Origin of the sequence: Paenibacillus prosopidis, assembly GCF_003337375.1 — a bacterium.
In the GTDB taxonomy this organism is placed as follows: domain Bacteria; phylum Bacillota; class Bacilli; order Paenibacillales; family Paenibacillaceae; genus Pristimantibacillus; species Pristimantibacillus prosopidis.
The window spans coordinates 229,261-286,931 of the sequence record NZ_QPJD01000006.1; the positions used below are offsets into that span (position 1 = coordinate 229,261).

At 46.7% G+C, this 57,671-nt stretch carries 29 protein-coding genes and 1 pseudogene (1 of these 30 running past the window's edge); 28 read left to right on the forward strand and 2 right to left on the reverse strand.

Annotated elements, in window-relative coordinates:
• From DFP97_RS11335 to sigK, 22 genes and pseudogenes are all read left to right on the forward strand, one after another.
• The coding region (locus DFP97_RS11335) for an ABC transporter substrate-binding protein (protein WP_114380090.1) at positions 1 to 1,524 on the forward strand (1,524 nt) is incomplete at its 5' end.
• 160 nt (positions 1,525 to 1,684) lie between these two features.
• A complete protein-coding gene (locus DFP97_RS11340) occupies positions 1,685 to 8,491 on the forward strand; it encodes an OmpL47-type beta-barrel domain-containing protein (protein WP_114380091.1) in 6,807 nt (2,268 codons plus the stop codon).
• 263 nt (positions 8,492 to 8,754) lie between these two features.
• Complete coding sequence (locus tag DFP97_RS11345) at positions 8,755 to 9,735, forward strand: ABC transporter permease (RefSeq protein WP_114380092.1); 981 nt, start codon at positions 8,755 to 8,757, stop codon at positions 9,733 to 9,735.
• Positions 9,736 to 9,751: 16 nt separating this feature from the next.
• Positions 9,752 to 10,633 carry a carbohydrate ABC transporter permease gene (locus DFP97_RS11350; protein ID WP_114380093.1) on the forward strand — a complete coding sequence of 294 codons (882 nt, stop codon included), beginning with the start codon at positions 9,752 to 9,754 and terminating at the stop codon, positions 10,631 to 10,633.
• Positions 10,634 to 10,688: 55 nt separating this feature from the next.
• On the forward strand, positions 10,689 to 12,314 hold the full coding sequence (locus DFP97_RS11355) for an ABC transporter substrate-binding protein (RefSeq protein WP_114380094.1): 1,626 nt from the start codon (positions 10,689 to 10,691) through the stop codon (positions 12,312 to 12,314).
• A 174-nt stretch (positions 12,315 to 12,488) separates the two neighbouring features.
• Complete coding sequence (locus DFP97_RS11360; protein ID WP_114380095.1) at positions 12,489 to 19,475, forward strand: LamG-like jellyroll fold domain-containing protein; 6,987 nt, start codon at positions 12,489 to 12,491, stop codon at positions 19,473 to 19,475.
• A gap of 158 nt (positions 19,476 to 19,633) precedes the next feature.
• Entirely contained in the window at positions 19,634 to 23,788 is a 4,155-nt protein-coding gene (locus DFP97_RS11365; protein ID WP_181873469.1) for a LamG-like jellyroll fold domain-containing protein, read from the forward strand.
• Positions 23,789 to 24,038: 250 nt separating this feature from the next.
• Complete coding sequence (locus tag DFP97_RS11370; RefSeq protein ID WP_114380097.1) at positions 24,039 to 25,598, forward strand: glycoside hydrolase family 43 protein; 1,560 nt, start codon at positions 24,039 to 24,041, stop codon at positions 25,596 to 25,598.
• Between the two features lie 53 nt (positions 25,599 to 25,651).
• Positions 25,652 to 26,566: a glycoside hydrolase family protein gene (locus DFP97_RS11375; RefSeq protein WP_114380098.1), complete on the forward strand. Its 915-nt coding sequence runs from the start codon at positions 25,652 to 25,654 to the stop codon at positions 26,564 to 26,566.
• Positions 26,567 to 26,597: 31 nt separating this feature from the next.
• Positions 26,598 to 26,729: a hypothetical protein gene (locus DFP97_RS31895; protein ID WP_281270960.1), complete on the forward strand. Its 132-nt coding sequence runs from the start codon at positions 26,598 to 26,600 to the stop codon at positions 26,727 to 26,729.
• Positions 26,730 to 26,818: 89 nt separating this feature from the next.
• On the forward strand, positions 26,819 to 28,582 hold the full coding sequence (locus tag DFP97_RS11385; protein WP_245976120.1) for a glycoside hydrolase family 35 protein: 1,764 nt from the start codon (positions 26,819 to 26,821) through the stop codon (positions 28,580 to 28,582).
• Between the two features lie 258 nt (positions 28,583 to 28,840).
• Positions 28,841 to 28,966, forward strand: coding sequence for an RICIN domain-containing protein (locus DFP97_RS32105; RefSeq protein ID WP_342773269.1), 126 nt, complete (start codon positions 28,841 to 28,843; stop codon positions 28,964 to 28,966).
• A gap of 265 nt (positions 28,967 to 29,231) precedes the next feature.
• Positions 29,232 to 31,097 carry a glycoside hydrolase family 97 protein gene (locus DFP97_RS11390; protein ID WP_114380100.1) on the forward strand — a complete coding sequence of 622 codons (1,866 nt, stop codon included), beginning with the start codon at positions 29,232 to 29,234 and terminating at the stop codon, positions 31,095 to 31,097.
• A 120-nt stretch (positions 31,098 to 31,217) separates the two neighbouring features.
• Positions 31,218 to 32,660, forward strand: coding sequence for a glycosyl hydrolase family 28 protein (locus DFP97_RS11395; RefSeq protein WP_114380101.1), 1,443 nt, complete (start codon positions 31,218 to 31,220; stop codon positions 32,658 to 32,660).
• A 236-nt stretch (positions 32,661 to 32,896) separates the two neighbouring features.
• Complete coding sequence (locus DFP97_RS11400) at positions 32,897 to 34,702, forward strand: sensor histidine kinase (RefSeq protein WP_114380102.1); 1,806 nt, start codon at positions 32,897 to 32,899, stop codon at positions 34,700 to 34,702.
• Positions 34,680 to 35,441, forward strand: coding sequence for a response regulator transcription factor (locus DFP97_RS11405; protein WP_114380103.1), 762 nt, complete (start codon positions 34,680 to 34,682; stop codon positions 35,439 to 35,441). The genes DFP97_RS11400 and DFP97_RS11405 overlap by 23 nt, the downstream gene beginning before the upstream one ends.
• 113 nt (positions 35,442 to 35,554) lie before the next feature.
• Positions 35,555 to 36,880 carry an ABC transporter substrate-binding protein gene (locus tag DFP97_RS11410; protein ID WP_114380104.1) on the forward strand — a complete coding sequence of 442 codons (1,326 nt, stop codon included), beginning with the start codon at positions 35,555 to 35,557 and terminating at the stop codon, positions 36,878 to 36,880.
• An 87-nt stretch (positions 36,881 to 36,967) separates the two neighbouring features.
• Positions 36,968 to 37,852: a carbohydrate ABC transporter permease gene (locus tag DFP97_RS11415; protein ID WP_181873470.1), complete on the forward strand. Its 885-nt coding sequence runs from the start codon at positions 36,968 to 36,970 to the stop codon at positions 37,850 to 37,852.
• A 15-nt stretch (positions 37,853 to 37,867) separates the two neighbouring features.
• Positions 37,868 to 38,695: a carbohydrate ABC transporter permease gene (locus DFP97_RS11420; protein WP_114380105.1), complete on the forward strand. Its 828-nt coding sequence runs from the start codon at positions 37,868 to 37,870 to the stop codon at positions 38,693 to 38,695.
• 16 nt (positions 38,696 to 38,711) lie between these two features.
• Complete coding sequence (locus DFP97_RS11425) at positions 38,712 to 40,964, forward strand: FAD-dependent oxidoreductase (protein ID WP_114380106.1); 2,253 nt, start codon at positions 38,712 to 38,714, stop codon at positions 40,962 to 40,964.
• Positions 40,965 to 41,272: 308 nt separating this feature from the next.
• Positions 41,273 to 42,610: a glycoside hydrolase family 68 protein gene (locus DFP97_RS11430; protein WP_181873471.1), complete on the forward strand. Its 1,338-nt coding sequence runs from the start codon at positions 41,273 to 41,275 to the stop codon at positions 42,608 to 42,610.
• A 799-nt stretch (positions 42,611 to 43,409) separates the two neighbouring features.
• Positions 43,410 to 43,921: pseudogene (gene sigK, locus DFP97_RS11440) on the forward strand (RNA polymerase sporulation sigma factor SigK); the annotation flags it as partial.
• A 154-nt stretch (positions 43,922 to 44,075) separates the two neighbouring features.
• On the opposite strand, the gene DFP97_RS11445 reads toward sigK, so the two are convergent.
• Positions 44,076 to 44,321 (reverse strand): hypothetical protein, encoded by a 246-nt coding sequence (locus tag DFP97_RS11445; protein ID WP_147275046.1) that lies wholly within the window; start codon positions 44,319 to 44,321, stop codon positions 44,076 to 44,078.
• Positions 44,322 to 44,478: 157 nt separating this feature from the next.
• Positions 44,479 to 46,728, reverse strand: coding sequence for an AraC family transcriptional regulator (locus tag DFP97_RS11450; protein WP_114380110.1), 2,250 nt, complete (start codon positions 46,726 to 46,728; stop codon positions 44,479 to 44,481).
• Positions 46,729 to 47,027: 299 nt separating this feature from the next.
• Here DFP97_RS11450 and DFP97_RS11455 point away from each other — a divergent pair, with 299 nt between their 5' ends.
• The 6 genes from DFP97_RS11455 to DFP97_RS11480 all read left to right on the forward strand — a co-directional run.
• Complete coding sequence (locus DFP97_RS11455; protein WP_181873472.1) at positions 47,028 to 51,671, forward strand: LamG-like jellyroll fold domain-containing protein; 4,644 nt, start codon at positions 47,028 to 47,030, stop codon at positions 51,669 to 51,671.
• A 137-nt stretch (positions 51,672 to 51,808) separates the two neighbouring features.
• Complete coding sequence (locus DFP97_RS11460) at positions 51,809 to 53,233, forward strand: family 43 glycosylhydrolase (protein ID WP_114380112.1); 1,425 nt, start codon at positions 51,809 to 51,811, stop codon at positions 53,231 to 53,233.
• A gap of 105 nt (positions 53,234 to 53,338) precedes the next feature.
• A complete protein-coding gene (locus tag DFP97_RS11465; RefSeq protein WP_181873473.1) occupies positions 53,339 to 54,664 on the forward strand; it encodes an AbfB domain-containing protein in 1,326 nt (441 codons plus the stop codon).
• 736 nt (positions 54,665 to 55,400) lie between these two features.
• On the forward strand, positions 55,401 to 56,321 hold the full coding sequence (locus DFP97_RS11470) for an ABC transporter permease (RefSeq protein WP_342773266.1): 921 nt from the start codon (positions 55,401 to 55,403) through the stop codon (positions 56,319 to 56,321).
• Between the two features lie 24 nt (positions 56,322 to 56,345).
• The gene (locus DFP97_RS11475; protein WP_114380114.1) at positions 56,346 to 57,224 is read left to right on the forward strand and encodes a carbohydrate ABC transporter permease; all 879 of its coding nucleotides are present in this window, start codon (positions 56,346 to 56,348) and stop codon (positions 57,222 to 57,224) included.
• A 59-nt stretch (positions 57,225 to 57,283) separates the two neighbouring features.
• A protein-coding gene (locus DFP97_RS11480) for an ABC transporter substrate-binding protein (RefSeq protein WP_181873474.1) crosses the window boundary here: on the forward strand, positions 57,284 to 57,671 show its start. It continues 1,187 nt past the right edge of the window; the window shows 388 of its 1,575 coding nt (coding positions 1-388); its start codon is at positions 57,284 to 57,286; its stop codon lies beyond the right edge, outside the window.

The window sequence follows — 57,671 nt, forward strand, 5'->3', positions numbered from 1 at the left end:
ACGCCTAACAGCAATGCGACAGAAGGTACTGAACCCGCAACAAAGAAGGCTCCGGTTACGCTTAATATTCGTTTCTTCGGGAATGAGAACGGGCATTATCGCGATGTCGATCCGGCCTTTAGAGAGTTTGAGAAACGGACGCAGGATACGCTTAATACGAAATTGAATGTTGTATGGACACCGGCTGCCGACTATATGACAAAACATCAATTATGGATGACATCGGGAGAAGACATCGACCTCTTTATCCCGTGGGATTTAGCTAAATTTGCCAAAGATGGTGTATTGGCAGATTTAGGCGAATACTTTAACAATCCAAAATATCCTGGACTTCAAAAGGCTTTCTCAGAAGAGTATATCAATGATAATAAGATCTTTGGCAAAACCTATGCTGTTCCGGTTACAAACGCTTTCATGGATATGGAAGGTGTATGGTACAGAAAAGATTTGTTAAAGAAGTATGGAATGAACGATATCAGCAGTTATGACGATTTGTACAACTTCCTTGAAAAAGTTAAAGAAAACGAAAAAGACATGATTCCGTTTGGAAACTATGGAAATACTGCTTTCTTCAAACTATTTACCGATATCAATGCACAACAGCTGGAGGGGAAAGTATTTCCATTTACCGGCCAAGGAAATCCGAAGAAAAATTTCGTTTACGTTCAAATCGCCGATGATGGTAAATCCGTTGCAGGTGTGGCAGCTTATGGCGATCCGGCATCCGAATGGGCAAACTTTCATCCCGAATACGGTCTGAATTATCTGATGAACCAGTTTAATCAAGCGAAGCGATTTAACAAATTTATTCCGGCAGATACTTTGACAAACACGGCTGGAACAGGCATGCGTCAAGCCGCCGGATACATGACTGTAGGCGGTTTCAAGGGGAAAGAAGCCGAGCAAAAGGCGTTAGATCCGAATGCGGAGATCGGTTTCTGGCCGATCATGAAGAACAATCAGGAGATGACGCCTGGAACGCAATCTACGGATGGCAAGGCATGGAATTTCATGGCAATACCTGCTTCTTCTAAAAAAATTGAGAGAACCATGGAATTCCTGGATTGGGTATTCTCCAGTCAAGAGAACAATGACTTATTCAATTTCGGTATCGAAGGTAAAAACTGGGAAGCTGTAGGAGATAAGGAGTGGAAGATTCCGGATGGAGTCGATCCGGCCAAAAATTACTCGTTCCCTGGTTACCAGTTGACCTGGAATCCGACATTGACCAGAATTCCTGCAGGATTGCCGGAGCAGATTCAACAATATACTGAATATCAATTTAAGCCGGATACGTATCAGAAGCATGTATTGGCAGGATTTACATTTGATCCAGAGCCTGTAAAAAATGAAATGGCCAAATGCAACACCGTAATGGATAAGTACCTTCCATTCTTATTATCCGGTTTTGGCGATGTTGAAGAGAATTTGGCGAAGATGAATAAGGATTTGAAGGATTCAGGTGTAGATAAGATTAAAGAAGAATTGAAGAATCAAATCAACGCCTTCCTCGCTCAAAAATAAAATTTAAGTAAAATCAGGAACATCTATAGATTTAGGCAAATCAAATCTATAGATGTTCCTAACCTAGATAGATGCCGGCTATGTGAATCTTATATAATCAAACAAATTAGGGTTATTGAAAACGCTTTAATTTCCTAGCAACATGAAAGGGTGATTACAGATGAAACAGAAGGGAAGAAGAGTGTTATCCCTTGTTACAGCCATTGTAATGATTGCACAGATGCTTCTAATCGCTTTGCCGGTAACCGTTAAGGCGGAAACAACATCGATTTTTACAGATTATCTGCCGGAGATTACTCCAGTAACCGATGAAGCCGGATTTACTCATCCCGGTGTCGGACTGACCAAGGAGCTTCTTGAAAACCTTAGATGGAAGGTCAGAGCGGGAGCGCAGCCTTGGACGTACTATTTTAATACCATGCTGCTCCCGGCTGCTGAAGCTTCAAAGACGATTTCATCAAGCAACAGCAGAGACGGTGTGACAGTGCTAAGCGATAATTTCGACAGTCAGGGTATTCAAGGAAGGTTTATTGCAGATAGCATAAAGGTATATGCACAGGCGGTTATGTATTATGTGACCGGCGATGAAGTATACCGTGCCAATGCAATGATGATTATCCGTATTTGGGAACAGATGGATCCTGCGAAATACAAGTACTATTCAGATGCTCATATTCACGCTGGAATACCTCTTAACCGAATGCTCATGGCAGCGGAGATCATGAGGTATACAAGCACGCAAACAGAATCACTGGCTTGGACAGATCAAGATACAGCTAAATTAACCAATAATCTTATCATTCCGATAACGGAAACATTGCTGCATAGCCAACACCATTTTATGAACCAGCATAATTATCCGCTCATTGGAGCTATATCCGGGTACATCTTTACCGGCAACCGCGAGCGATACAATGAGGCTATTGAATGGTTTACCGTTAACCGTACAGCTAATGACCAAGGCTTCAACGGATCGATTAAGGCGCTGTTCCGGTGGGTAACGGAGGAACAAAAGCCGGGAACGATAGTCGGGGAAGGAACGCCGGTAGAACCTCACGTTCAGCATATGGAGATGGGCAGGGACCAAGCACATGGCGGCGGCGATTTAACCAACGCGGCCATCATTACCCGGTTGATTCACGCCCAGGGAACCAAAGTAGACCCGGTAGCCGGAACCCCGTCTACTGCGGACAATGCAGTCGATATCATGGAGTTCCTGAATCATCGACTTTTGGCGGCAGCCGACTATTTTTGGCAGTTCATGCTCGGTTATGATACGCCATGGACACCGCAGGCATACGCCATTACCGGCGGCGACCCTGATAACATTGGTATGGGTGGATATATAAGAGACACTTATAATACAATTGCACACGGTTACTGGGGAAGGTTTTCAACTGCTAACTTCTGGGATTTTTATTCCTACTATACGTATGTAAAACATGAAGATGTGTCCCAAATTGCACCGTATTATTATGAAGCCTTTACCAAGAAACTCCCGTCAACTCCCGATGGCTGGCGCAATAAGGATGCAGGCAATGACTTCTGGCTCTATTTGCCTCAAGAGGCTGAGGCTGATGCGGCAAAATTTATTCCTCAGGATCAAACAAACGGAAAAACTCTGCATCTGGAAGACCGGTACACGAATCTTGACAACCATACGGCTACTATGCAAGAGGGCGATACCCGATTCATCCGATTTAATGCAACGCAAGAAGGAAGTAAAATAGCTGTTCTCAGCTTTGCAAGTGCCGGTGCGGGGTCCTTTGGATTCAAAATTCGAACCAATGGCGTAACCACATTTGATTGGAACGGTTCGACCTTCACCCTTCCCGATACAAAGGGGGAGTGGAAATATGTAGTGCTGGCCGGGGGCTTTGGCGATATGGTCTTTATGACGGTTAAAGGTACCAACGGTGTTACCGTCGATATAGACTCCGTTGATGCGGCGGCAGATACGAATCTGACACCGCCGGTATTCAAAGCTGGAAGCTCGGATTTGAAGATCTATACCTATGTAGGAGCGACCGTGAATGTAGATTTGTCTGCTACGGATGCAAGCAGCACGGATGTAATTGCGTATGAGCTCCAGAATAATTCCCAAGGGCTTCCGATCGATGCCCATACAGGCGCATTTTCCTGGCAGCCTACAGAGGCGGGGAATTATTCCGTTGTCGTTGCGGCGACGGACGGCACTGCCGTTTCGGCCAAAAATGTCAACATTATCGTAAGCAGCGACCGTGCTTCCGCAGTACAAGCTATCACTTCGTCCTATAATCAAAACCAAGTTTACGTGGAAGCAACGCTTAACCATTTCCACACGGTTCATAACGATACGTTGAGTCTGATTAACACAGCGTCCGAAGTGGATTTCGATAAGCAATTGCAAGCGCTAAGGGCTGCAGTCGATGGTCTGGCATTAGTGACGCCTTTAACTGATTTCGGTATGCCTTGGTCCAAGCTTGTTGCTTGGTCCACCTTTGGTAAAGATGCCATTTATGTAAATGATGGTGATTGGGAGAGCGGCGCTTGGTTTGGTCTGGCGCAGGGGTCACCGCCGAATTTGTATCATCTGCTGGATTTCGGTCCCGATTATAAGGTTTCAGCTACCAAGTTTGGATTCAAGAGCAATATTTTCGTAGATCGTCTCGCCAACTCCACGGTATATGGATCCAATGATAAGGTGAACTGGACACGTCTGACACCGGGAGTCACCCAGTATACGCAAGCTTATCATACCCTTGATGTCGATCCTGCCTACCAAAATGAGAAATACCGTTATATCAAGTTGGAAATGATCAAACCGCTGCCCGATGTTCTTCATGGGAGACCGGTAAATCTCTTGGAAATGCGCGATTTTGACATTTATGGAACGCGTCATGAAATCGGCAACAAGCTTCAATCGGTTTCCTTAAGTTCGGATCAAGCTCTTAACGGCAGGGTTGCACTAGGCAATACAATAAAAGCAACCATCAAGGCCAAAGAAGCGATCAGTAACTTAACGGTAAAAATTCAAGGCCAGGATGCCGCAGTCAGTACGACGGACCATATCAACTGGACGGCTACAGCAATTTTGACCGGACAAGATCAAACCGGCGATGTGAAAGTCAGTGTCGACTATACCAAGCAGGACGGAACGAACGGAGATACCCTGTACGGCACAACCGATGGTTCCAAGCTGTTCGCTGCCGATGATTCGGATTTGATTACGAATCTGGCCAGCCTCGCCAATTTGGTTGGTTATAGCGCGGCAGATACGTTAAAACAAGCGAATTATCTATTTGACAACAATGCAAGTACGGCTTCCGAATTCCGGTTGAACGGCTCTGGAGCGGGAAGCTACATGACCTTCGACTTCAGGGAAGGCAATCAAGTGACGCTTTCGAATGTAGAGCTGCTTGCAAGACAAGATCAAGTTGCTCGACTAGGCGGTGCAGTCGTTCAGGGCTCCAACGATAATACGACGTGGACGACGCTCACCAAAGGAGCGGCATCTACAGCGGATTGGCAAATGTTGAAGGTTAGCGATACGAAAGGGTACCGTTATATCCGAATTTACAATGCGAATACGTGGTTCGGCAATATGGCGGAGGTAAGACTCCATGGCGTTGTGAAGTCCCTGAGCAAGATCGCGTCGTCTTCGATCAGTTCGGCTCAGAGCCTCGGCAACAGGATTGTTCCAGGCAACACGGTCAAATTGACCTTCACGTCCAAAGAAGCGATCAATAATGTCAATGTCACAATCCAAGGTCAAGCCGCGACGGTTACTTCTGCGGACAATATCAACTGGATCGCAGAGGCGACCTTGAATCAAGGCGCAGCAACAGGCACAGTAAATTTCGCCATTAATTACAACCAGCAGGATGGAGCGGTCGGATTCCCTATTCACAGTACTACAGATAACTCGACACTGTTCCTTGTTGATGAGTCTGATTTGATTGGCAATGTAACAAGTATCGCCAATTTAATTGACTCTACTTCAGGAAGAACTGCAGCAACGACCCTGCAACAGGTGAATTATCTGTTTGACAACAATGCAAATTCGAGTTCCGACTTCCGTATTGGAAGCAACAACTCCGGCTCCGGAAGCTATATCACCTTTGACTTTAAAGAAGGCAATCAAGTTACGCTTTCGAATGTGGAACTGCTTGCAAGACAAGATCAAGTTGCTCGAATAAACGGTGCAGTGGTTCAGGGCTCCAACGATAATACGACCTGGACGACACTCACGAATGCAGCGGTTTCTACGCCGGATTGGCAGACGTTGCCGGTCAGCGGCAATGTCCCGTATCGTTATATCCGAATTTACAATGGCAATGCGTGGTTTGGCAATATGGCCGAGGTGAGATTCCATGGAAAATATGAATCGCTGATCAGAATCCAATCGGCTTCGATCAGCTCGCCTCAAGGCATTATGAACAGGATCGCGCCCGGCAACACAGTAAAACTAGCGATTGTAGCCAAAGAGCCGATTAATGATGTAAAAGTCGCGATTCAAGGCCAGGATGCAGTTGTATCTTCGACTGACAATATCAACTGGACGGCTACGGCGACCTTGAATCAAGGCGTGGCAACAGGGCCGGTGAAATTCACTATTAATTACAACAAACAAGACGGAACGGCAGGATATCCGGCTACTCAAACGACAGACAACACTTCTCTTTATCTTGTTGATGAGTCGGATGTGATTCGCAATGTTACCAGCATCACAAATTTGATTGATTCCACTTCCGGAAGAACTGCCGCACAAACCTTGCAGCAGGTGAATTATTTGTTTGACAGCAATGCAAGCACGGGTTCCGATTTCCGTATTGGAAGCAACAACTCCGGAACAGGAAGCTACATTATCTTTGATTTTAAAGCAGGCAATCAAGCTGCGCTTTCGAGTGTTGAGCTGCTAACAAGACAAGATACAAACTTTGCAAGAATCAATGGTGCAGTGATCCAAGGCTCCAACGATAATACGACCTGGACGACGCTCACCAAAGCGGCGGTAGCTACACGGGATTGGCAAACCTTGGCGGTCAGCAGTAAAGTACCATACCGTTACATCAGAATTGTCAATCCAAACACTTGGTTTGGAAACATGAATGAAGTGAGATTCCATGGGGTCGTGAAACCGGCAGACGTGACGCCTCCGGTTACATCGGATGATGCTCCACAGGGTTCGGTTGTCATAGGTACAACGATAAACCTCAACGCTACAGATGACAGCTCAGGTGTTGCGGCAACTTATTACACCGTTGACGGCAGCGCGCAGCAAACCGGGAACAAGGTTACGTTAACCGCCGATGGAACGCATACGATCGTATATTGGAGCGTAGACTGGGCAGGCAATGAGGAGCAGCGTCACACGCTTACTGTAAACATCGACGATACGACTCCGCCTGTTGTGGCCGGTTTGTATGCAGATATTACAGTGCCGACCAACAAAGATGTTACAGTGACGATCTACTACCCACTTGACGCGGCGGTGAAGGAGTACAAAGTGGGCGATAACGGTGAATGGACCGTTTATACTGCTCCTGTAACGGTTTCCGATAACACAACGGTGTATGCAAGAAGTGCGGATACCGCAGGCAACATCTCGGAAGTGGCGAGCTATACGGTCAGCAACATCTATAAGACAGCACCTTCGGACGCTATCTTCACAGCTGACATTACAGACCCGACCAGCGGCAAAGTTACCTTGACGATCAGCTATCCGGACAACGCGACGGTCAAGGAGTACAAAATCGGTGAGAACGGCACATGGACAGCGTACGAATCACCTGTCACTGTATCCGACAATATTATTGTCTATGCACAGAGCAAGGACTTTGTGGGCAATGGTTCGAATGTGACCAGCTATACCGTCAGCAATATCGACAGGACGCCGCCTGCGGACGCCGTATTGTCCGCCGACATTACAGCGCCGACGAATCAGGATGTAGCCGTAACGGTCACTTATCCGGTCGATGCTGCAGTGAAGGAGTATAAGGTTGGCGAGACCGGCGTTTGGACCGCGTACGGCGCTCCTGTGATTATTTCTGAAAACAGTACGGTATATGCAAGAGGAACAGATGCGGCGGGCAATGTCTCTAACGTCACCCAATATGCGGTTGGCAATATCGACCGTATGCCGCCTGCTGATGCAGTCTTGACTGTAGATATCTCAGCTCTGACCAATCAAGGCGTAACCGTAACGATCACCTATTCGGACGATGCGGCGGTGAAAGAGTATAAAGTGGGCGATAGCGGCCTGTGGAAAGCTTATACGGAGCCCGTTGTTGTTCAGGAGAATGATACGGTATATGCAAGAGGAACGGACGCTGTAGGCAATGTATCGAATGTAACCAGCACGGTTGTAAGCAATATTTGGAAGAATGCTCCTGTCACCACGGCAGCATTAAGCCCTGTTAAGCCTACCGGCAAGAACAGCTGGTACACTACGGATGTTACCGTAAGCTTATCGGTATCCGCCGATCCAGCCGGAGGGGATATAACAACGGAGTACCAGGTCAATGACAGCGAGTGGATGGTATACACCGGTTCCATTCCTTCCTTTGGCGATGGAGTTTATAAGCTCAGTTACCGCAGCAAAGATGAAGCCGGCAATGTAGAACAACTCAAAACGATTGAGTTCAAAGTGGATAAGACAGCCCCTGTATTATCCGTCCAGTTGGACAAGACGTCGATTTGGCCGCCTAATCATAAGATGGTACCTATTAATGCCACTTTGCTTTCGAGTGACGACGGTTCAGGAATCGAATCGGTGGTGTTGACCTCCATCACGAGCAATCTGCCGGATAGCGGCAGAGGCGGCGACATTCAGGCCGATTTCGGCACAGCTGGCACTTCATTCAGCGTACGTGCAGAAAAAGGAAGCATCTACACCATCACGTATACGGCTACCGATAAAGCGGGCAACAAAACGGTAGTAACGGCAACCGTAACGGTGCCTAATGATCAATCCTTAATTGATTAGAACTCATTTTATCGGAGGAGAAGCAGGATTCATGTCTGCTTCTCTTTTTTTGCGCTTAGCAACGGGTGGGAGTGAGTTCAAAAAGCATCAGGAACCTTTGCAGTGATATTTTGAACAGGTTCATAAACCATCAAACCGGCATTTTGGCAAAACGAGAACTTGAACAGTCATAAATGTGGTATTAGAGTCAAAAGGGAAAAGGCTTTCAGTGTTACCACGACGTGAGCCAAGAGATTTATTTAGCATACAGGGGGATGATAAATGTGAATGTAGCTTTGAGCAATAATAAATCAGACAGCGTAGTGATTAAGAAGAATAAAAAGAGCTTCCTATCAGATGTAAAACAGAATTTCTATTTGTACTTATTAGTTTTACCAGGCATTTTATATTTCGCGATCTTCAAGTACCTGCCAATGGTGGGGATCATCGTAGCTTTTCAGGACTTTAATACGATGAAAGGACTTTTTAAAAGTGAATTTGTCGGTCTGAAAAACTTTGTATATTTCTTCACTTCAAAGGATTGGCTGGTTGTAACCTGGAACACGGTGTTTTTAAATATATTGTTTCTTTTTACCGGTTTGTTTTTTTCGATCCTTATTGCCATTGTGCTATCAGAAATCAGCTCCAAGTATTTTAAGAAAGTGACACAATCTCTTGTCATTCTGCCGAATTTTATTTCCTGGACATTAGTTTCGATGTTTGTTTTTGCATTACTGTCGACGGATATAGGATTTATTAATTCCGTTTTAAAAGCGTTTGGTTTTATTCAAGAAGGACAGGAAATCAGTTTTTATTCCAATCCGGATTTATGGGTCGGAATACTGGTTGTTCTAAAAATATGGAAAGGGGCGGGTTTCGGCTCCGTTATCTATTTGGCTGCTATAGCAGGCATTGACCAGGAAATCTATGAAGCTGCCAAAATTGACGGAGCCACCCGTATGCAGTGTATTACAAAGATTACCTTGCCGCAGCTTAGAACAACAGTAGTTCTTTTGACCTTATTTGGCATCGGAGACATATTCCAAGGGGATTTAGGAATGATTTATGCGATTGTAGGCGACAACCCTAATTTGTATCACACGACCGATGTCATTGACACTTATGTATTCAGAATGCTTAGGCAGATGAATGACATCAGCATGTCTTCTGCAATCGGACTTTATCAATCCCTAGTAGGTTTAGTCATCGTATTTGTAACAAATCGTCTTGCCAAGAAATATGATTCGGATTCAGCTATTTTTTAAAGGAAGGAGATTTAAAATGAAAATCAGCTTAGGGAATAAAGCAATAGATACATTTTCTTATCTTTTTATGGCCATATTTTCTATATTTTGTATTATTCCTTTTATCCTTATTATTTCAAGCTCCCTATCAGACGAAAAATCTGTACAATTGACCGGTTTTACTCTTATTCCAAAACAATTCTCGTTACTTGCTTACGAGGTCATATTTCAGGATAACACCATATTCACCGCTTACAGGACAACGATCATTTTCACGGTTGTGGGTACGATCCTTTGCCTTATCATTACTAGTGCTATGGCTTATGCCATTTCCGTCAAAACGTTTACTCACAGAAACAAGATTGCTTTTTTCGTCTATTTTACGATGCTGTTTAACGGAGGTTTGATACCTTCGTACCTTCTTATCTCCAAATATTTAGGTTTAAGCGATAATATCTTGGTTTATATTGTACCGGCATTGGTTAATCCGTTTAATATGTTTCTGTTAAGAAACTTCTTCAAGCAAATCCCGGATTCGCTGGCGGAGTCCGCCAAAATAGATGGAGCCAATGACATCTATATTTTATTTAAAATCATCCTTCCATTGGCAAAACCTGCATTGGCAACGATCGGATTGTTTTATGGACTCGGTTTCTGGAACGAATGGTTTACAGCCACCCTTTATATTAACGATAAAGATCTGTACTCCTTGCAATATCTGATCATGAAGGTATTGAGAGAAGTGGAATTTATGTATCAAATGGATTATATGCAAGGAGTTATAGTTGATTATGTAGCCCCAAATAATACGGTCAAAATGGCTACAGCCGTAGTCACTGTAGGTCCCATTATTTTTGTTTATCCATTTCTGCAAAAGTACTTTATTAAGGGATTAGTAGTTGGAGCTGTTAAGGGCTAAACCCGCAAAAGCGGTTTAGTATATATGCATTGAAAAATAAAAGGGAGGAAGAAAAATGAACAAAAAGTTTTTAGTAACGCTGCTTGCTGTAATGATGCTTGCTACATTATTTGTTGGATGCAGCAGCAAGGCGCCAGACAAGCCGGCTGAAAGCACTGCGCCTAACAGCAATGCGACAGAAGGTACTGAACCCGCAACAAAGAAGGCTCCGGTTACGCTTAATATTCGTTTCTTCGGGAATGAGAACGGGCATTATCGCGATGTCGATCCGGCCTTTAGAGAGTTTGAGAAACGGACGCAGGATACGCTTAATACGAAATTGAATGTTGTATGGACACCGGCTGCCGACTATATGACAAAACATCAATTATGGATGACATCGGGAGAAGACATCGACCTCTTTATCCCGTGGGATTTGGCTAAATTTGCCAAAGATGGTGTATTGGCAGATTTAGGCGAATACTTTAACAATCCAAAATATCCTGGACTTCAAAAGGCTTTCTCAGAAGAGTATATCAATGATAATAAGATCTTTGGCAAAACCTATGCTGTTCCGGTTACAAACGCTTTCATGGATATGGAAGGTGTATGGTACAGAAAAGATTTGTTAAAGAAGTATGGAATGAACGATATCAGCAGTTATGACGATTTGTACAACTTCCTTGAAAAAGTTAAAGAAAACGAAAAAGACATGATTCCGTTTGGAAACTATGGAAATACTGCTTTCTTCAAACTATTTACCGATATCAATGCACAACAGCTGGAGGGGAAAGTATTTCCATTTACCGGCCAAGGAAATCCGAAGAAAAATTTCGTTTACGTTCAAATCGCCGATGATGGTAAATCCGTTGCAGGTGTGGCAGCTTATGGCGATCCGGCATCCGAATGGGCAAACTTTCATCCCGAATACGGTCTGAATTATCTGATGAACCAGTTTAATCAAGCGAAGCGATTTAACAAATTTATTCCGGCAGATACTTTGACAAACACGGCTGGAACAGGCATGCGTCAAGCCGCCGGATACATGACTGTAGGCGGTTTCAAGGGGAAAGAAGCCGAGCAAAAGGCGTTAGATCCGAATGCGGAGATCGGTTTCTGGCCGATCATGAAGAACAATCAGGAGATGACGCCTGGAACGCAATCTACGGATGGCAAGGCATGGAATTTCATGGCAATACCTGCTTCTTCTAAAAAAATTGAGAGAACCATGGAATTCCTGGATTGGGTATTCTCCAGTCAAGAGAACAATGACTTATTCAATTTCGGTATCGAAGGTAAAAACTGGGAAGCTGTAGGAGATAAGGAGTGGAAGATTCCGGATGGAGTCGATCCGGCCAAAAATTACTCGTTCCCTGGTTACCAGTTGACCTGGAATCCGACATTGACCAGAATTCCTGCAGGATTGCCGGAGCAGATTCAACAATATACTGAATATCAATTTAAGCCGGATACGTATCAGAAGCATGTATTGGCAGGATTTACATTTGATCCAGAGCCTGTAAAAAATGAAATGGCCAAATGCAACACCGTAATGGATAAGTACCTTCCATTCTTATTATCCGGTTTTGGCGATGTTGAAGAGAATTTGGCGAAGATGAATAAGGATTTGAAGGATTCAGGTGTAGAAAAGATTAAAGAAGAATTGAAGAATCAAATAAATACCTTCCTCGCTCAAAAATAAAATTTAAGTAAATTTAGGAACATCTATAGATTTAGGTATATCGAATCTACAGGTGTTCCTATTTACGAGAAAAATTAGTACCAAAGGGGGGTGAGAGAATACATACGAAGCAAGATTGGGGTTGGCGAAAGAAGCAGCAAGCAAAAAAATTTACGTAAGGAGAGGACATTACTTATGGTTTTACAGAACAAGAAAGCAACCTGGGCGGTGCGCACCCTGGCCGTCTGTCTGGCGGCAGTCATGCTGTGGCAATTGTTTGTACCCGTGGCGAACAATCGTGTATACGCGGCTAATGAAGATACGCAGCCTGAACCTGCACAGTCTGAACCTGCTAACGGTTATTTGGACAAAATCGGCTTCGGCAATGCCGATTCTGAAAGCGCTCACAACTTCAATGGCGCCTTTACGAGTGTGATCACCGGTTTTTTGGGAGAAAAGGCCAGGGTATCTGAGCCGCGTATTCCTGCTTCAGATACAGGAGGTTTTTTAACCTTTTCCATGAAGGTGGATCCGTATCTGCAAAACTACTTTACGGTGAAGTTTGCAGGTGATGAGACGATGCCTCCGGGAGCTCGAGCGCAAATTGTGATCAATGGCGAGCAGATCGGGTATTTCAGAGGGGGGGATTATGCTGCTCTGATAGGCGGCGAACGAGCACCGAATCAATTTATATACAACACTATTGTGCTTCCTCTGGAGTCAACGAGAGGGAAGGAAATCGTTGAAATCACAATCAATACAACAAATCCTTTTGGTAAGGTAGAACAACGATCAAGGGGGTACTATACCGGTTATACCCATACCCAGGCTTATATTGATGTAGAAGATGAAGTGCAAGGGTATAAATTTAAAGAAAATCAGGGACCGGAGACTGTAGTGCGACCTGAAGAAACGACTGAGCAAATTGAAGCAAGAATTGCACAGTTAAGACAAGAACCCATTAACACCTTTATGAATCATTATAACCATCTTGGCAATAATCCGAATAACACGTTAAATATCGCTAAATACACAAATGCTCTTCGGTATTATGCCATGGTCTTGAAACAGGACTTATCTCCAATGCAAACCCCGGAAGCGAAACGTGAAGCGTTAATGCGTATGTTTCAAGCCATTGATGTTCATACGAAAAACTATTATGGAAATACAAGACTGGTGCTTCGTGGAGGACACCAAGGGGATTGGGGCGGCTTTTATGGCGAATTAGGCGAGGCGTTGTATCTTGCGGAAACCCTAATCTTTGATGATGAAGTGTTAGGAGAAGAAGCCTATAACGCCTTTCTGGATCAACCCTTTGCTACAGGAACGGTTGAAGGAGAATTTTCCCTTGCCAGCGCAGGGTGGAATGGTGAACCATTAACCCGTCGCATGGCATGGGAAAGGGTACTGAAAGCGAATTTTGATTTCGCCCGTTCCAGACAATCTTATATCACGAATCAGGTGTTCTATACGTACGAAGGCGCATGGAAGGCTCATGAAGGACTCAGGATGGTTGGGTCCGAATTTTATGAAGGGAAAGAACGCAGTCATCAAATTGTATTAGAAATGTTTGGAGTAAGACCATGGTTAGGAGAAGAAGTACTGGTTGGTCCTAATGGGGAAGAATTAGATCTCTATCATTCTTTGTTTTCTCATGATAATGCAGCTGTCTTTACAGATGACTATGTACATATAGTCGGAAAAGGGCTTGCAAAAAGCAAATTGGATGAAGAAGGTCATGTTGTACGACGCAAGCCTTATGGAGAACATTATACAAATCTAACCAAAGCCGGGTTGACAAGAGAAAATCACTATGTAGGAATTTATGGGGAAGTAGCCAATTATATTTTGGATTACTTCTATAAAACCTTGAATCAGCCTGGGGATGAAGAACTCAATGATGAGCTTCTGAAACAAGCTCTTCACAACTTTTATGCTCGTCTGTGGACTCGAATCAATGACCTGGATGATGAGGGCAAACGACTCATCGCGATGAATGCCACTATAGATGAACGAAATGGGGGTATGCCTTCCAGAACTGTTGCTTATGGCGCCAGAATGCTCGGATATGGCACGTCCTATGCTTATCTAGAAAAGTACATGGCGGATCATGAGGAACGTTATAGCGGTCCGGAATGGGAGAAGTATTGGGACTATGCCAGATATACCGTAGGGGCCGTTCAGCAGATGAAGATGGATAATCGCTTACTGGGTGATTTGTCTTCGAGGGATTTCCATCTGCGTGACACCTATGACTATATATTCAAAACCCGAAAGGACTATGCAAGATTTAATGATGTTAAGGCCGGGGTTGTCCTTCCTCAGACCGATTTTGATTATTATACAGAAGAAGAGATTGCCGCATTGGGTGTGAATCCGGAGGAATATGAACAGTTTGCGTGGATCGATGTAGATAATGCATTTATCTCCATGCGAGATGGGGACTTTAGAATGTTCGGGGGTTTAACATGGCTGAATATGGGAGTTCCGGCTACTGGCAAGCTTCATATTGTCACACCTGAGAATGTGCGAGTGGTACAGGTTGCTCACAATAATCAGTTCCAATATGAAGATTACCACATCAGACAACAAGATGTAGATCTCTATTACCAGCGAAATGATCCGGCAACCAAAGGCTTTGCGCCTCAATCCCTGGCAGGTGAAATATTACCCATTGCGTATCAGCCAGGGGTTGGTAAAGTGGTGCGAGACAATTTTGAGGTCGATCACCCCTATGGGGCATTAACAGATTTAATGGCTGCAAGATATGGGGAGTATTTCATCCTCATGAATACTACTCGTCCTGAATACGAGAATGAACGTACCTTTGAGGTGGAGTTGCCTTCCGATTATACAGGAAATGAGATCTTCGATTTTGTTTCAAAAGCAACTATTCCGGTAACCAATGGAAAAGTAACCATTGGACCTGAAAGAGGAATGGTTCTTAAATTATCGTCCAAATATGATCCAGCGCCAAAACCAAATCATGTGGATTTTGTCAAAGCGAATAAAGGAAATGGATATGTGGATGTGATATGGAAAACCACTGCCGGAGGGCAAACGTATACCCTCAAACGTTCTGAAACCGAACATGGTCCGTATGCCGTGATTGCAGAAGGGTTAACGGGCAATCACTATAAAGACACCGATGTAGTCAATGGGAAAGTATATTATTATAAAGTGGCAGCCGTGAATGAAAATGGATCAGGCTGGGAATCATGGCGCGCAAAAGCTGATCTGAGCGATGCCGGATCCAAAAATCTTGCTTCTCCATGGCAGCAGGACTTCATTGGCACCACGCAAGGCAGCGCAACGGTTGACGGTGATGTGGTCACAATCCAGAATGTGGATGGAAAAGGCTTGGGGGAAGGGGATGATTTTAATATCTATAGAAGAGATATTAATGACTCCTTCCACTATGTCCATCAGGTCGCCATTGGAAATAGCTCTATTAGTGCCAGGATTGATCAGAATAGCGGCGCTCTCAGCGGTATTATGTTAAGGGAAAAGCTTTCTGTAAATTCCCGTTATCTATATTTTGGCGCGGATGACCAAGGGAACCTGGTATTGCAAGATCGTAATCGAGTGTCCTTTGGAGTATGGAATGGTGGTATTCCTGTAAGTCCGTGGAATCATAAAATTAAAGGCTATCATGTCGATGACTATCCTTATGTCAAGCTGTTATGGCATCATAATTCACAGATGGCCTATGCTTTTGTATCAAAAGATGGAGTCGATTGGGAATACATTGCCAAGTCAGATAGTTTATTCCCATATGCTTATTATATAGGGCTCATATCGTCTCAAGATGCAGCATTCAGTGAAGTAACCGTATCGGCTATGCCGAGAGAAAGTCTGATTCCGTTTGTCGTAAAAGATAAAGATCAAATCACTTTGCATTGGACTAAACCGAAGCAAGCCTCTTGGTTCAACGTATACCGCACCTATGATGAAGAGGCGAGCTTGACCGATCCGGTATTCAAGCCAGGCACGTCCGAACTAGAAGACGGCTCCCCCTGGGAGGAGGTTCTCACGGGTACAAGAGCGAAGCCATTCCAGGATGCCTTACGGTATGGCAGGGTGTATTATAAGGTGCTGCCCGTTCATGACGACGGCTCCCCGCAACCGTTCTCGGCCACTGTTTCCGCTGATGCGGATCCGATTTCGGTGGTGATGGAGGATGCGAAGAGCTTGCCGGCCTACGATTATACGAAGGCGAGCTTCTACTTGTTCCATAAGGAATTGGATCGTATTAAAGCGGAGATGATGAAGCCTGAATTTGACGAGGCGCAGCTGATTGACGAAATCTACGATGCGAAGAAGCTGCTCGTTTCGGCTCGGACGCTGCTGACGAAAATTCAGATGGATCCATCGATGGTCAAGGCCTCTGAGAAGTTCTGGCAGAATGATAACATCTCTGAGGAACAGAACGCTTGGTTCTTATTTGATCAAAATCCCGACACGATTGCCCATACCAGGTCTAAAGAGAGCTGGGTTGATGTGGACTTTGGAGCAGGAAACGAAAAAGTGGTGGATACGTTCCGCTACCTGCCGAGAAGAACGCATGTAGGCCGTGTCAACGGCACCGTCTTTAAGGGCTCGAATGATGGATTGAATTGGACCGATCTGTACAAGATTCCGAATGCGTCGATTTATGAGTGGTATTCCGCACTTAACCCTGATAAGACGCCATATCGCTACATTCGTATCTATGACGATCATAACGGTTTCGTAAACTTTGAAGAAATCGAGTTCCTTGAAATCGGCATTGACAAGACGCTGCTCGCGCACTTGCTGGATGAAGCGGCAGCAGCGAATGAGGCCGGAGTCTATACGGAAGAAAGCTTGCAAGCGCTCGGGCAGCAGGTAGCTGCACCAACTGCGGTGCGCGATAACCCGAATGCGACGCAGGAAGAGGTTGACACTGCGGATAACAACCTGCTGACGGCATTGAAAGGACTGCAATATATTCCGGGCATGCCGGTTCTTGAATCCCTTGCCGACAAGACCGTCATTGCGGAAAATACGCTCACATTCAAGGTTCAAGCTGTCAATGCGGCTGCCGAAGTCGTCTATGGGGTACAAGGTTTACCCGAAGGAGCATCCTTTGATGCAGCAACTCAAACGTTCGTCTGGACGCCGGGTAAAGAACAGGGCGGCGTGCATTCCGTAACCTTTAAAGCGACGGCAGGTGAAATGTCTTCTTCGAAAACGATCAAGATCACCGTCAAAGGTCAGCCGGTAATTGATACCGATACGACGGTGGAACTGACGGCGAAGCAGGCATTCACCTATCAGGTGCAAGCATCCGATCCGACGGGTGGTCCGCTCGTTTACAGCGCAGCGAATTTGCCGGCAGGGGCGGCGTTTAATGCGGCGAACGGCACATTCAGCTGGACACCCGGCCAGGCCGATTACGGCAGCCATTCGGTAACCTTCACCGTCAGCAACACAAATTATTCGGTCAGCCAGGCGGTGGACTTTAAGGTGAAGCTTAATATCCTTCCGGCTGAAGATTATACAAAGGGCAGCTACTATCTGTACCTCAAGGAAGCGGCACGGGTCGAAACAGAGATGGCGAAGCCGGAGGCCGATAAAACGCAGCTTGCAGCTGAGCTTGACCAGGCGGAAAAGTCGCTTGTTCCCGTCCCTCTCTCGCTCTATGCGTTTGAAGGAAATACGAATAATTCGTTCGGCTCGTCCGCATCCGGAGCGACCGTATTCGGACCTCCGGTTTACACGGAAGGAAAGGTCGGACAAGCGATCAAACTGAACGGCACCGACAACTATGTCAAGCTGCCGTCGACGCATACTCTGGCCGGTTACAATGAGATCACGCTGGCAACCTGGGTAAATTGGAGAGGCGGCGGCAACTGGCAAAGAATATTCGACTTCGGCAACAATACGAATCAATTTATGTTCCTTTCGCCGAAATCAGGCAGCGGTACGCTGCGCTTCGCGATCAAGAACGGCGGCGGGGAGCAGAGTGTGCAGACCGCACCGCTGCCGTTGAATCAATGGGTGCATGTGACGGTGACGCTCGGCTCGAATACGGCGAAGCTGTATGTGAACGGCGAGCTGAAGGCGACGAATACCAACATGACCATCAAGCCAAGCGATTTCAAGCCGGGCGTAAATTACATTGGTAAAAGCCAGTTTAACGATCCACTGCTGAACGGCATGGTCGACGAATTCCGCGTCTACAACTACGTGCTGAGCGCGGACGAGGTCAAAGCCGCCATGAACAACACGGCGAAGTGGGTTGACAATACCTTGATCCCGGTCCTGCTTGATGAAGCAGCGAAGGTCGATGCCGAGCTCTACACAGAGGAGAGCGTACAAGCGCTTCAAGCGGAAGTATCGAATGCACAATCGGTCTATAATAATGCAGCTGCAACCCAGGCCGAGATCGATGCGGCATCCGCGAGTCTGTTTGCGGCTCTCAAAGGGCTGCAGTGGAAGGATGTAACGGCATCCGTAGATCCGGCAGCTCCAAACGGCAAGAACGGCTGGTATAATTCCCCTGTCACGATCACGCTGTCTCCTGCGGCAATCGCGGAATACAGCCTGGACGGCGGGGTCACTTGGGCCGAGTATAACGAGTCTGTCACCCTGGACCAAGAGGGAACGAATAAGGTTATGTACCGGCGTACCGTCGAACCGGAAGAGGCGCAAACGCTGGAGATCAAGATCGACCGCAGCAAACCCGTCGTTCAGATAACGGGCGCGACGTCGTACATGATCGACCAGACGGTAACCATTACGTGCACCGCGACCGATGTCGTTTCGAGCGTGTACGGTACGCCGTGCGGCCAGCCGCTGGTTCAAGCGAAGGCATATACGCTGCCGGCCGGTGAGAATACGGCAACGGTCACGGCGGAGGACATGGCGGGCAATCAAACGACAGCTTCCCATACGTTTACGGTGAAGGTTACGTTTGACAGCTTGAAGACCGTGACGAACACCTTTATGCAAACGACCGGCTATAAGGGTTGGGAAACTGTTGCTAAGTCGTACAATCAAAAACTTGATCAGGCCAAAGCTGCAGCCGCCAGCGGCAAAACCGACACGGCGAAGAGCATGATGGCCGACTATATCAAACAGGTAACGGACCAAACCGGGAAATATTTCACGCAAGAGCAAGCGGATATTCTGATCCGCTGGGCTCAGATCGTGATCTAGCTCAAACGGAATATCGCGGGTGGCATCTGGCGAAAGCATGATCAGAGGCCCCAATCTCGATTTCGAGGTTAGGGGCCTCTCTTCATTAAGCTGTAAGGGCGATGTGGAAGGTTATCAGAAAAACAGGCTATGATTGTTCAAAAAAAAGGAGGCATGAAATGGACTTATCACAAATAAAAACGGTTACCAAGAAGGTTTTTTCCAGCATTCTTTGTTTTACGTTAGCCATGACCTTTACTGGTTTTGGAGGCATCGAAACAGCGAATGCGGCTGTTTCGCCGCTGATTACTTCTTACAAACCGCAGGCACTCAATGCCGATGTGAATGCTTCTTATACGGATGCCAACGGGAACACGGTATCGGCGACGATCCATCATCCGGGCATTGCCATGTCGCTGGCCGATCTGGACAATATGCGCGACCATGTAAGAGCAGGGGACGAGCCTTGGAATACGGCGTTTGAGGCGTTTGCCGCCGACCCGCAATCCAGACCGAACCCAAGAATCTTATATGAAGTCGGAAATGATCTTTTCGTTAATATTCGCGGGCCGTGGGCCTTTACTGATGAGAACGGGAAATATTGGGCAAACCCAAGCGATTATGTGGGAACGCGTGCGAATACGGACGCCTTAGTCGCTTTTAAACAAGCGGTTATGTGGTATATTACCGGCGATGAGACGTACCGTTCCAGTGCGATGTATATCATCAGAGCTTATTCCGGTATCCAGTCTGTTGCTCCTCATACGAGCTTCCGTTTTGCGACGATGACTTATTTGCTCGCGGCAGCGGCAGAAATTTTGCGATATTCCGATACGCCGACGGAAAGCCTGAAATGGACGGAAACCGATACTCAGAATTTTACCAATATGATGGAGCTTTGCTCGGTAACTTATAACCCTCATTCTTTTTTCATGAACCAGCATCAGTTTACGGTTATGGGAACGATGGCGCGGGCGATCTTTACCAATGACCTGGAGCTGTATGCGGAGGCCGTAGAAGCATCAACAGTGAATGCACTAGGCGATGATGGGGGAAGAAACGGATCGATTAAGCATGAAATGCGATGGATGACAAAAAATGAAATGACAGGAGAACCGCTCGACCCGTCGGATTATCATGTACAGTTAATGGAAATGGGTCGCGATGTGGGACATTCTTATGCTAATATCGCCGGATTGTCTACATTGGCGCAGACCATCTACGCCCAGGGTACGAAGGTTGACCCGGTAGACGGAACAATGTCTACTGCCGCAAATGCGGTGAATCCATTCAATTTCCTCAATGACCGCCTGTTGGAAGGGACTACTTATGCTCTGAAATACCATCTGGGTTATGATGTATTATGGACACCAGCAGTGGCAAACCAAAGCTATTCCGGTCAGATTTTTGACCAGATTAACCCGGATCTAAGAGGCAGAATCGATGGGTTCAACAGTGTTTTATATAACTATTATAAATATATCGAAGGGCAGGATATGACCCAGGAAAAATTCAAATACCTGGCCTATGCGTACGAAACGAGAATGCCGGAGGTTGCAGGAAAGGATTATCCGCTGGCGACGTTGTTGTACACGCCTGACGCGGCAAAGACGGTTGGACTGAGCAACCGGATCACTTTAGGTAATATCATAGGACTGACAGCAGCGATGGCCGGCTCGGATGCGATCAACTTAGGTTGGACGGCTGTATCTGGAGCGCTCGGCTACAACATTTACAGATCCACAGAAGAAAATGGAACTTATATACAGATTAACAACGTACCGGTTACAACAACGACTTATAGCGATACAGGCTTAACACCGAACACGATTTACTATTATAAGGTCCGTGTATCCGGAGGATCAACGTTTGCCGTTGTATCGGCCACAACCGGAGGAGACAGCGTTCCGGCTTTCGATGTAAGCCATTATGAGCTTAAGGTCAACCATACGCATCAATCCGTACTAAGGGTCATTCATCCGGATCGAAGCAGCCAAGTTCTCACAAGCCAAGCGAGTTTTGCTTCATCCGACCCGGCCGTGGCAACTGTCGATTCGGCAGGTTTGGTGACGGGGATTAACGCAGGTACAGCTACGATTACCGGGACATTTAACGGGCAAGCTTATCATGCAACCGTAAAAGTCATCGTCGACACCGATTTAAAAGCCTGGTATAAATTTGATGAAACTAGCGGAGCTTCAGCCGCAGACGCATCTGGATATGGCAAAACCGGGACAGTAAATGGCGGCGCGGCCTGGACAACCGGGCAAACAGGCAACGCAGTAGTTCTTGACGGGACAAACGACTATATTGCGCTTCCTGCCGGCGTTGTCTCCGATGCCGACACGATCACGGTTGCGGCGTGGGTTAATTTGGATACCGTGAGCAACTGGACGCGAATTTTCGATTTCGGTTCCGGAACTTCTACCTATATGTACCTTTCGCCGAAAAACGGAGCCAATGGAAAAATCCGCTTTGCGATCAAAAACAATAATTCGAGTGAGCAAATCATTGAAGGCCAATCGGCGCTGGCAACGGGAGGGTGGCATCATGTGGCGGTCACATTAAACGGTTCAACCGGAACTCTCTATGTTGACGGCGCCCAAGCGGGAAGCAATACGTCGATGACCATGAAACCGTCCGATCTGGGCTGGGCGACGCAGAATTGGATCGGACGGTCCCAATACTCCGACCCGTATCTCGACGGACGAGTGGATGATTTCAGAATCTATAACCGCGCGATAAGTTCATCTGAAGTTACGAGTGTGATGAACGGACAAACCTTGGTAACCGTAACGGCAGCACCGACGGGTGTGACAGCTGCGACAGCAGACCATAGATCGATTAACGTAAGCTGGCCGGCAGTAACGGGAGCAACGGGTTATCATGTTTACATCGCCGATTCTTTGGCGGAGAATGCCGTCTATACAAAGGTTAATAGTAATGTGATTACAGGAACATCGTATACCAGCCTGGGATTAAAGCCGATTACTGCCTACCATTACAAGGTAACGGCAGTGAATGCAATAGGAGAATCGGACATGTCGGCAATTGCTTCCGCAACAACCGATGGTATGCCGGTCGCGGGCCTCATATCATGGTATAACCTTGACGAAACAAGCGGAACTTCAACCGCAGACGCATCCGGAAACGGCAATCATGGGACGATGAATGGCGGTACAGCCTGGACGGCAGGTAAAATCGGCAACGCTGCGGATCTTGCCGGAACGAACGGCTATATTGCTCTTCCTGGCAGTATTGTCTCCGGTACCGACACGATCACCATTGCGGCTTGGGTGAATCTGGATAGTGTGAGCAACTGGACGCGTATTTTTGATTTTGGTTCCGGGACTTCGACCAGTATGTTCCTTACGCCGAAAAACGGAGCCAATGGCAAAATCCGCTTTGCGATCAAAAACAATAATTCGAGTGAGCAAATCATTGAAGGCCAATCGGCGCTTCCAACGGGAGGCTGGCATCATGTGGCCGTCACGTTAAATGGTTCGACCGGCACTCTCTATGTTGATGGAGCTCAAGTGGGAATCAATACCTCGATGACCATTAAACCGTCCGATCTGGGCGCCACCACTCAGAATTGGATCGGCCGCTCCCAGTACCCGGATCCATATCTCGACGGACGAGTGGATGACTTCCGTATTTATGACCAAGCTCTTCCTGCCGACGAGATCGCCGCGCTAGCCGCACCCGGCCTGATCGCCTGGTATAAATTTGACCAAACCGGCGGGATAACAGTTGCAGACTCGTCAGGAGATTTCAATCATGGGACGATGAATGGCGGCGCAGCCTGGACGACAGGTAAAGCCGGCAATGCAGCGGATCTTAACGGAACAAACGGCTATATTGCCCTTCCTTCCGGTATCGCCTCCGGGGCCGACACGATCACCATTGCGGCTTGGGTGAATCTGGATAGCGCTAACAACTGGACGCGTATTTTTGATTTCGGTTCCGGAACTTCGACCAATATGTTCCTCACGCCGAAAAATGGGGCGACCGGAAAAATTCGTTTTGCGATCAAAAACAACGGTTCAAGCGAACAAATCATTAATGGGCAGTCGGCGCTGCCAACGGGAGGCTGGCATCATGTGGCCGTCACGTTAAATGGTTCGACCGGCACCCTCTATGTCGACGGGCTTGAAGTGGGGAGCAATACGTCGATGACCATTAAACCGTCGGATCTGGGCGCTACGACTCAAAATAGTGTCGGCCGTTCCCAATATACCGCCGACCCTTATCTCGACGGGCGAGTGGACGACTTCCGGATCTATAACCAAGCTCTCTCTGCCGGCGAGATCGCTGCCCTTGCGGGATTGTAACAGGCGGGAAAGAGAAGGATAGCTTGCAGGTAAGCCCGTCTTACCTTCTCCTGCATTGACTTCTTAATCCTATAGCGAATAGGGGTGCTCTGCACCCTATTTGTGTTGTCTAGACAGGTTCAAAATGCATCAAATCGACATTTTCAAATAATGCGAACTTGAACACTCATAAGCATGATATTAAAGTCAAAAGAAGAAAGTATTATATTATGCATAATGTGAAATCAGGAATGGAAAGGAGACTCTATTTATGGAGGATCACTACAATCTGTTATCGAAGAAGGGAGCTTGGGGGGATCAGGGGGACGGAACCTATGTCAATCCTGTATTGCCGGGAGATTATAGCGATCCGGATGTCATTCGTGTCGGGGATGATTATTACGGCATCTCCTCTACTTTGCATTGTTCGCCGGGGATGGCGGTGCTGCATTCCAAGGATCTTGTGAATTGGAGAATGATCGGGCATGTTGTACAAGACTTAACAAGCATCGGCCCGGAATACAATTACGATCGCATGAATCGTTACGGCAGAGGAGTCTGGGCCGGCGCCATCCGATTCCACAAGGATAAATATTGGGTGTATTTCTTCACGCCCGATGAAGGATTGTTTATGAGCACGGCTTCCGATCCGGCTGGGCCTTGGGAGCCGCTCCATCATGTTTGGGAGGTTGCCGGTTGGGATGATTGTTGTCCGTTTTGGGACGATGACGGACAAGGCTACTTGGTTGCCACCAATTTTGCCGATAACTATAATATCCATTTATTTAAACTAAGCGATGACGGCAAAGAGCTATTGCATGACAGCGATACGATAATCCATCAGTACAAGGGGAGCGAAGCCAATAAGCTCTACAAAATAAATGGAACCTACTATTTCTTCCACAGTGAGGTTCGCTTTGAGGCAGGCAGTGACGTTAGAGTCGTCATGATGTTGAGGTCAAAGCATATCTATGGGCCATACGAGGAAAAGGAGCTTATCCATACGCACGGCAAGGAAGTAGATCGGGAGCCTAATCAAGGCGGGCTTGTTCAGACTCCCTCCGGAGAGTGGTATTTTGTTTCTCACCAAGGACATGCGGGTATTTACGAGGGGAGAACACTTCATTTGCTGCCCGTAACGTGGGTTGACGGATGGCCGATCATCGGAGAAGATACGGACGGCGACGGAGTCGGAGAGATGGTATGGGGAGGCAGGAAGCCGATTAACGGGTATCCCGCAACGGTTCTTTCTACATACGACGATTTTGATAGAGCTGATCTTGAGCCGTATTGGGAATGGAACCATCAGCCAAGAGCAGATAAGTGGTCATTAACGGAGCGGCCCGGCTATTTGCGTCTGCACGCATGCCAACCTATCGATAAGGACAATTTTTTTACCATCTGCAACGTCCTTTCACAAAGAGCGTTCAGAACCATACACAACGAGGCAACGGTGAAAATAGAGATCGGCGGCATGGCTGACGGACAAGAAGCGGGCCTTTGCCATTTTGCGCAAACCTATTGCACGATTGGCGTACAACAACTGAATGGGACAAGGGTCCTGAAGTTCAACAGCTCGGGAACGATTGCATGGGGGCCGAAATTAACAGGCAGCGCCCTTTGGTTAAGGTCTGTTTGGAACATAGACGGAATAAACCGCTTCAAATATAGCGTCGATGGGGTGCATTTCACAAGCTTTGGAGACGCGTATCAGCTGGGGTGGGGGAATTATAGGGGAGATCGGATCGGGTTATATAGCTATAACTGCGAGAGTGAACAGGGTTATATCGATGTAGATCGATTTGGTTATGAGGCCGCAGGAGCCATGTAAGCCACTTGGGGCTTGCCGTTGCGGATAAAAGCTGAAAGAGGAGACGAGAATGAATGAAATCGCCATTGTTTAGGGATCCCATCTATGACGGTGCGGCAGATCCTGTAGTAATTTGGAATCGGCAGGCCAAGGAATGGTGGATGATCTATACGAACCGCCGCGCAACACAGGAAGGTCCGAAATTCGGATGGGTGCATGGCACCGATCTCGGTGTTGCTTCTTCATCGGATGGCGGATCAACCTGGTTATACCGGGGAACCCTGGAAGGTCTCGAAACAGGCTGGGGCAGAAATACGTTCTGGGCGCCTGAAATCATATGGCATGATGGGCTGTACCATATGTATGTCACATATGTCCACGGCGTACCGGAAGATTGGACGGGCAAGGCTCGTATCAGGCATTATACAAGCCCCGACCTTATTCGCTGGGAATTCCAGTCCACGCTTGGCATTAGTGAAGAGAACGTGATCGATGCCTGTGTGTATCGGCTGCCGAACGGCATGTTTCGAATGTGGTTTAAGCAGTGGAATCATACCTACGCTGCCGAGAGCAAGGATCTGTATGATTGGCAGCCGATTGGTCCGGTGATAACCGAAAGAGGCCACGAAGGACCGAATGTGTTCCGCTTAGGCGGCTATTATTGGATGATCGTAGACGAGTGGCGCGGTCAAGGCGTATACCGCTCGAATGATCTTGAGACGTGGGAACGAAACGGCATCATTCTCGACCAACCCGGCAAACGTGAGAATGACGGGACGATTGGCCTTCACGCGGATGTGGTCGTACAAGGAGAAGAGGGGTATATCTTTTATTTCACTCATCCTGGTCGTGTGATAGGACATAATGAAGATTCGGGCTATGAAATGCGCCGCTCGTCCATTCAGGTTGCCAAGCTGGAGGTTGTGGATGATGTGCTGATCTGTGACCGCGACAAGGAGTTTGAGTTAAATCTTGGAGCGGAGGATTGATCATGTTGCTTTCAAAGTAAGGGAGTTTAACATGAATATGACAGTTACAACGGTGAGTCTGAATGGCGCGAATCAGTATGTCGCGCTTCAAGCTGGTGACGTTGCCGGCGAGATTCCAACGGATGGATATACACGGCAGGAATACCCAGGCAAACCATCATGAAGCAAGCTGATGCCATCAAGAAGTTAAGCTGTATCTTAAATAGCATGGCAACAGAAAATAATAGAAAAATAAGTTTTGGAGGTATGAGTGTGCAAGATCATAATCAAGCATTCACAATCGGAGATCAATTTTATTTGCATGACAAACAGTTTAAAATTATATCAGGCGCCATTCATTACTATCGCGTCGTGCCCGAATATTGGCAGGATCGACTGGAGAAGCTGAAAGCTCTTGGATGCAACACGGTGGAAACCTATGTTCCGTGGAATATGCACGAGCCGAGGGAAGGCGAATACCATTTTGCAGGAATGTATGACATTCGCGCCTTTATTCAAACGGCCGGCAAGCTTGGGCTGTATGTCATTCTGCGGCCGTCCCCGTACATTTGCGCCGAATGGGAATTTGGCGGACTGCCGTTCTGGCTGCTGCGGGACGGGGACATGAAGCTGCGCTTCAGCTACCAGCCTTATCTGGATAAGATTGACCGCTATTATGAACGGCTGTTCGCGGAGTTCAGGGATATGCAAATTGCCGACGGCGGCCCGATTATTCTGATGCAAGTGGAGAACGAATATGGCGGGTATGCCAACGACAAGGCGTATCTGCACGCGCTGGCCGAGCTGATGACGAAGCATGGCGCTAATGTGCCGTTGGTTACTTCGGACGGCCCCTGGCACGATTTGCTGGACAATGGATCCATTCAGGAGGCCGCTTTGCCGACGATCAATTGCGGCTCCAATATTAAGGAACATTTCGCCCGTCTTAAGCGCTTCCATGGACAAGACCGGCCTCTCATGGTGATGGAATTCTGGATCGGCTGGTTCGATGCCTGGGGAGACGGGAAGCACCACACGAGGGATGCGGACAGCGCAGCGCAGGAATTGGCCGATATTCTGGAAGAAGGCAGCGTCAATATTTACATGTTCCATGGAGGGACCAACTTCGGCTTTACAAGCGGAGCCAACTACTACGAAAAGCTGGCGCCGGACACGACCTCTTACGATTACGATGCGCTGCTGACCGAGAGCGGTGATATTACGCCCAAATATCAGGCGTTTCAGCAAGTGATAGCCCGTTATACCGAGCTGCCGGAGGTGAAATTGTCCACCGATATCCGAAAAAAAGCATACGGCGAGGTGGAGGTTAAAGAGAAGGTATCCCTGTTCTCTGTGGAGAATCGGCTGGCGCAGCCGGTCGAGTCGCCGTATCCGCTTACGATGGAAGCTCTGAATCAGCCATTCGGTTATGTGCTGTACAAGATGAATTTGGGCAAAAACAGGCTCATCGAGGACTTCCGGCTCATTCAATGCACGGATCGCGCGCATGTGTACGTGAACGGTAATCATCTGTTTACGAAAGACGATCTGGAGATGGAGGGTAAAGAGACCTTTGAACTGACGGAGCCGGAAAATGAGCTTTCGATTCTGGTAGAAAATATGGGAAGGGTCAATTATTCGGTCAAAATGAACAGCCAGCACAAAGGGATAAAGGGCGGCGTAATCGTGAATGGCGCTTTCCAAAGCGGCTGGAGCCAATATAGCCTTTCCCTCGATAATTTGGACAAGCTGGACTTTTCCAAGCCTTTCCGCTCCGGAACGCCCGCCTTTTACCGATTTGAACTGGAGATTGAGGAGACCGGCGACACCTTTCTCGATTTTACGGGATGGGGCAAGGGAGTGGCGTTCGTGAACGGCTTTAATCTAGGGCGCTTCTGGGAGATCGGCCCGCAGACGAGATTGTACGTGCCTGCTCCTCTGCTCAAGCAGGGGATGAACGAAGTCATTTTGTTTGAAACGGAAGGGAAGGCGGGAGAGTCGATCGCTTTTATGGATACATCCGGGTTGGGTAATTAACGGCTCGGCCGATTTCTCCGCATATATAGCGGCGATAAGCGCTAGGTCAGTATCATGCAGGAAGACGAAGAGGTTCAATATTCACAAGAGTCGAATGGATGTATCGGATCCCATTTAATAAGCAATATAATTGGACTTTTACGATTTTTTGGAAGGGGATAAGCATGAATTATTATTACTGCCGACAATGGGAAGCTGATTATTGAGAATAACGGAGAGACCTTGGGGAGTGGTATTTCATTAGTCATAGGAAACAATGTGCGGCTCCAAAACCGCGCAACAGGGTTATATCTGGACGGGATAGGCCGTACGACCAACGGGTCTGACCTGGGCCTATGGGGAGGAGGCAGCAGCGCTAATCAAAGATGGCAGATTGTAAACTAAGCATATTGAATACTTGAGTATATGCCGCTCATTTCCGTTCGGGGGTGAGCGGTTTTTTGATGTTACACGCTATCGGGCACAAGATTCTAAAGAAATCAAAATAAAGTAAATGATTTTGAAATTGATGAAATAAGCATGATTTGCTAGTCTAAGCTAGATTAAGAACCTTTGGGCTAATCCGATCTGCTCGAAACGGATATCTTCATTTGGTGCCTTGAAAGAAGATCGTCCTGGATCGCAATATATATTTTGAGGTGAAAGTACGATGGTAGAAGCATCATATGGAGAGAATAGTATTTGCTTGAGTTTAGATGATAGCGGGAAAATATGGTACACCGTTAAGCGTAATGGGGCTGAGGTTGTTCTTCCTTCCAGGCTTGGACTGCACCTTGCCGATTCCCATCCATTATGTGACAGGTTTACGATAACAAAAGTAACCAAAAGAAATGTGGCAGGTACATGGAAACCGATATACGGAGAACGGGCTGAGATTGATGATAGTTTCGAAGAGGCAACGGTTTGCGTGGAAGACGATCTGGGACGGAGAATGGAAATCCGGTTGCGTGCCTATTTTGAAGGTACTGCATTGCAATACGTAATACCGGAGCAGGAAAAATTAAAAAGTTTTACCATTATCCAAGAAGATACAAGCTTTACCTTTCCAGAAGGAAGTCTTGCATGGGAAGAGCATGGAGTAGAAGGGGAATACACGATAAAGCAAGTCGGTGATGTGAGCGGCTATTGTGAACGTCCATTCGCAGTGCAATTACCGGAAGGCGGATATGTTCTTATTCATGAAGCAGGGCTGACAGATTACGCAAGAATGTTGATTGTAAAGGATGAAGAAGCCGAAAACACATTAAAAGTACATTTGTCAGGACATTTGTGCGGACTATTTAGGCAAGATGATTATGTAGGATACGGTTTTACTTTAAACGAAGATGAAGATGACAGTATATCCTCTTCTGTGGAAGGAACTACCCCGTTTGCAACGCCATGGCGTACTTTCATACTTGCAGATCATGCAGCGGAATTGCTATGTCGGAGCGATATGGTGCTTAACCTAAGTGAGGCTTGCAATGCTGAAGATTATACATATGTAAAGCCCGGAAAAGCACTCAGGGATATGTTGCTGTCTACCCGAAGTGCGTTTGCCTGTATCGATTTTTGTGCAGACCATGGGTTCCAATACATTCTTTTTGATGGAGGCTGGTATGGATCGCTCGATTCGGAAAATAAAGCAATTGATCCAAGAAGGGAAGATTCCGACCGGGACCTGGATGTAAGGAGAGTCATTTCGTATGGCAAGGAGAAAGGCATAGGGATATTCCTATATGTTGATAGAACCGCTGCAGAACCGTATTTGGACGCTGCACTTCCTGTATGGAAAGAATGGGGAATAGCAGGTATTAAATTGGGTTTTGTGAAAGTAGGACCTCAAGAGTCGACGCGTTGGTTGATAGATGCAGTAAAAAAGTGTCATGAATATGGTTTAATGGTAAATATACATGATGCCTACCGCCCGACAGGCCTTTCACGTACCTACCCTAATGTACTTACACAGGAGGGTATTCGGGGAAACGAACATTTTCCCACGGCTGCACATAACACAACATTACCTTTTGTGCGTTTTCAGGCAGGGGCCGGTGATTATACGCTTTGCTATTTTGATAAACGGCTGAAGGTAACACATGCACATATGCTGGCTATGGGCGTTATTGTGTATAGTCCTATGCAGATGATGTTTTGGTATGATAAGCCGTCGGATTGGCATGGTGAGGAGGAAATTGAATTCTGGGAGCGACTTCCGGTAACTTGGGACGAGTCGATCGGGATATCGGGTGAGATCGGAGAGTATGCCATTATTGCAAGACGTAAGGACAGCAAATGGTTTATTGGATGCATTAATAATGAGAACGTCCGTACTGTGAAAATTCCGCTGCATTTTCTGAATGCCGGGAATAAATATACCGCACAGATTTATGAGGATGTACCGGAACTTGAAACTCGCACAAAGGTGGGTATTCGATCTGTCGAGGTTACCAACGATTCCATACTTGAATTTCATTTGGAAAGCTCGGGAGGATCAGCTATTTATTTAGAACCTATAAGCGAACTCAATAACGAGTGAAAAGTATTGTGCCAATGTGCATTATTATCATATAAGACGAGGTTGTTCAGGATGAATTAACGCCAGTAACCGAAAATTTGATACGGCGGTAATTAAACTAACTCAGTTGGAGGTAACAACATGACAAAGGAAACAAAACTGATTACGTATCCGGGACCCGCGGGGGTAGCGGAAAATCATGATTTCACGGTTAGGGCAAGACCGGCGGGCGGCGAATGGGAGCAGCTCTTCGTCTATGATGTCAAAGTAGACATGCATCAGGTCCGACATGCCTCTATGGCGATGTTCGATTGCTCGGGCCCGATTGAGATTGCGGTTACAAAGAACGAGGGGACAGTAAACGACTGCGTGATTCGTCCGTTGTCGCGTGGGGTTACTTATGCGCTTAACGGCAACACGATCACGTTTACCATTGATAGTCCACAAAAGCTGTCGGTGGAAGTGAACGGCGACAGGTTCCATAATCTGCATCTGTTCGCCAATCCGCTCGAGCAGGATGCGCCGTCCCCTGACGGGCCGGGCGTCGCTTACGTTAAGCCGGGCATCCACCGGACCGAAGACCTTCTGGCGCTGCTGACAGCAGCTGGAACGGACGGCAGCGATACGCATACGCTCTATTTCGGGCCTGGCATGCATCATTTAGAGGAAGTGATTTTGCCCATCCCGTCGGGGAAGACGGTTTATATCGCCGGAGGAGCAGCGGTCGCGGGCTCGATGGTTTGCAACTCCGTCAGCGATGTTACGGTCCGCGGCAGAGGCGTTCTTTACTTGACCGAATTCGGGCGATTTTCCGCATTCCGCGGGGTACGCATCATCTTCTCCAAGCGGATTCGCATCGAGGGAATTGCCCTTATCGATCCGCCGCATTACAGCATCTATATCGGCAAGTCCGAGCAGATCCGGATTTCGAACTTCAAAGCATTCAGCACAAAAGGCTGGTCGGACGGGATCGATATGATGGCCAGCTCGGATATCGAGATCGAGGACGTGTTTATGCGCAATTCCGACGATTGCATCGCGGTTTACGCCAGCCGTTGGGATTACCAGGGAGACACGCGGAATGTTACCGTTCGCAATTCCGTCTTATGGGCGGACGTGGCGCACCCGATGAATCTCGGCGGGCACGGCAATCACCATAAAGGGGACGTCATCGAGAACGTCCTGTTCGAAAATATCGATGTGCTCGAGCATCATGAGCCGCAGCCCGACTATCGGGGCTGTATGTCGATTAACTGCGGCGATAACAATACGGTCAGAAATGTAACCTACCGGAATATCCGGGTTGAACCGTTCGAGCTCGGACGGCTGTTCGATATCCGCGTGCTCTTCAACCCGAAGTACAATCCGGTGCCGGGCAATCGGATCGAACAAATCCGCTACGAAAATATTTCCTTCACCGGGGATAACGGCAATCCGTCGCAGATCAGCGGATACGATGCGGACAGGACGGTCGAGCATATCGTATTCAAGAATGTCACCATCAACGGGAAGCCGGTGACGGACGCCGAATCGGGCAACATCCAGGTCCTTCCGTTTGCAAGTAATATCCGATTTGAATGGTGAACGTTACGTTAATCAATACTTATCCAGTCTGAAAATCTGATTTCCTGATAAAAATCGCCACAGCAATGTGGCGATTTTTATTTTTTGCCGCGCGCGTAGCTCCCCGATCGATCATGACGTTATTACGTATGTACAAATACGACTATTATTCCGTAAATGGGATAACTAGTGTATATTCTAGCTGATGAAGTTAATGATGCAAGCTAGTTATTCTGATGCTTAGGAGGTCTGCTTACATGATACGGTGGTTTAAGCGGTTAACGCCCGAGACGTTTAAGAACCGCATTCTACTCGCAGTTCTGTTATTTGTTCTGACACCTATCGCGCTGCTGGTTCTCTATAATTTTAAAGAAACGGAACGTGTGCTTCAGGAAAATGCCGCTGCCAAAAATATGGAGCAGCTCGAGGATATTAAGAATAGTTTCGTGGACGTGATGAGTATTGTTATGAAAACGGGACTTCTCCTAGAGCAGGATACGACGCTGCGCTCTGCTTTGCAAAACCCGGAACAATATGACGCCATTAAACGGAAATCGATTGTGGAGAACAGGTTCGCTGCCATCGAGAACAGCTTTTTTCTGACAGGGGCGACAGTTTATTATACGCTTCTTGATCTCCACAGCAATGTCTATACTTCTTTTAACCCGAGCAATGCGCTGGATTATGAAGAGCTGAAGCGGGAAGCTTGGGTCGAAGCGCTGGGGAAAGAAGGTGGGGAGCGATATTTCTGGAATCCATCCGACTCCAATTATGTGTATCGCGAGCAGACGAAAAGCCGAAATATGCTAAGTCTCTACGAGCTGCTGCGCGACGACGGCTTGAAGCCCTTCGCCTATGGAAGGTTCAGCATCGACTACGAGGATTGGTTTATTCGCACCACCAAAGGCAGGCAAGGAGAAGGCGCTTATTTCCTGCTGGATGCTTCCGGCCATACGACTCTGCAGTCCGTAGCCGGAGATTCCATCAAAAAAAGTGTCGTCGAGCAAATTGTAAGCACTTCAGGTGAAGCGTTATTCACTGCATTGGTGGATGAGCAGGAACGGGAGCAGTACACGTTCAGTTATATTCCTGAGCTTAAAGGATATATCGTTAAGAAGGTGCCCTTGTCGCTTCTTTTCCAAGAGGTGGATAAGCTTAAGCAGCGTTTTTTTCTGGGCTTCAGCCTCATTCTCCTATTGTTTGTTTTACTGATCTATTTCATATCCTCCACCATCACGGTTCCGCTAAAACGGTTTCAGAAAAAGATGGAGAGCACGGTGAAAGCGAACCTCAAGGTTAATCTGAAGGAGGATGGCCGGGGAGAGATACTGGCGCTGACACAGAGCTTTAACATGATGATTAACGATATTAACGGTTTGCTTGAACGGCTGAAGCTGGAGGAGCGGCAGAAGCAATTCGTGCGGTTTCAAGTGCTGCTGGCGCAGATGAACCCTCATTTTCTTCTGAATACACTGAACACGGTCAAGAGCATCGCTTTGGAGAGGGATCAGGATGATATCTATGAGATTTGTGTTTCTTTAGGCAAAATATTAGAGACGACGCTGAACACGGAGGTCGACCTTATCCTTTTGAAGGATGAAATGATCCTGATTGATTCCTATATGGATATACAGAAGGCCCGCTTCGGCCATGGCATTACGATCAGCTATGAGGTAGGCGGCGAGCTGTTATATGCGCTCATTCCGAAGTTTTGCCTTCAGCCGCTGGTAGAGAACGCTTTGCTTCACGGATTCGGTCAGTCGCTTCAGAACGGTCATATTCATATAAAGGCAACAACAAAAAATGCTCTTTTGTATTTGGAGGTTGCGGATAACGGGGTCGGATTGGAAAAGGCGAATGAGATGAAGGCGTCCCGCAAGAGGAAGGGAATCGGCATTCAAAATATTCGCGAAAGCTTACAGCTTATTTTCAAGGATCAGAGTACCGGCGTATCGCTGGATTCCAACGGAAACGGCACCCGGGTGCTGATGCACCTGCCGCTCCTGTTGTCGAAGCCGTACCAAAAGGAGGACAAAACCAATGTGGCGGACATTAATCGTTGAGGATGAGCAGCATGCAAGGGCGAGCTTGCGCAAGCTGATGCAGAAAGCAGCCATTCCTTTTGAAATCGTGGGTGAAGCCGGTGACGGAAATGAGGCGCTTGGGCTCATTCGCGAATTGAAGCCTGATGTCGTTATTTCCGATATCGTGATGCCGGTGATGGATGGGGTCAAGCTGCTTAAGGCGGCGCGGGAGGAAGGCTATGAGTGCCGGTTTGTCATGCTGACCTGTATGAGTGAGTTCGAATACGCCCGCCAATCGCTCGAGTATGGCGCATCGGGCTATTTGCTCAAGCTGTCCATGGACGTGAATGGACTGAGGCAGGCGATGGAAAAGGTGTCTCATGAGCTTGAGCAGAGGGAACGGCTTCGCAAGGTCGATAAGTGGTTCCCGGATAAAAGGCAGGCAGAGCCCACGGATCACCCGGAGATGAACCGGATTATTTCGTATATTGAAGAGCATTATGCCGAGGAAATCACGCTAAAAGGGCTTGCGGAGCTGATTCGGATGGACGCCAGCTATGTGAGTGACTTGTTTAAGAAGAAGACAGGCTCGACATTAACCAGCTACATTCAGAACTGCCGCATTCAAGCGGCAAAAATGCTTTTGACGGAGACGGGACGGACGGTCAGCGATATCGGAAGACAGGTTGGATTCGAGAACGACAACTATTTTATCAAAATATTTAAGCGCTGGTGCGAGATTACGCCAAGCGAATACCGCAAACGGTATAACGATTGAGAAACAAAAAATCGTTCTATGAATCGCCAAACGCCGTTCATCCCCCTTTTGTCCGCCGGATGATACAGTTATAGACGTAGAGTACAACTTAATTGCTAGAGGGGGATAAGCAAATGAGAAGAAGTAAGTGGTTAGTCACTGTGGTGTGTTTTCTTATCACGGCGCTCGTTATTGGCGGATGCTCGGGTGGAGCGGGCGGAAATACGAATGGGAATAAACCCAATACGGACCCGGCTCCAACAGACAAGCCGGCCGAGAAGGTTAAGCTGAAGCTCTGGGGCGCAGTACCTGCCGAAGCCGGTCCGCAGGCGGTGGTAGAGGCCTGGAACGCAGAAAATCCGGACATTGAGGTGGAATACATCCGTTTCGTAAATGATGACCCGGGCAATTTGAAATTGGATACCGCTCTCATGACGGGGCAAGACGCCGATCTTTACATGAACTATCAGCTGACACGGCTGCAAAAGCGCGTCGACGCCGGACTTGCAGTAGACCTTAGCACGCTGACGGATTATAAGGTCGACGAACAAATGGGACCGGATGCGGCGCAATGGAAAATTGCTGATAAGTACTATGGGCTGCCGACAAAGAAAAACATGGCATTTATTTGGTTAAACAAGCAAAAGCTCGATGAGGCCGGCCTGCCGGTGCCGCCAATTGATTGGACCTGGTCCGATTTGCAGCAGTACGCAGCCAAGCTGAAAAAGGATAATGTATATGGCTTGCTCCAGCACGAAGCGGCTTATACGGCTACATTGGATGGCACGATTGCAGGTCTTGGCGTAACGAAAGCGGACGGAACCTCCAATTTCGACAATCCGCTCTGGAAGCAAAACTTCGAAATTTTACACAACATGATGTTCAAGGATAAATCTACGCCGGAATATAGCGAGCAATTGACAAGCAAAATGCCGGTCGACACGATGTTCCTGAAGGGTGAAGCGGCGATGCTGACGGCTGGGGAATTCATTTTCCGCAACGCGAACAATCTGAAGGATTACCCGCATGACTTCCAAATTGCATTTGCAGCCATACCAAGAGTGAATAAGGAGCAAACGGATTTCAAATATCCGGGCGGACTTGGCGACGTGCTGTCCATCAATGCGAAATCGAAAAACCAGGAAGCGGCTTGGAAATTCGCGCAGTGGTATGCAGACGGCGGCATGCTGCCGATGGCGAGCGGCGGACGTATCCCTTCCTCCAAATCCGTAGACAGTAAGCAAGCTATTGATCTGATGTTGAAGGGGGTTGAAGATAAATACGATCGAGAATCTCTGAATAACGTTGTATTCGGCAAGTTCGAATCTTTCCAACTAAGCGTCCCTCAACAGGTAATCGATGCCCGCAAAGAAGAGTTTGAGAAATATTTTCTGAACAAACAGGACATCGATACGACACTCAAAAATATGGCGAAGCGTCATCAGGAATTTATTAAATAACACATTCTGCAGCGGGGAGAAGAAGGAACATCCGCTTCCTTCTTCTTTTTTTCTGCCCAAATCTGAGATGCGAAAGGCGGCGATACCGTGAAACGGCGAAGCTGGCTGCAAAAGCAAGGCTGGATGGGTTACGCGTTCATCCTGCCGAACATGCTAGGAATCTTATTATTTTTTATCCTGCCGGCCTTATTTTCTTTCGTTCTCATGTTTACGAACTATCAATTTGCCAATCCGGACGTGTCGTTCACCGGATTGGACAACTTCAAGCGGTTGTTCCAGGACGAAAACTTCTATAGCTCCATTAAATATACGGCCATCTTCCTATTATCCGTTCCGGTGTCGCTCATCCTTGCGTTTGCGGTCGCTCTCATACTGAATCGCAGCGTATATCTGAAGGGCCTGCTTCGAGGTATGTTCTTCCTGCCGTATATATCAAGCGGCGTTGCCGTTGCATTCGTATGGATGCTTTTGTTCCAGCCCACGCATGGTCCAATCAATGAAGCGCTTAGATGGGTCGGGATGGTATCGCCGCCTGGCTGGTTCGCGGATCCGGATGCCGCAATGTATGCGATCGATGTCGTGCAAATTTGGTTCATGATGGGCTACAACATGATTATTTACTTGGCTGCATTGCAGGAAATATCAACGGAGCAATTGGAAGCGGCCAAAATCGACGGCGCGAAGACAGGGACAATCACTTGGAAAATCATATGGCCTCTCGTTAGTCCGACCACCTTCCTGCTGCTTATTACAGGGCTTATCATGACGATGAAATCATTCTCGCTCATTCAAGCGATTACGCAAGGCGGACCAAGCGGCAGCACAACGATTTTATCGCTGTACGTCTATAAGACAGCCTTCAGCTATTACGAGATGGGTTATGCTTCAACGATTTCCTGGTTTCTATTTGCTGTCATTATGCTCATCACCGTCATCCAGTGGATTGGTCAAAAGCGCTGGGTTCACTATTAGAAAGGAGTGCATCGTATGAATAATTTAGCCGGTTCTGTCAAAACAAAGCTGCCCTTAACGATCGTCATGCTGCTCGCCGGTGTATTCATGATCATTCCTTTTCTCTGGATGATCAGCACGTCCTTCCAAAGCCCGAGCGAGGTGTTCGTCAAATGGCTGCCCTCGCGGCTGGACTTACGCAGTCATATCCGGATCTGGACCGGAGACTATAGCTTTGTATCCTACTACTGGAATTCGGTTAAGGTATCGGTGCTCGGTACGGCCGGCGCTGTATTTATGTCCGCTTTGGCCGCCTACGGTTTTGCGCGCATTGAATTCAAAGGACGCGATAGCTTGTTTCTCGTTTATCTATCGATGATGATGATTCCGCCGCAGGTTATTTTTGTACCGAAATTTGTTATTTTTAACTGGATGAATATTTATAACACGCATTGGGCGCTGATTTTGCCGGGAATGTTCTCTATCTTCGGCGTGTTTATGCTTAGACAGTTCTTCATGAGCATCCCCAAGGAAATTACGGAGTCAGCGTTCATGGATGGAGCGGGCCACATTAAAATCTTTTTTAGGCTCATTCTGCCTCTAGCTAAACCGGCGCTTGCAACGTTCGCTATTATCGATTTTTCTTGGCATTGGAATGATTACGAGAATGCGCTCGTGTTTCTGACCAGCCCTGAATTGTATACGATCCCGCTGGGCCTCCAAAACTTCATACTTGAAAACAACATTGACTACAACGGCATGATGGCGGCTTCTTCCGCGGCGATCATTCCGATGATCGTCATTTTCCTTATCGGTCAGAAATATATTATTCAAGGCATTTCCAGCTCGGCTGTGAAAGGCTAATAATGGAGGAATTAGCGTGAAGCATGAAGCTGTAAAGTCGGACGTGACGGTAGTTGGCGGAGGATTAGCCGGCCTGTGCGCTGCTATAGCGGCAGCTCGTTTGGGACAAAAGGTAGCTCTCGTTCATAACCGTCCGGTGCTTGGGGGCAACTCGAGCTCGGAGGTACGCGTATGGGTATGCGGAGCGACGGGCCATGGCATTAACCGGTATGCCCGCGAGACCGGCATCATGGGTGAGCTTTTTGTAGAGAATCAGTACCGGAACCCGGAGGGCAATCCTTATTTATGGGATTTGACGCTGCTTGAAGCCGTGCGCTCTGAACCGAATATCAGCCTATACTTGAACACGGATGTGAGGGAGGCGGAAGCGGACGGGGATGCGGAATCGCGCGTCATCCGCAGCGTAACCGGCTGGATGATGGGCTCGGAGCGGCTCATCCGCTTTGAGAGCGATGCTTTTATCGATTGCACCGGGGATGGACTGGTTGGTTTCCTGACAGGCGCAATGTACCGCATCGGCCGTGAAGCCCGGAGCGAATTCGGCGAGGATTGGGCTCCCGAGGCTGCGGACGACATTACGCTTGGCAGCACCCTGCTTTTCTACACCAAAGATACGGGCAAGCCGGTTCGCTACGTACCGCCTTCCTTTGCGAAAGATATTACACAGACGTCTATTCCGATTAAACGGGTTATTCGCAGCGGCGATTCGGGCTGCCACTATTGGTGGATCGAGTGGGGTGGAGAGCTTGACACCGTACACGAGAACGAACGGATTCGGGATGAGCTGTGGTCGGTTATTTATGGGATCTGGGATTATATAAAAAATTCCGGCCAATTCGATGCCGATACGATGACGCTGGAATGGGTAGGCTCGCTTCCGGGCAAGCGGGAATACCGGCGCTTTATCGGCGATACGATTTTGACGCAGCATGATATTATCGGACAACGGCCGTTCGTTGACCGGATCGCCTTTGGCGGCTGGTCGATCGACCTGCATCCGCCGCAAGGGATGTACGCAACCGAAAGCGGATCGAAGCATCTCTACGCAGACGGCATCTACCATATTCCTTTTGGATCTCTGTACTCCCGCAATGTAAGCAATTTATTATTCGCAGGCCGCAATGTGAGCGCGACGCATGTTGCCTTCGGAACGACCAGGGTTATGGCAACATGCGCAGTCATGGGTGAAGCGGCCGGAACGGGTGCCGCATTGAGCGTGATGAAAGGAATATCCCCGCGGGAATTGCGTGAAAATCATAGGGCAGAGCTTCAGCAGGTGATGCTGAGGAACGATGCTTCGATTATAGGCATTCGAAACGAGGATGCGGCGGATAAAGCATTGCAGAGTCGGGCCAGCGCATCAAGCACGATGACACGGATACGATTGGATCAGCCGGTTGAAGCGTATCCGCTTGCGTCAGACGTGGGCTTATTGTTCCCGGTTGAGGGAGCGATAGGCAAGCTTGAGCTGCTTTTAGCGGCAAGTGAGCGGACAGAGCTCATCGTTGAGCTGTGGGAAACGGGACGTGCAGAAAACTATGTTCCGGCTTCGCTTAAATCAGAGCATAAGCTCCCGCTTATATCCGGCGGCAAACAATGGATTACGATCCCGGTAGATGGGATAGCCGATGTCGATGCTAGGCCGCATAATGTATTTCTAATTATTCGTGCGAATAAGCATGTCAGCCTCTATAAGTCTGCCGTGCCGATGTCGGGCGTATTAGCTTTCGAGCGGGGGCAAAAGCCGAACGTATCGTCCGATCTCGAGGAGCGTCAGCCGGATCAGCCCGTCGTAGAGTGGAGCATGAGATCGCTCGTGAGGCAGCCGTTCTGCTTCGCCGTCGATACAGGGGCCTATGGAGCGGAGAAGGTAATCGATGGTTATGCCCGTCCTTACGGCGGACCGCATATGTGGGCGTCGGATAAAATGAAAGCCGGACAGAACGAGTGGCTTGAGCTTGAATGGGATGCGGCGATCCGGCTGAGCGAGATTCATTTGACCTTTAATGATGATGTCAATGAAGACCTGATTAACCTTCACCATCATGAGACACCGTTCGCGGTTATTCCTGAACTTGTCAAAGATTATGATCTTGAAGCCTGGGGTGACGGGGAGTGGAGGGTGCTCGTTCAAGAGCGCGGTAACCGCAAACGCAAGCGTGTCCACCATTTAAATGAAGCAATCCCGGCAGACCGCATCCGAATTGTGGTTCGCGAGACAAACGGCAGCGGGCATGCGGAGCTGGTGGAGGTACGCGTGTACGAGTAGAGATTTTCCAAACGTATATTGGATCATTTGCATGAGCTAAATTCAGCACGCACCTTTGTTACTTTTATCCTATTGATTAACCTGTTTTTTCGGCATAGAATGTACTTGTAAAAACTATACAAGTGGGATTGTGACTGAATTCTCAGGCAAGACCCGAAATGATGCGAGAGTGGCCATATTTATGGTACTCATTCTTGCTCGTTTTGGGTCTTTTTTTCGTGGGGAAAAGGGGGGAGAGTGAATGGAGGAATATTGGTTTCGGCTATTCATTGCAACAAAAAAGAAGAAAAAATGAAGGGGATAGATCTATGAATTGGAATGTAAAAAAGACCGTAAAATTTCTGTTTGCCGTTACTATTGCTTTTTCCGTCGTTTTAACACCAGTCACCAGTTCGGACTTATATGCGCAAGGAACGTCGGTGACGACGGACTGGACGCGAGAAGCGGCAAGCCAGATACGATTGGACGGCAGCAATACGGCGCCCAAGATCGATAAGGACAAACTTGAGGAAATCACTTCGGAGTTTATAATTTGGGATACTTGGCCGCTGCAGGATAAGAACGGACATCCGGCGGTGGTAAACGGTTATAAAATCATTTTTGCGCTATCCGTGCCTAAAGGTACAATTCCCGGCAAGCGCCACGATTCGGCCGAAATCCGGTACTTCTATTCCAATGATGGAAAGAGTTGGAGGCCCGGCGGGCTGGTATTCGAAGACGGAAAAGCACTCGGCTCTCGGCAATGGGCGGGCTCTTTCGTTATTGACAAAAACGGAAGGGTTCACATGTTTTACACTGCAACCGGTCGGAAAGGCGAAGAACGGCTTTCATACGGACAAAAGCTAGCGACTGTAACGGCCGACATCCTGACCAACAAATCCGTTGCGTTTGCCAACTGGTCGAACCACAAAGTCATTCTCGAAGCCGATGGTACCTATTATCAGACCGAGGAGCAGGCCGGATATGGGGAGTTTTCATACGCATTCCGTGATCCTTCCTACTTCCTGGATCCGAAAACCGGCGAAGAGTATCTGTTGTTCAGCGCGAACAGCAGCGGGACGTTGGAGGAACGCGCTTGCCGACCGGAACATGCAGGAACCGCGGAATTTATGCGAACCATGCCTTCAGAGGCAAAATTCTACAACGGAAGCATCGGTATCGCTAAAGCCGTCAATGACGATTTGACCGAATTCGAAGCACTTCCTCCGCTGCTGGAAGCGAATTGCGTTAATGAAGAGCTGGAACGACCGAACGTAGTGGTTAAGGGTAATCAATACTATCTGTTCACCAAAACACATAGCAATAAGTTTGCGGAAGGCATAGACGCGCCGGAAGGATTGTACGGCTTTGTGTCGGAATCTTTTACCACGGAATATAAACCGCTAAACGGCACCGGGCTTGTCATCGCCAATCCGGATGACAATCCGTACCAAAGCTACTCCTGGATGGTCATGTCCAACGGTACGGTGATCAGTTATGTGGATTATGTCGATGTCGACGGGAAAGACATTCAGGAAATAGGCGAACAATCGACGGAATATCAAATTGAACATTTCGGCGGTATGCTGGCACCATCGATAAAATTGTCGATAACCGGAGACCGAACGAGCCTTCTTGGGGAAAAGAAACAGGGCGTTTTTAAGTAATTGGCAAGGGTAACGCAAAAAACACCTATTGTTTATACGGTGATAGGACTTTTACGATAAGAAGCAGTCCAAAAACTCGAATGGCAGACTAACTCCTGGATTTCGACCAAAATTAATTTTAAGAATCAATTAGTTGATTAAACTAACGAGTACGATAGTTTCATAATGCTTCACTACGTAGGCTGCTGATGATTCACTCTGCAGCCTGTTGTGCTAACTGGCAGATTTGTTCAACAAAATAGGAGGTATGGCATATGAAGCATCTGAAATTCTTCCTTTTGTTCTTTATCATTGTTTCGGTGTTTTCATCAAATAAGAAGGAGCGTTAGCCAGTACCTACCCAAGTTCCGTTGCTTGGAATAATCTCCTATATGGACTTTCCACCGAGGAAGTCGATAACAAAGACATTGGCAATGAGATTGGAAAGATTGAACGCCAAAGAACTCCGATGCCAAAGAAGAACGGCGAGTCAAATGATATACGTATACCAGTAGGAAGCCTGTTGTTTGAAATTAAAGGGGCAGACACTCAAGATGTAATAGCAGTTAAGGTAAACGATAAGTTCTTCAAGGCATCTAAATTTGGACCGATTCAAGTTACAACAGACCAGTCCAATAAACAAGCATGGATAGTTACACTATCATTTATTTGTTTCTTGGTCCTTTTAACAATGATAATTGTATGGAGAAGAAGAAGACGTATGGGTTAGTTCATTCCGCTAACGGGTACGAGTTCAATGGGGAACGATTAGCCCGATAGGCTCTTCTGAGCTATCGGGTTATTTATGATTTCTACGTTGCTTGTTGTACACAACGTCAAAAAATTCGACAACACAGGCGAAGATCTCGAGGATTTGATCTCGATTGGGACCATCGGATTGATCAAGGCGATTGAATCCTTTTCGCCGAATAAGGGAACGAAATTGGCTACGTTTGCGGCACGATGTATCGAGAATGAGATCTTGATGCACTTAAGGTCGTTGAAAAAAACGAGGAAAGATGTGTCACTGCACGATCCAATTGGGACGGATAAAGAAGGGAACGAAATTACGCTGATCGACATCCTCGGGACGGAGGCTGACGATGTTATAGATAAGGTACAGCTAAAGATTGAGAAGAGCAAAATCTATAAAAATTTAGATATATTGGATGACCGGGAAAAGGAAGTTGTTATGGGTCGGTTTGGATTGGAGCACGGCGGTGAGGAGCGGACGCAGCGAGAGATTGCGAAGGAGCTGGGGAGTATGTGTCGCGGATTCAGAAAAGGGCGCTCATGAAGCTGTATCATGAGTTTTATAAGGTGAAGCGGTAAGGAATTAAAGATTTGGTATTACTTTATTATTTGAGGAACAAGTGAGAAAGAAGAAGCATGGAGCAGACTATTATTGGGGTTTGCTCTTTTTGGTTTAAATCGAAACAATAAATCTCGGCGAGGTAAATGTTCGCCTTTGATCACACGCACGCGCTTACATACCCAAGAAACGAAGTTTGCTAAGGACATATTCGGCTTCATTATTTAGAAAGGTTAATCGGATTGTATACGTTTCATGAATTTCATCGTAATCAACTTGCTTCTCAATGTCTAAACCAATTTGGGCGACTCGCTCAGGTGAAATGGACAACTCTTGGATTGATTCAATTTTTTCAAGTTTGGATTTCATCATTGCTCGATGATTGATGTGATACCAGAGCAAGTACCATTCTTTTTTCACCAAGGAATACTCAAGAAAATTACTATCGGGATCTTTTGATTCAAAGTGAGGGCTAATTCCAGGATTGGGAAAAGCCCCTTCTGCGCTATTCGCAGAAGGGGCTATCATTAAAAAATAGTTTTCGGTGCTTTCGTTATTACTTTAAATTCGGCTTTTTTTACTTTCCCTTAAAATTGCTTCTGAATTGATTCGGCGTGACTCCATAGGCCTTTTTAAATAAGGTGTAAAAATGGCTGCGGCTTGAAAAGCCTGACTTTTCCATAATCTCGTTAATGGTATCCTCCGATACGACAATTTGATTGCTGGCATAAGTAACCCGGACATTATTGATATAGTCTGTCATAGAGATCAGCCTGTGTTTTTTGAATAATTTCCCCAGATAAGGCGGGGATAAGTTCACTTTTTCCGCTATGGTATCCAATGACAGGTAAGGGTTTCTAAAGTCTGCTTGAATAAATTGGTCAACGTCTTCCAACAGCTTGATATATTTGTTATCCTTTTTGGACTCCAGCTCTTTGGACAGGTTTTCGAACAATTCAAAGAAATCAGCTTCGATTATATCCAACGTTTCCATTTTTTGCAGGTTGGCCAAATACGTATTGAAATTAAAATTCACTTTGATGTGATGATTGGCTTCTAGAATTTCAATCGCATAACGGATGGACAACAGCAACCTGATAAGGACGGAATTAAGTATGGTGTAGCTATATTGAGATGCATGCCGGATCATATCCGACAATATATCTTTGGCCTCATCCGTTAGACCTTGGATTAGCCTATCTGATAATTCTTTTTCCTGGTCTTGCGGATATTTGAAATCATCCGTATTAATATTTAAGCTTTCGCTGAAAATGATGCTTTGATGCCCTAAAATCATTCTGTAATAGGATAAATCCAGCGTTTTCAAATAATGATAATTCACATTCGACAAATCTTCGAACGCCTCGCTGATTGTAGCTGAGGTGGAGATGCCAAGATACTCGGTTGTACAATTTTGGATTTGAGTGACAAGTGTAAACAAAGGCTTATCTTTGAAAGGCAAATCGGAGGACTTGTAATGAATCAGTACAAGAACTTGGTCTTCTTCGACCTCTACACATTCATGAACGTATGTTTCGGTAAGAAGCTCCGAAATAATATTAGCCAGTCCGTATTTTAACAATTGGCGGTCATTCAGATTATATTTTGCGCAATAATTGCTATAGTTATCCAGTTTGATAAGAAGCAGAACATACCATTCGGTTGGCTCAAGCGTAATTTGAAACTTCGCAAACTGCTTGCGAAGGGAATCGGTTTGAATCAGATCGGCCGAATGAACCATCTGGCGTAAAAAATCTTGTTTTCTATAGTAGAACGCATTTCTTTGCTCGGATTCTAAAATTTTGTAATTTTGTAGCACCATATTGATGGGCCTGAAAAGCCTCCGTGCAAAATAGAGCGAAAGCAGGATGCTGCCGATAATGAATAAACATACAAACAGGTACGTTTTTTCCTTCATCTTTTGAACATCTTGGACAATGGATGCATAAGGTGTGATGCTAATTAAACTCCAATTATAAGCATCCGTGGACGCATAAGTGACGTAAGAATCCACCCCATTAACTTTGATTCGCATATTGCCTGCTTTTGCATTGGACGAGATAATCTGATGGATATACGAATCCCCGCTGAGATCGCTTAATAATGGATGCGAACCATCATCAGACAGCAGCTTCCCGTTATGATCTACAATAAAAATCCGGTTTTTATTGTTCGGATCCGAAGAACTGATGCTTTGCTTAATCGAATCCTGAGAGATATTCAAAATAATGGCTTCGCTCACTTTACCGCTTACAACTTGAGAATCAAAGAACAAATAAGAATAAACGTAAATTTCCTTAGGGGCATTGACATCAATATCTGCCATGACATTTGGGATCTTCCGAAGCACAATGCTGTGTGAGCGGTTATGCTGGATGTCGTCCAATATCGGGAAAATGCTTTGATCGCTGAAAGTCGTACGCCCATTAACGAAGTCTTTACTTGGAATCGCATAAACCAGATCGCCATTATAAATATAAATGGATTGCAGGAATGGATATATATTTTTATAAGTTTGCAGTTTATTAATATATTTCATATAGTCTTCCGGATTGATGTCTGAATACAGCAGATCTTTAATCATATCGTCAAAAAAAGCGGTGGTTGCCACGGACCTGACCGTGTCAGCCATTAAACTGACATTCCGGCTTGTATTCTGCAAGTCGGTTTTTTGTTGATTGTAAACCATATTTAAGGAAAAATTCACAAAATTCTGATTTAAAAATGAGGATTGTACAAATAGGAGCAAGACTGTACTGAGCAGGAAAGGCAGCAGTATCGTTATGAACAACTGATAAGGGTTCTTAAGTACGAATGATTTGAGCAAATTAGTCAACTCCTATAGTACAAAGACTATCATAAACGATAAAAAAGAATCAATCAGTAATATTTTCATTTTGCCAACCCCTAATTTCTGAACAAATTCTTAAATTGCGTACTCGATTTTTACTCCAAACAGACCTTATTGCGAGGATAAGAAATTGTTACTGTCTGGGGCGGATGATATTGTTATGCCGTAAGGCACCCATTAGGACGATACTTTAGAAAGGTGGAATGAAAGCGCTTGATTTGAAATTCGGTTTCAAATTATTTTCCCTACCCAAATATACTTATGGAGGAATCGAAATGATATTAAGAAGATGGAAACCAACGCTTATTGCTTTTCTTGCCATATTGTTATCTTTTAGTGGTTTCGCAACTATTGTTGCTCCCAATCAGGCAGTAGCCGCAGTTCAGACAACGCTTTATGCTTCACCGACCGGAAGCGGCACTGTTTGCCGTCAGGCTTCGCCATGTTCCCTTGAAGGAGCTAGAGATCAAGCCCGCACTATAAATGGTAATATGACTGGAGATATTATCATTAGATTGTTGGATGGAACTTATACATTATCTTCTACGTTTCAGTTAACGGAAAGCGAGACTGTACATGATTCGGGAACGAACGGCTACAATGTAATCTATCAAGCGGATCCCGGTTCACATCCTGTCATCAGCGGAGGCCAGCAAATTACAGGTTGGACGCAATATGACAGCGTGAAAAACATATATCGGGCTAATGTGGGAACTTCACTCAATACCCGGCAGCTTTATGTAAACGGCGTACGCGCGACCCGCGCCAGAGGCGCCTTGAATCCGCCAGGCTGGTCGGTAATGAGCAACGGCTTTTTCGCCCCTGATTCAACAATGGCCAGCTGGGGCAACCAAAGTAATATTGAAGTTGTTTCCAATGTAGCATGGAGAAGCTATCGTTGCGGCGTTTCCTCCATTTCCGGGACTTCTGTTACGATGCAGCACCCGTGCTGGGCCAATGGCAAATCTTTTGGTTCTAACAAAATGGGGAATCCGGCGTGGATTGAGAATGCCTATGAATTGCTCGATTCGGAAGGCGAATGGTATCTGGATCGTACTGCCGGCTATCTCTACTACAAGCCTCTTGCGAATGAAAACATATCGACGGCTACAGTCGTAGCGCCGGTTTTGGAAAAGCTTGTAAACGCAGCAGGAACCTATGCTACTCCGTTGCATAACGTGCAATTTTACGGCATCACCTTCGCCTATGCGACTTGGTTGCGAACAAGTACCGGGGAAGGTTATATACCCGGGCAGTCAGGCGAGCTGCGCTTCGGAACTCAAGGCGGATCAGGAAACGAAATCAAAACGCCAAGCAATGTCACATTCTCGGCTGTTAAAAATGTGAGGTTGGAACGCAACACATTTGCTCATTTGGGTGCAGCGGCGATGAGTTTCGAATACGGGTGTCAAAACAACACCGTTATCGGAAACGTCTTTCAGGATATTTCGTCATCTGCTATCTGGATGGGTGACCCCTTTGATCAAGGGCATAACGTAAGCGCCTTCTACAATAATAACGATAGTGCAATCACTTATAGTGGAAGCTTCTCTAGTTCTTACAATTATAATTCTTCCAATTACCAGGGTGATGTCCGACAAACCCAAAATAATAACGATTACTTTGAGTTTACCTTTACGGGCTCCGGCGTCAATTATTACGGCACTTCAGATACGACTACAGGCACCCAAGATGTGTACATTGACGGAACATTTCAACAGACGATCGATGGTTATTATGCCAACGGCAGCCTTGTTAAACTCCTCTACACTAATCCAGGGCTGTCGTATGGCCAACATACGATAAAAGTCGTTAAGACGGGCGGGAGCTGGATGAGGCTTGATATGTTAGGTGTTTACGCGGAAGCGGATCCGACTGTCAAAACCATTAAAAACAATACGATAAAGAATAACTATATCGCGCAGGCCGGTGTGGAGTATATGGATGCACCGGGTATCAATGTGCTCTTTACGGATGGCACCAACATTTCCCATAATGAAATCACAGACGTTCCATATGACGGGATTTCAATAGGCTGGGGTTGGGGAGTGCCTGATCCTGGATCAACAAATTTTGGCTGGACAACGCCTTCAGTGGCCCAGAATAATACCGTTCAATACAATTATATACACGACGTGATGAATGTTCTACATGATGGCGGCGGAGTCTATACCTTAAGCTCACAACCGAACTCCTCCATCAATAACAACTATTTTCGTGATGATTTCGCGCCAGCCGGAGCAATCTATCTGGACGAACAAACTCAAGGTTTTAACGTAAACAATAATCTGGTTGCTAACATTGGAAATAACGTGAATTGGTTGTATGTTCAAAACTATCACCCCAACAGTGTATCAAGAAATAATACAATATATTCCAATTATGGGAGTTCAGTGAAAAAAACTGGTGATTGGACTAAGAATACGTACAATAGCGATAACCAAGATGGCTTAACTTCCAATGATGTATTTCCGTTGCAGCCGTACAACATTGCGCTAAATTCCGGAATTGAGGACTCCTATCGGGATATTATACCGCAGTCCAACTTCTCATTGCCGGATTACCTGCTGCTTGCTAGTGTATACGTGGATACCAATGCGTTAACGATACCGATCCGCAGCGCTGGCGATGCGACTAAAACGGTATGGTTGGCTCCTTCAGGCACGACTACCTTCGCGGAAGGCAACACGATGACCAAGGCAGGCGGTACGGCGACCTCGATCTCTGTACCGAAAGCTGCCGGAGATTATAAGCTTTATGTTGTGGACGCACTTGGGAATCGTTCCGCAGAGTCCAGATTCCTTGTTAGACAGCAATGGAATTATGTGGACGACAAGAATGCCAGTGTCACCTATAGTCCCGCATGGGGCAACTGGAACGATTCACGGGATTACAATGGTTCTGAATCGTTTATCAATAGCGCCAATAGCTATGCGGAATATACGTTTAACGGAACGGGCGTTCGATATCTGAGCATGACACAAGCCAACATGGGAAAAGTAGATGTCTATATCGATGGCGTTCTTGCACAGGCCGATATTGATGCTTATGCGCTAAACATGACGAAACAAGTTCTTCTGTATCAAAACACCAATCTTCTGAATGGGTCTCACACCATTAAGGTCGTTTGCAAGGGAACCAAAAATGCTGCTTCAAGCGATACAGTCTGTGCTTTGGATGCGTTCGCTTCTATATCAGCTCCAGACCAAACCGCTTATTACAAGCTTGTGAATAAAAATAGCGGCAAGGTAATGAGTGTAAACGGGAGTTCCATGGATTCCGGCGCGAATATTATTCAATCGAATGACATCAGTGGCTTCAATCAGCACTGGCAAATTGTCAAAACAGCAAGCGGCGACTACAAAATCATAAATAAAAATAGCGGCAAAGTGCTCGATATATCTGGGGGTTCCACTTCCACTGGCGCGAATCTTGTTCAGTGGGACGATACCAATGCCTCCAGTCAACACTGGCAACTCATCGATGTCGGAACCGGAAATGGTTATTTCAAGATCAAGAACACGAATAGCACCTACTTGGCCGATGTTACCGGCTCTTCAACGACAGCTGGCGCACAGATCATCCAATCTAGCGATACTGGCGTCAATAGTCAGCAATGGCAGCTTGTTAAAGTGGATTTCGGAAACAAAGGCGATACCTTGTTGAAGGCGCAACTGCAATTTGACGAGCCATACGGAACGACGGCTATTGATACGACTGGCAATGGCTGGCACAGTACATTGGTTGGCGGCGCAAATCGGGTGGCAGGCGAAAGCGGCAGCGCTGTGGATCTGAGCGGAACGAATCAATATGTCGCTCTTCCATCTGGCGTCGTTTCCAACAATGATACCATCACAATAGCAGCTTGGGTGAATCTGGATACGGTGAGCAACTGGACGCGGATCTTCGATTTCGGTTCCGGATCGGCTACCAATATGTTCCTCACGCCGAAAAATGGAGCGAACAGCAAAATCCGTTTTGGGATCAAGAACAACGGCTCGGCTGAACAAATCATTGACGGGCAAGCAGCGCTCCCGACAGGCGGCTGGCATCATGTAGCGGTCACGCTTAACGGTTCGACAGGCATCCTCTACGTAGACGGCGCTCAAGTAGGCAGCAATACCGGGATGACGCTTAAACCGTCCACTCTGGGAGCTACCTCGCAAAACTGGATCGGGCGCTCCCAATACGCTTCTGATCCTTATCTCGACGGACGGGTCGACGACTTCCGGATATATAATCGCGCTCTAACCGCTACGGAAGTCACGCATGTCATGAACGGGCAAACGAAGTTGCCGATTGCAGAGCTTCCGTTTAACGAAACAAGTGGAACGACGGCAAACGATGTGTCCGGCAAAGGCTGGAACGGCACATTGATGGGCGGCACCACTTGGGCGACCGGCAACAGCGGCAACGCTGTGGATCTGGACGGAACGAACAGCTATGTCGCCCTGCCGGCAGGCGTTGTTTCCGGTGCTGCCACGGCCACAGTAACTGCCTGGGTGTATCAGGATACCGTGAGCACCTGGTCGAGGATCTTCGATTTGGGTACCGGAGGGAACACCTATATGTTCCTGACGCCGAAAGCTGGGGGAACCAACAAGATCCGCTTTGCTATCAAACTGAACGGTTCGAGCGAGCAAATCATCAATGGGACAGCGGCTCTGCCAACGGGCGGCTGGCATCATGTGGCGGTTACTCTGAACGGTTCGACGGGTACGCTATACGTCGATGGCCAGATAGTAGGCAGCAATAGCGGTATGACCATTAAACCATCCGACCTTGGCGTCACCACACAGAATTGGATCGGCCGCTCCCAATTCCCTGACCCCTATCTTAACGGGCGGGTTGATGACTTCCGCATTTATGATCGTGCTTTATCCGCTCCGGAAGTATTGGGAGTTATGAACGGGGGGTAACCGATTATTCCGAATGGAAGTCGGTTGAAGAAATCCAATTAGCCATGTAGATTATTTGAAGTAATTATTCATACGGAGTCAGTTGCTGTCAGAGCAACTGGCTCATTAAGATTTTTTAATAAGACTGGAGGCTCACCATGTCACTAATTCAAGGGATTCACACTATTTTTGCAGGCGACTATCCGGATCCATCCATTGTTAGAGTCGGCCGTCACTATTATATGACGCATTCTTCATTCCACTATACCCCGGGGCTGCTCGTGTGGCATTCCCATAATCTGATCGATTGGGAGCCAATCGGTCACGCGATTCTTGAGCATGTGGGCGGATCGATTATGGCACCGGATTTGATCTATCATAAGGGACTATTTTATATCTATTTTCCAGCCGGCGGAACCAATTGGGTCGTAACAGCAGAATCCCCCGAAGGGCCATGGAGCAAACCGATCGACTTGAAGGTTGGCTATATCGACCCGGGACATGCGGAAGATCAAGAAGGGAATCGTTTTCTATTTTTGTCCTCAGGATATGTGGTCAAGTTATCAAAGGATGGCCTATCTACCGTAGGAGATTTAAGGAAGGTATACGACGGTTGGAGATATCCCAAGGAATGGATGACGGAAGGTTTTTATCTGGAATCTCCAAAGCTTACGTTTAAGGATGGATATTACTATAAAACTAGCGCGCAAGGGGGGACTGCCGGACCTGCGACCAGCCACATGATCGTCTCCGCCCGCGCCAGGTCGCTGGAAGGGCCATGGGATAATTCTCCATATAATCCGATTGTGCGCACGAAGGACCGCAGCGAAACCTGGTGGTCCAAGGGTCACGGGACGCTGGTTGATACGCCCGAAGGGAATTGGTTTGTCGTGTATCATGCTTATGAAAAAGATTATTATACCCTCGGCAGGCAGACGCTGATCGAACCGATTCAATGGACAGCCGATGGCTGGTACACCTCGGTTGATGCCGAAGGCGGAGCAGTTCCTGAGGTTACTGTAACTGCACAGCCTTCGGATGGAGCTTTGGTGCTTGCGGATTCCGGACGATTGGGGCTTCACTGGCATTTCTTCGGAGGGGAACGTCTTGGTGATTATAGAATAGAAGATAATCGACTGGTACTAAAAGCAGACTCCAAGAAACACGCAGAACCGCTGTTGTGTATTCCTATGCATCATGCTTATACAGCCGAAGTTTCCGTTACGGTGGAAGGCGAGGCAGAAGGCACGCTTGGCTTGTTCTATAAACCGGGTTTTCACTTTGGTATCGGCTTTGACGGCAAGGAGGCGTTTGCTTTCCGAAATGATTATTCGACTGAACATATGCCATTGTCCGGAGAATCCGTAACGCTCCGAATCGTTAATGATCATCATGAGGTAAGCCTGTACTTCCGTGACTTGAAAGGACAGTGGACCAAACTGGACCATGGTTTCGAAATGTCGGGCTTCCATCACAATGTATTGGGTGATTTTCTAAGTCTCCGCATTGCGTTGAACGCAACCGGCGTAGGAAATATCAAATTCAGCGGATTCTCCTATCGGGCTGGTTTTTCGATGGCTTGAAAATGGGTAACGGAGAGTTAATCTTACGACCGGAGCAAGGGAACTTTGTCATTAATGAATACGCTCGGGGAGTCAGCTTCCATAAGATCGAGGAGGATAAATGAAATGAATGAAATTCTGACAGGTGACGGAAAACAAGCCAATCCATCCTGCGGTTATATTATGGGCTACTTTACCGAGTCGCCGGAACGGCTTGCGAATGCTTTCGCGCTGCATCTCGCATCGAGTCGTGATGGAAGAAATTGGAGACCGCTTCATGCCGGCCAGCCTGTCTTGGTACCCGAGATAGGCGAATGCGGGATGAGAGATCCATTTATTTTTAGGAAGCAAGACGGCCAATATATCGTGGTCGCGACGAATATGTGGAACAGTGAATCGATTATGTGCTACGAGTCGCCGGATCTGATTTACTTTGAAGCGGGCAGGCTGCTTCGTTTGAACAGTTCGGGCATGCATGCCTGGGCGCCCGAGATCATATACGATCCCGAACGACAGCAGTATGCGATCTTTTGGTCTGGGAACACGGAGCGCAATCGGATTTACGTAAACTATACACAGGATTTCCTGAGCGTAACGGAAGCAGAGGTATTCTTTGATCCGGGATACGATGTTATTGACGCCTCGATCATACCTCATGGAGATATGTATTTTTTATATTTCAAGGACGAACGTAATCCCGACGAAGCTCCCTTTGAAGGGAAGAGGATCAAAGGAGCTGTCGCTTCATCACTACAACCAGGGAGCTTTAACAAGGCGGTGTATACACGGCCCATTGGGGAACCTATGATTGAGGGACCGTTTGTGATCAGGTCACTGGATGAAGACAAATGGTACTTATACGGAGATTGTTATACGCCCATCAATGCCAAATTTTTTGTGTGGGAAACCTCCGAATTGAATAGTGGGAATTGGCAGCCGATGGACCGGCGTAACTATCAACTGCCACCGAATGCCAAGCATGTTTCCATTCTGAGTGTAAATGAAGCTGAGTGGAGCAGGCTGATTCAGACTTACGAGCCGCCTTTCTGGTTCAGGATCAGATCCTATGCGCTGCCTGATTATTATTTGAGGGCGGACGATTCATTCGCAAAGCTTGCGCCAATCCCGTTCGACCCGTATACTTCCTCGCTTTGGAAGGTAACTCGCGGCTTAGCGTCGCCGGATGGTGTAAGCATTGAGTCCGTTCATCAACCAGGCTTCTACTTGAGGAGTAGCCAGTTTGTGCTGCGATTAAGCAAGCTGGAGGATTCCGACAACTTTCGGGAGGAGTGCACTTTTATGCGCATGGAAGGGTTAAGTGACCCATCATGGTCATCTTTATGTTCGTTTTCGTATCCGGACATGTACTTGATCGTGGATGGTGCATATATTCGGATATCCATCATAGAGTGTGAACGGGACAAGGCCTACGCGACCTTTCAGTTAGGATAGCAGAACTACATTATCAAATCATTGGAGGCCTACGATGTCTATAATTCAAGGTATTACCACTATTTTGGCAGGCGACTATCCGGATCCTCCCCGGCGGTGCTGCACGATCAGCCTTTTGATTATGATTTGAAGCCTGCACCTCAGATATCTCCGGACATGACCTATGTCCATCATCAAACATTCATCTAAACCGTTTCCTATTGGTTAACTCCGATGTGGAAGCGGTTTTCTTTTTACTCGTAACCTGGATTGAGAAAAGCCCCTTCTGTGCTATTCGCAGAAGGGGCTACCATTAATATATAGTTTTCGGTGCTTGCGTTATACAGATGAGGCTGTCGATTAATTGTTGATAGTTTTAACGTAAACGTACACAAGCATAGAATGTATATGATTTTTCGACTACATTTTCAGAATCCGGGCTCAAATCGCGGTTTGTGTATGAAATATCGTATAGAATCGACTGTTTCGATGTGTGTGCCGCTAATTTTATATGATTTATCGCATACATTTTGTGGTCTCCCACGCTAAAAAAGAATCAATAAGTAATGCCAACCCCTAATTTCTGAACAAATTCTTAAATTGCGTACTCGATTTTTACTCCAAACAGAACTTATCGCGAGAATAAGAAATTGTTACTGTCTGGGGCGGATGATATTGTTATGCCGTAAGGAGGACGATACAGACAAATCAATAGTATCTATTAAGAATTACTAAATATGTGAAGGAGTATGAAGAAGTGATCAATAAAATTCTGGGCTCCAGAGAAAATAAAAAAACGATTCAATTAAGCATCCTTGCGCTGCCGGCCATTCTGGTTTTCTTCGTCTTCTCGTATATCCCGATGACGGGAATCTTCATTGCATTTAAAGACATCAACTATGTAGATGGGATTTTTCACAGTCCGTGGATCGGCTTCGATAATTTTAAGTTTTTTTTCACTTCCAATGACGCATGGCTTGTCGTTAGAAATACGCTCGGATACAATATAGTCTTTATTGTGGTTGGGACTGCGCTTGCTGTCCTTTTCGCCATCCTGCTTAATGAAGTGATCAGCACAAGATTTCTGAAGGTTTATCAAACGATCTTTTTCTTTCCTTATTTCTTTTCGTGGATTATCGTGGCTTACATGGCTTACTCCTTAATTGGACCTCTTGGAGCTATCTCGAGTCTAATCAATAAAATGGGCTTCACGTCCTTTGATTTCTATACGACGACCTGGATTTGGCCCATCCTTCTGACGCTCATCCATATCTGGAAGGGGATCGGTTACGTCAGCATTATTTTCTATGCGGGCATAATGGGCATTTCCCAAGAGTATTTTGAAGCGGCGGCCATTGACGGGGCAACTAAGCTTCAAATGATTCGTAAAATCACGATTCCGTTATTGATTCCTTTAATTACCATTATGACTCTGTTATCGATAGGAAAAATATTTTATTCGGATTTCGGATTGTTCTTCTTTGTGCCGCGTGAGATGGGCCAGCTTTTCCCGGTGACGCAGGTTATCGACACTTACGTTTACCGTATGCTGAAGGTTTCCGGAGATTTGGGAATGTCTTCGGCTGTCGGCTTGTTCCAATCTACGTTGGGATTTATCGTCGTCCTGCTGAGCAATTATGCCGTCCGAAAAGTCAACGAAGAAAACAAACTATTCTAGAAATCGCATGGAGGTGAGTACAGAATGTCGAAAAAAACATTGCCGCAAATGATCATTCACTTTGTTTTCATCCTATTTAGTTTAGCTTGTATCATTCCACTGGTATCAATCATCTCCATCTCTTTAAGCAACGAAACCGATATTATCAAAAATGGCTATAGTTTGTTCCCTCGCGTATTTGATATTAACGCTTATGCGTATGTCCTTTATGAACCGATTCAAATTATAAATGCATTCAAAGTATCGATTATCGTCAGTATTCTCGGCACGTTTATTTCCCTTATTGTGATGGCATGTATAGCTTATACGCTGTCCCGCCACGATTATAGATTCAAAAACCCGCTAAGCTTCTATGTATTCTTTACCATGATGTTTAATGGCGGATTGGTGCCAACGTATATATTACTCAGCAACTATCTTCACCTAAAAAACACGATCTGGGTTTTGATTTTGCCCTATGTTGCCGTTCCCTGGTTTATTTTGCTCTTAAGAACGTTTATGCAGAAAATTCCTTACGATATTATCGAGTCCTGCATGATGGATGGCGCCAGTGAATTTAGAATCTTTTTTCAGATCATACTGCCTCTCGCCAAACCGGGCCTTGCTACGGTTGCATTGTTCACAATACTGCAATATTGGAATGATTGGTTTCTGAGCTTGCTCTACATCGAGAAAGAAAGCCTGGTCCCTTTGCAGTATATGTTATATAGAATGATGAGCAATATCGCTTTCCTGACCAGTTCAAGCAATCAATTGCCGCCGGGATTAAATAATGCTGTGATCCCTTCGGAATCCGCCCGTATGGCAATGGCCATTCTTGCTGCAGGACCTATGCTGGCCGTGTTCCCTTTCTTTCAACAATATTTTGTCAGAGGGCTCACGGTAGGAGCTGTAAAAGGCTAGCTTAATGATGGACAATGTCCATTTTAAGATATATTAACCAAATAAGGGGAGGATTCACCATGACAAAAGGCTTTAAGGCATCAAAAGCAGGAATTGTATTAACCATCATGATTTTCCTTTTCACCATGCTGCTTTCAGCATGCGGCTCGTCCAGCAAACCGAACGCAGCTGCAACAGGCACCCCGGCGGCAACGGCAACGGAAACGGCAGCTCCATCAGCGGCTGCAAATACGCCAGCTAGCCTGCCTGAAGTTAAGCTAACTTGGTATTTCGTAGGACCCTGGCCACAGCCTGAGCAGGATCAAGTCTTTGCCGAAGTCAATAAAGTCATTAAAGCAAAGATCAATGCTACAGTAGATTTTAAACCGCTTGCGTGGGGTGATTATGACCAGAAGATGAAGGTTGTTATTGCATCCGGCGAACCTTATGATATCGCATTTACTGCAA

What these genes read in the sequence shown, in the direction of transcription:
- DFP97_RS11340 (WP_114380091.1), top strand. Translation starts at nt 1,685, where the DNA reads ATGAAACAGAAGGGAAGAAGAGTGTTATCCCTTGTTACAGCCATTGTA.
- DFP97_RS11350 (WP_114380093.1), top strand. Translation starts at nt 9,752, where the DNA reads ATGAAAATCAGCTTAGGGAATAAAGCAATAGATACATTTTCTTATCTT.
- DFP97_RS11355 (WP_114380094.1), top strand. Translation starts at nt 10,689, where the DNA reads ATGAACAAAAAGTTTTTAGTAACGCTGCTTGCTGTAATGATGCTTGCT.
- DFP97_RS11360 (WP_114380095.1), top strand. Translation starts at nt 12,489, where the DNA reads ATGGTTTTACAGAACAAGAAAGCAACCTGGGCGGTGCGCACCCTGGCC.
- DFP97_RS11365 (WP_181873469.1), top strand. Translation starts at nt 19,634, where the DNA reads ATGGACTTATCACAAATAAAAACGGTTACCAAGAAGGTTTTTTCCAGC.
- DFP97_RS11370 (WP_114380097.1), top strand. Translation starts at nt 24,039, where the DNA reads ATGGAGGATCACTACAATCTGTTATCGAAGAAGGGAGCTTGGGGGGAT.
- DFP97_RS11375 (WP_114380098.1), top strand. Translation starts at nt 25,652, where the DNA reads ATGAAATCGCCATTGTTTAGGGATCCCATCTATGACGGTGCGGCAGAT.
- DFP97_RS31895 (WP_281270960.1), top strand. Translation starts at nt 26,598, where the DNA reads ATGAATATGACAGTTACAACGGTGAGTCTGAATGGCGCGAATCAGTAT.
- DFP97_RS11390 (WP_114380100.1), top strand. Translation starts at nt 29,232, where the DNA reads ATGGTAGAAGCATCATATGGAGAGAATAGTATTTGCTTGAGTTTAGAT.
- DFP97_RS11395 (WP_114380101.1), top strand. Translation starts at nt 31,218, where the DNA reads ATGACAAAGGAAACAAAACTGATTACGTATCCGGGACCCGCGGGGGTA.
- DFP97_RS11400 (WP_114380102.1), top strand. Translation starts at nt 32,897, where the DNA reads ATGATACGGTGGTTTAAGCGGTTAACGCCCGAGACGTTTAAGAACCGC.
- DFP97_RS11405 (WP_114380103.1), top strand. Translation starts at nt 34,680, where the DNA reads ATGTGGCGGACATTAATCGTTGAGGATGAGCAGCATGCAAGGGCGAGC.
- DFP97_RS11410 (WP_114380104.1), top strand. Translation starts at nt 35,555, where the DNA reads ATGAGAAGAAGTAAGTGGTTAGTCACTGTGGTGTGTTTTCTTATCACG.
- DFP97_RS11420 (WP_114380105.1), top strand. Translation starts at nt 37,868, where the DNA reads ATGAATAATTTAGCCGGTTCTGTCAAAACAAAGCTGCCCTTAACGATC.
- DFP97_RS11430 (WP_181873471.1), top strand. Translation starts at nt 41,273, where the DNA reads ATGAATTGGAATGTAAAAAAGACCGTAAAATTTCTGTTTGCCGTTACT.
- DFP97_RS11455 (WP_181873472.1), top strand. Translation starts at nt 47,028, where the DNA reads ATGATATTAAGAAGATGGAAACCAACGCTTATTGCTTTTCTTGCCATA.
- DFP97_RS11460 (WP_114380112.1), top strand. Translation starts at nt 51,809, where the DNA reads ATGTCACTAATTCAAGGGATTCACACTATTTTTGCAGGCGACTATCCG.
- DFP97_RS11465 (WP_181873473.1), top strand. Translation starts at nt 53,339, where the DNA reads ATGAATGAAATTCTGACAGGTGACGGAAAACAAGCCAATCCATCCTGC.
- DFP97_RS11475 (WP_114380114.1), top strand. Translation starts at nt 56,346, where the DNA reads ATGTCGAAAAAAACATTGCCGCAAATGATCATTCACTTTGTTTTCATC.